The sequence below is a fragment of the Streptomyces sp. NPDC004629 genome (assembly GCF_042873595.1).
GTDB lineage: Bacteria > Actinomycetota > Actinomycetes > Streptomycetales > Streptomycetaceae > Streptomyces.
In genome coordinates this window covers 5,357-61,647 of sequence record NZ_JBIALO010000004.1, presented here as the reverse complement: position 1 = coordinate 61,647, position 56,291 = coordinate 5,357, and the positions used below count along the sequence as shown (strand labels likewise).

Sequence of the window (56,291 nt, the reverse complement as noted above, 5' to 3'; positions counted from 1 at the left end):
GAGTGGGCGGCGGGCACGCCGTGGCAGTTCTTCACCGACCACACCGACCCCGCACTGGCGGATGCCGTACGGCAGGGCAGGCGAAGAGAGTTCGCGGCGCACGGCTGGGCCGAGGACGAGGTGCCCGACCCGCAGGACCCGGCGACCCGCGAGCGTTCCTGCCTGGACTGGTCGGAACCGGAACGCGAGCCCCACGCGCGCGTGCTGGCCTGGTACCGCCGGCTCATCGCGCTGCGCCGCGAGCAGCCGGACCTCACCGGTCCCGACCTCGCCGACACCAAGGTGGCGTACGACGAGGAGGCACGCTGGCTCGCCTTCCGCCGCGGGGACGTCCGGGTCGCCGTGAACTTCGGTCCCGGACCCGCGGCGATCCCGCTGGGCACCCACGGGGCCCGGGTACTCGCCGCCTGGACCCCGACCCAGCCCCCCGGCCCGGACGGCACCCTGCACCTCCCCGGCGAGTCATGCGCCGTACTGACCCAGGGCTGACAGACCACGAAGCGGGGCGCCGCGCCCACCGCGTGTGAGCGAGGGCGCCCCACTCGCCGCGAGCACGGCGTGTACGACGGGTTCCATAGCCGGTCCGGCCGAACCCGCGCCGGCGTTCCAGCAGGCTGGGGAAGAAGCTGCCGGTGCGGACCTTGGGGATCGCCAGGTCCGGATACCCGGCCTGCCTGGTCAGTACCTTCGCCCGGTGCCCGTTACGCACCGTCGTGCTGGTCTCGGTGTGCTCGCCGGGCTCGGCGCCGATGTGGGAGGTGGCCTCGGCCTCGACGAGTTCCCGCAGGATCCGCTGGGCCAAGACTCTCATCAACTCGATTCCGGTGGGCGAAGCCGTGCTCGACCGGCGCCCGTCCGACAGCGAGGACGCGGTTGGCTTCCTTCTGGCCGGGGGTGAGCTTGTGGGTGCGGCCGGCGGGAAAGCCGGTGACGATCACGGGGTCGCGTACGTCGTTGTCCAGGCCGCGCAAGCCGAGGTCCGCGAGGGCCCCGCGGCCGGCGGTGCGCAGGTGGGCCAGGATGTTGTCGTGGCGGGCGGCGGTGTTGTCGTGGGTGCGGCCGGGCCGGGCGGCGGATATCCGGATCAGGCGGCCCCTCTCGTCGGTGAGGGCGAGGAAGCGCAGGCCGTGGTGGCGATGTTTGCCGGAGTAGTTCTTGCGGTCGGCCTTCCCGGTGCGGCGCTGGGTGGGGATGAGGGTGCCGTCGATCAGGACCGCCTCCCCACCCTGCCGGGCGATCTTCTTGCACGCGCGGTCCAGGCGCGGGGCCTGTGCGGCGAGCAGTCCGATCGCCTCGTCGCGCCAGCGTCGGACGGTGGACTCGGAGATGTTGTTGCCGCCGGCCATGTCGGCCAGGCGCTGGTCGTGGCGCAGTACGGCCAGGACGATCACCGCGATCTTCCCGGGCGGCAGGATCTCTCTTCACACAGTGCCCAACGGCCGCCGGGGGCACCGTGGTTACGTACATGCTGCACCATTCCGGGCTGCTCTTGCCGGGCTCGCCCCGAGCGCCGATGCCAGTCAGCAGGTCCGTGGGGTGTCGCCGTCCTGATCGGCCGAGTGAAGAAGTTCGATGACGCGTTCCTCGTACCGGACGCGGGCTGGGGAGAAGTCGTACGGCATCTTGCCGATGGCCTCCATCGGGCTCATCCTCGCCTCGCCTTCCTCCTCGCCAGCGTGCTCGTCCTCCTGGTCCAGGAGGACGTCGAGGGCCTCGTCCAGGCCGGATCTGTCGATGGTGGCTGCCAAGGCGGCCTCATGAGCACACCGCTGGGCAGCCAGGTCTTCGATGCGGGGGTCGTCGGGGGGCATGGTGTCGTCCAAGGCCGCCTCGGCCTCGGCCAGGCGGTCTTCCTCGGCCCGCAGCTCGGGGTGGGTGGCCAGGACGATGAACCGGTTGGCCTGGACGGCGGCGCCCAGGGAGCCGAAGATACGCTCCGTGACCAGAAGGGTATCGAGATCGGCCTGGCGCAGGGCCCCGGGCGTCAGATCATTCAGGCGGCCACTGACCAGCGGTGAGAGCAGGCCCAGGGGGCTGCCCACCTCGCGGAGGCGGTGCACGGCGGCCCGCTGGGCTTCGATGGCGGCCGCCTTGGAGATGAGGGACTCCTCCAGCCGGGCCAGGGACTGCTCGATGCCGGTGGCGCCCTCAAAGCCGGCCCGGATGTCGTCCAGGGAGATACCCGCATCAGCCATCTTGCGGATCCACAGCAGGCGGATCATGTCGTCGTATACGTAGCGGCGGCGGTCGTCGCTGCCGCGTTCCGGTTCGGCGAGGAGCCCGATGGCGTGGTAGTGGCGGATGGCGCGGGGTGTGGTCCCGGCGAACGCGGCGGCATCGCCGATCTTGACCCGGCGGGGAATCGAAGGAAGGGGCATGCGCGGGAACCTCTCAATGTCGTGCTCGCCGCCTACTGGACCACATGCCGCTACGGCACATGCAAACCCCGCTGCCGCAGGCGCGCCCCGCGCTCCCGCACCATCAAGGGTCGTACGAATCGCCAGCCGCGGTCGGCCGGCCTGACCAGCTTCCCGCGCAACGGCTCCGGTCTGGCCCGCACGCTGACATCCACCCCCAGCACCTCGCCGACCTGCCGAGCCAGGCTCACTGGTCCGCCTCCGGTTCATCGGCGACGTCCGGGTCCCAGGTCTCGGGTGTGTTCCGGTAGGCAGCTCGGGTCACACGGGACCGTGTCCCGAGGTGGAGTCGATGGCCGCCTGTACGGCTTCCAGCAGCGCGGCGAGGCCATGGGCCTGCTCCCATTCCGCGGCCGTGTACCTCCAGATGTGGCTCCCGCCCGGGAATTCCGGCCGGCCATGCGTGATCTCCACGATCCGCTTCCCCTTCCGGTCGGGGCCGGTGACGCGTAGGTGCAGGTGCCGTATGTGGAAGCGGATAGGGTCACCGCCGAAGATCTCCAGTATCCGGCCGTCGAACGAGTAGAACTCTCTGCCGACCGTGGCCGTGATCTCGTCGTTCATGGGGGAACCATGTACGGTGATCAGTCGGTGCCAGGCCCCTGTCGCGCACCCCTTCCATCACCGCCCCCGCCACCGCGCCCATGCGGCGTCTGCGAAGGTCCGTGTCGAAGCGTCTCGGCAGCGGGAACTCCCGGCCGTCCTGCGCGATGACCTTGGCCGTGGTGAGGCCGGCGAGGAGGCGCTTGGTGTGCTGCAGGACCGCCAGGTAGTCCATCGGCACCGTCAGCCGCCGGGCGGCGTCGAACGGGGGCGTGCCGTCCGCCGGCCGGATGCGGAGCACCGTGTCGAGCACCGAACCGTGGTCCTGGAAGATGGTTCTGCCCCTCATCTCCAGGAACCGAGCACGCACCGGGCGACCGTCACGAGGCGACCAGCGTCGGCCGGCAGCACCGAACCCTGCTTGCTTGCACGGGAGTTGGTCCACGTTGGGGTCCCGGAACGCGACCGTCACCGGTATCCCCGGCTTCCTGGAGCCGCCGCGAGCCGACTGGCCCGCTCCGGCCCAGAGGTTCCACACGTCGGCACCCGCCTCAAGGACGCGCCTTGCGGGCGCGCCGCGACCGCAGGCCATCCCGAGCGCGCGAACGCCAGCCCGACCGGATCGGCGTAACTCTCTGGGCGGCCACCATGCGGCGAACCGCGACGAACCGGGGGCCGATCGGGCTATTGCGGGCATGTCCCAGAGGCTGCCCGATCCGTCAGGCAGCGTAAGGCACCCTGTTCACTCGCCCCATGGCAGCGCCCGCCCAGACAGTGTCTCCCCCGATCAGGGCCGGCATCGGGACGGCGCCGACTATCGGGCTGCGGGCATTGTGCCGTCGCGCCAGTCGTTCACCCGCTTCCGGATGCCTGCCACCATGGGGAGCGCGTCAACCGCCTCGGGCTCGAACCAGCGGACATCGGTGGATTCCTCGGACACGGCCAACTGCCCGGCCACGGGTCGAGCCAGGAAGCAGACGGAGAACTCCTGCCGGACCTCGCCATCATCGTAGGCAAAGACGTGACGGGGGTTGGTGTAGGTCCCGACGATGCCGGTGATCTCGACGTCAAGCCCGGTTTCCTCGCGGGTCTCCCGAATCGCGCAGTCCGGCAACGACTCGCCGATGTCCATGGCACCACCGGGAAGTGCCCACATGCCGTTGTCGCGCCGACGCTGGAGCAGAATGCGCCCGGAGCCGTCGACAACGACCACGGAAGCAGCCGGCACCAAGCTGTTCGCGGCCGAGGCGTTCGGGTCGTCCTCGTAGTCGCGCCTACTCATGCCCCTCCTCCCATACCGGGGTGCCCCGCTTCCACAGTTCCTCGGCGTGCGCAACGAAACGATCAAACATACCGTCGTCCTGATGACGGCGCAGATGCAGCGTAGGAGCATCGTGGCCGACGCTGTGCGTCAGCAACGGCGTGACGATCATGTCGTCATCGAAGCGGAACACTGACCCACCTTCGTCTCGCTCGCGGGACCGCGTGAGATCACTGTCAGGGCCACCGAGCAGGAAACGAACCCGACACCCTTGAGCGGCCTTGCGTCGCAACACAGCGCCGAACCGGGCCTGTTCGAGCCACAGGAAGTAGTTGGTGTAACCGGCGAAGGTCAGCTCTCGTCCGGCTTTGGCGATCAACGACCGCCATAGGGAAGCTGGGCAGCTTGACCGGTACGGATAGACGGCAACGACCTCACGGTCGGGACCGACCTTGATCGCCTTCTTTGTGGCGGCTGGCCACAGCATCACCTCGTCCTCCCCGAGTGCCTCGCAGACGGCCCACCGGTGGCGGGCACGGGGAACCCGTCCGCTCTCTGTGATCCATCGGCCGACCGTCTTGATGACGATCTGTCATGCGCGTCCGAAGCATGGCACGACGCAGCGCTTCATTCACAAGTACCCCTGGGACGTTAGGCACGCTTCTCACGGTAGGCGTACTCCGTACCTAACGTTCACGGAACGAAGTAGGAACGCGCCGCCAGAGGCGGAAGTGTGGTGAGTCACCGACAGGCCCCCGCGACCGAGGCGACGGTACGGGGGCGTGGCCACCGATCGGACCGGCTCCGGTCGCTCGCGCCCCAGGGAGTGACCGGAGCCCCCAGACTCCCGCCGGCTTCCCGCTCCCGACTCTCCCCGCGGGGCCAGCGGGCCCGCCACCCTCGTCGCGACATAGGAAGGTTTCTGGATCGTGTTGCCTCCTGCACCGCCAGGTGTTGTGGTCCCGTACATCGCCGGATGGAGCGAGGAAAGGCTCCTGTCCTGTCCGATCACCCGCCGCCGCATGGTCCCGGGGATCGCGTACGCGGATGAAACCCCGTACGACCGCGACAGCTTCGGCGTGCTCTGGGCCCGCTACGCCCTGCGGCCCAAGCAACGCAGGGGCAGCCCACAGCTGAGAAACGTCCACCCCTACCGGCAGCGCCGGGCGATGCTGAACATGATGTGCCAGGTCTGCTCCCGCATGCCGCCCGACCCACACGGCCCCCACCTCTTTCTCCTGCGGGACAGCGTCGGCCCGATCCGCGAAGGCGAGCGCACGACGAGTCCGCCGGTGTGCGTACCGTGCGCCGGGATCTCCGTCCAGCTCTGTCATGCCCTGCGGGGTGGGCGGTTCGTGGCGGCGTGGGCGAGGCGTGTGCCCGCGTGGGGAGTCGTCGGTCCCCTCCATCATCCACAGACGCTTCAGCCGATCCCGGGGTGCTCGATGGAGCACGTCAAGTACGGCTCGCAGTGGGCGCCGTGGGTCCGGGCCGCCCGCACCATGGTGGAACTCCGCGGAGTCACACCGGCGGACCTCGACCGCGAGTTCACGGCCCTCGGCCGTGACCGCCTGGAGGAGGAGTTCACCCGGGTCGCGCAGCTCACGACCGTATGAAGACTCCGCCACCTGGGCCAGAACCGTGCGGGGACCAGTGGATCTGATCGGGCACTCCATGGGCGGGGTCGTGGCCTACCTGCTCGCGGAGGACCATCCGCAGCGGGTGCGGCGGCTCGTCCTGGAGGATGTGTCGGTCCCCCGTCCCCGGGAGCCGAGCACGCCGGCCCGGCCGGACGGCGCTCTGACCTTCGACTGGGAGGTGGTGCTGGCCGTCAGACGACAGATCGACCAGTCCGATACCAGGTGGCTGGAGCGACTCGGCCAGATCACCGCCGAGACCCTCGTGCTCGCCGGCGGCCCACACAGTCATGTTCCCCAGGACGGTGTCGCCGAGCTCGCCCGCCGCATCCCTGTGGGGCGAGTGGTCACCATCCCGGTTGGACACCTGATTCACCACGCAGCGCCGGAGGCATTCACCGAGGCGGTTTCGGCGTTCCTGGGGGAGAACTTCCGTCCTGCCCGCCAAGCATGAGCGCGGTCAGAGGCCGTGACGTGGGGACGGCCGCACGAGTTCTTCGAGTGTGACCGGGAAGTGGGTGCGTGCGGCTTTGTCCCATCCTGCCTTCACAGGCGTCTCGCGTGCACATCTCGGGGCCGGCCGCAAGCATGAGCTGGTGTTCACCGAGTGCTGGTCGCGCTGGTCCGCCTGCGCACTCAGCTCCCGCAGAATTGTTCGGGGTCGGCCGCTCCACCGTCATCGAGGCCATCAGCGAGATCCACCCGCTGCTCGCCGCCCGCGGCTTCGCTGTCCCCGGCCCGTCTGGACTGCGCCGTTCGCAGCGTGCCGGGCGCGGGCCCGTTCCCGGGCGAGCGCCCGTCGGCGTACGACGAGTTGGCCGTCGCGTCCTTGAGCGGCCGGACCACGTCGGCGTGCACCGGCAACTCCGCGCGGACAGCTCTGTACTGTGAAAGTCCCAATGTTCGGGTGGGGTTCACGCGATGGTGTGATCATGTGCCGGGCGGTGGATGGGGGGTGGAGGGCGCGGGTAGGGCCCGGCCATGACGCAGCCCTTCGAACTCCCGCACTTTTACATGCCGTACCCCGCGCGGCTGAACCCGCATGTCGACGAGGCCCGTGCCCACTCGACCGCGTGGGCGCGCGAGATGGGCATGCTGGAGGGCTCCGGGGTCTGGGACCAGGCCGACCTGGAGGCGCACGACTACGGTCTGCTGTGCGCCTACACGCACCCCGACTGCGACGCCCCGGCCCTCTCGCTGATCACCGACTGGTACGTGTGGGTGTTCTTCTTCGACGACTACTTCCTGGAGAAGTACAAGCGCAGCCAGGACCGCGCCGCGGGCAAGGCCCACCTCGACCGGTTGCCGCTGTTCATGCCGCTGGACGTGACGGCCTCCGTGCCCGAGCCGGAGAACCCCGTCGAGGCGGGCCTCGCCGACCTGTGGGAGCGCACGGTGCCGTCGATGTCGGCGGACTGGCGTGTACGGTTCGCCGTCGCCACCGAGCACCTGCTCAACGAGTCCCTGTGGGAGCTGTCCAACATCAACGAGGGGCGGATCGCCAACCCCGTCGAGTACATCGAGATGCGCCGCAAGGTGGGCGGCGCCCCCTGGTCGGCGGGGCTCGTCGAGTACGCGACCGCGGAGGTACCCGCCGTCGTGGCGGGCTCACGGCCGCTGCGGGTGCTCATGGAGACCTTCGCGGACGCCGTGCACCTGCGCAACGACCTGTTCTCCTACCAGCGCGAGGTGGAGGACGAGGGCGAGAACAGCAACGGCGTGCTCGTCCTGGAGACGTTCTTCGGCTGCACCACACAGCAGGCCGCCGACACCGTCAACGACATCCTCACCTCGCGCCTGCACCAGTTCGAGCACACCGCGCTCACCGAAGTGCCCGCGCTCGCCCTGGAGAAGGGCCTCACCCCGGACCAGGTGGCGGCGGTCGCGGCCTACACGAAGGGCCTGCAGGACTGGCAGTCCGGCGGCCACGAATGGCACCTGCGCTCCAGCCGCTACATGAACGAGGGCGCCGCCACCCGCTCCCCGTGGCAGGGGCCGACCGGCCCCGGCACCTGCGCGGCGGACATCGGCGCGCTGCTCGCCTCCGCCGCGGCCGAACGGCTGCGCGCATACTCCCACATGCCGTTCCAGAAGGTCGGCCCGTCCCTGCTGCCCGACTTCCACATGCCTTTCCAGGTGGAGCTGAGCCCTCACCTCGACGCCGCCCGCGGCCGGCTCACCGACTGGATGCACCGCATGGGCATGCTGGCCGAGGGCGTCTGGGACGAGGACCGGCTCGCCGCGTACGACCTCGCGCTGTGCGCCGCGGGACTCGACCCGGACGCCACGCCCGAGGCCCTCGACCTCGGCTCCGCCTGGCTCGCCTGGGGGACCTACGGCGACGACTACTACCCGCTGCTGTTCGGCCACCGCCGGGACCTGGCCGCCGCCCGGGTCGCCACGGCACGGCTGTCGGCGTGCATGCCCCTGGACGGCGAGCCGGCCCCCGCCCCGGTGAACGGACTGGAGCGCGGCCTGATCGACCTGTGGGCGCGCACGACGGCCGACATGACCGCCGACCAGCGGCGCGCCGTGAAGGCCTCCGTCGACGTGATGACCGAGAGTTGGCTGTGGGAACTCGCCAACCAGGTGCAGAACCGCATCCCCGACCCGGTCGACTACCTGGAGATGCGGCGGGCCACCTTCGGAGCCGACCTCACCCTCAGCCTGTGCCGGATGGGCCAGGGCCCGGCGATCCCGCCGGAGGTCTACCGCAGCGGCCCGGTGCGCTCGTTGGAGAACGCCGCCGTCGACTACGCGTGCCTCCTCAACGACGTCTTCTCGTACCAGAAGGAGATCGAGTACGAAGGCGAGATCCACAACGCCGTCCTCGTCGTGCAGAACTTCTTCGGCGTCGACTACCCGGCCGCGCTGGGCGTCGTGCACGATCTGATGACCCAGCGCATGGCGCAGTTCCAGCATGTCGTGGCGAACGAACTCCCCGTCGTACGGGAGGACTTCGGCCTCTCGGACGAGGCCGTCCGGGCGCTCGACGGATACGTGGCCGACCTGCGGAACTGGCTGGCCGGCATCCTGAACTGGCACCGCACGGTCGACCGTTACAAGTCCGGCTATCTGGCCTGCCGCGCTCACCGCTTCCTGCCCGACCGGCCGCCGGCCCCCGCGCTACCGGTCAGCTGAGGTCCGGCACCGCCCCGCACGCACGGTGCTGCGCAGCTCAGTGGGTGACCTTCTCCCATGGCTTCCCGCCCTCGCCCCCAGGGCAGTCTCACTCGTTCGTGGCTCGTCGCGTCCGGGCCCGCCGGGTAGAGCATCTGCCGGAGGCGATCCATGGAACAGACTGCGTTGCGTCCCAAGCCCGTGCCCGGTCAGCAGCGGCCGGCCAGACCCAGGCCGCGTTCCGGCCCGCGCCCGCACGCCGTGCGACGCCGCGGCCGGCGGATCAGGGCCATACTGTTCGGACTGTTCGCCGGCACGGTGCTGGTGCTGTCCGGCGTCGGGCTCGGCGCGGTCGGCGCCACCGCGATCGGCACCGGCAAGCTGGCCCAGCTCCAGCGGCAGGCGCCGCACCCGCACCCGTCGTCGCCGGTCGCCCCCGCCGCCGCTCCGGGGCCCGGGGCACCGGCCGGCGCGACCCTCGGGGTCGAGGCCGTGGACGCCGAGAAGGCGGGCGCGCAGATCATCGCCGTCCATGACCCCGGTCCCGGCCACGCGGCGGGCCTGGCACGCGGCGATGTGATCCTCCAGTTCGGGCCGAGCCGCATCGAAACGGCCGCCGACCTCGTCCGGGCCGTCTCCCGCGCCCGCCCGGGGGAGCAGGTCACCCTCGGCGTGCGCCACCACAGCGGCGGCTACCAGCAGATGACCGTCGTCCCCGGCGTCGTCACCTGACACCCGCGAGCGGCCCGCAGGCGGCACCGGGGAGGACCGGCCGCCGGTACACCGCCGTCACCGCGACGCGAGCCGGTAACGGCTCGCGTCGCCCTCCGGGTCCGGGCAGGATGCTTCCCGTGGTTGTCCGCCCTGCCCGTGCACGCGTCCCCGGAGGCCCCGATGTCCGGTAGCCCGCCCGCCCCCTTCACCGCCGACGACTACCGGGCCCGCATGGAACGCGCGGCGCGCTCCGCGGCCGACGCGGGACTCGCCGGACTGCTGGTGGCGCCGGGCCCCGACCTGGTGTGGCTCACCGGCTACGCGCCCACCGCCGTCACCGAGCGCCTCACCCTGCTGGTGCTGGCCCAGGGCCGGGACCCGGTGCTCGTCGTGCCCGCCCTGGAGGCCCCGGACGCCCGGCAGGCGGCCGGCGCGCCCGCGCTGGCCCTGCGCGACTGGAGGGACGGCGCGGACCCCTACGCCGTGGCCGGCGACCTGCTCGCCCCGGGCGGCCGGTTCGGCGTCAGCGACAACGCCTGGGCGATGCACCTGCTCGGCCTGCAAAAGACGCTGCCCGACACCTCCTACGCCTCCCTCACCGACGCCCTGCCGATGCTCCGCGCCGTCAAGGACGCCGCGGAACTGGAGCTGCTGGCGGCCGCGGGAGCGGCGGCCGACGCGGCGTTCGAGGAGATCCGCAAGGCCCCGTTCGCCGGCCGCCGCGAGTCCGACGTGGGGCGCGACCTCGCCGACCTGCTGCGGCGGTTCGGGCACTCCCAGGTCGACTTCACCATCGTCGGCTCCGGACCGAACGGCGCCGACCCGCACCACGAGGTCGGTGACCGCGTCATCCGGCCCGGCGACATGGTCGTCCTCGACTTCGGCGGCCTGAAGGACGGCTACGGCTCCGACACCACGCGCACGGTCCACGTGGGTGAGCCCACCGACGAGGAACGCGCGGTCCACGACATCGTGCGCGCCGCCCAGGAGGCGGGCTTCCGCGCGGTACGGCCCGGCGTCGCCTGCCAGGAGGTCGACCGCGCGGCCCGTGCGGTGATCGAGGACGCCGGGTACGGCGCGTACTTCATCCACCGCACCGGGCACGGCATCGGCGTCACCACGCACGAGCCGCCGTACATGATCGAGGGCGAGGAGCAGCTCCTTGTGCCCGGCATGTGCTTCTCCGTGGAACCCGGCATCTACCTGCCCGGCCGGTTCGGCGTGCGCATCGAGGACATCGTCACCGTGACCGGGGACGGCGGCCGCCGGCTCAATGACACCACCCGCGAGATGGTCATAGTGGAGTGAGGGCACCGCCCCCGCGAGCAGGAAAGATCCCCTCGACGACACCCGGACGACTACGGCGCGATCATGACCCAGGCACCGACTCCCAGCACGGACACCGTCCGCCGGCTGATCCGCGCGCTCGTCCAGGAAGGCGCGGCCGGCGCCGCCGGACCCGATGTGCGGCCCGTCGCCGAGGGCGGCGAGCACGCCACGTGGTGGGTCGGCAGCAGCTATGTGCTGCGGCTCGCCCCCGACCCGGACGCCGCCGCCCGGCAGCGGCGCGAGCTGCGCGTGCGCGACCTCGTGCGGCCGCACCTGTCGGTCGGCGTCCCGGTCAGCGTGGCGCACGGCGAGTGGGCGCCGGGACTGACGTACACCCTCGACACCAGACTGCCGGGCGGCTTCGCGGAGGAGCGCGACGTGTCCGCCGTCGGCGAGGCCGACCTCGCCGGGTTGCTCACGGGCCTGCGCGAGGTGCCCGTACGGCAGGCCCAGAGCCTCGGCGTGCCGCGCGCCGCGCCGCGCTCGCTGGAGGCGCTGCGCCGGATGGCCGTGCCCGCCGCCGAACGTCTGGGCGCCGCCGACGAGTTCGATCCCGTGCTGCTGCGGCAGCTCACCCGGGCCGGCGCGGCGCAGCTCACCGCCCAGTCCGGCACCGCCGTCCTCGTCCACCACGACCTCAAGGGCGAGCACCTGGTGGTGAGCGACGACGGGCGGGTGCGCGGTGTCCTCGACTGGACCGACACGGCCGTCGGCGACCCCGCGGAGGACATCGCCGGGCTCGCGATCGCCGTCGGCTCCGGCGCGGCCGTGCGCGCCGCCACCCTCGCCGCCTACGGCGCCCGGCCCTGCCTGCGCGGACTGTGGCTCGCCCGCTGCGACACGGTGCTGCGGCTCGCGGACCGCCTCGACGGCCGTGACGTGGGCCCCCTGCCGCTGCTGCGGGCCCAGCTGCGGCGGGCCTGGGAGGCGATCCTGCTGGAACGGGTCACCGAGTTCAAACCCGACAAGCCGAACGAACCCGGCTAGTGCTGTGTCCGCAGGGGTTCGCCGGGTTGGTGGTCGTGGCGGTTGGATGGGGGGTGGCGTCCGAGACCTGGAGCGTTGGTGTCAGGAACGAAGGGTGCGCAGGCCGGTGCGGATTTCGTCGACCAGGATCTCGGGCTGTTCCAAGGCCGCGAAGTGCCCGCCCTTGTCGGCCTCGCCGTAGTGGATCAGGTTGCTGTAGGTGTCTTCGATCCAGCTTCGCGGCAGGCGTGGGATGTCCCTCGGGAAGACGGTCACCGCGACCGGAAGCGTCACCTTCGGGCCGGCGAAGGTCAGCGATTTGTTCTCCCAGTAGATGCGGGCGGACGACGCTGCGCTGTTGGTGAACCAGTAGAGGGATATCGCGTCGAGCATGTCGTCGGTGCTGAGGGCGTCCTCGGCGAGGCCGTGGTTGTCGGTCTTGGACTGGAACTTCTCGTAGATCCAGGCTGCCTGGCCGGCGGGAGAGTCCGCCAGAGCGAATCCGACGGTCTCCGGCTTCGTGCCCTGAAGGTGGTTCGACCCGCCGAGATCACCGGTGTAGAGGGCGAGGGTCTCCACGGCGTAGCGCTGTTCGGGCGACAAGGTGTCGGGTATCCGTGCGGGAAAGGCGTACTGGGTGTTCAGATGAATTCCGAGAAGCCCCTCGGGTTGCATGGCCCCGAGGGCGGTGGTGACGACGGCACCCCAGTCGCCGCCTTGCGCGGCCCATCTCGTGTAGCCGAGACGCTTCATCAACTCCGCCCATGCGCTGGCGATGCGCGTTACGGTCCACCCGGTCTCCGTGGGCTTCTGGGAGAACCCGAACCCGGGGAGCGACGGGACGACGACGTCGAATGAATCGGCGGCGTCTCCTCCGAACGAAACCGGATCGGTCAGTGGGCCGATCAGCTTCAGGAACTCGACGATCGAGCCCGGCCATCCATGCGTGAGTATCAGCGGCATCGCGTTGGGATTCTTTGACCTGACGTGGATGAAGTGGATGTCCAGCCCATCGATCTCGGTCAGGAATTGGGGGAAGCGATTGAGGTCGGACTCGAAGCGCCGCCAGTCGTAGCCGCGCTCCCAGTAGTCGACCAGAGATCTGGCGTTCTCTACGCGAACCCCTTGCGACCAGTCGCCCGCCGTTTCCGGATTCGGCCATCGAGTTCTGGCCAGTCGCTGCTTGACGTCGTCGATCTCCGATTCCGGGATCGAAACGGCGAACGGGCGGACGAGGGTCGAGGTGGGCGGCGTCGGTGCGGTCATTGCCTTCTTCTCTTCTCCTGGGCTTCGAAGCGCAGCGCAACTCTTCGCTGCACACGGGTGTACAGCCAATCTCACTGTACACCCGTGTGCAATACTGGTGCCGTGTCCACCGAGTCCGCCCGTGTGCGCTCGATGATCGAGACGCGCGATCGCATCCTCGACGTCGCCCTCGATGTGTTGGGAGAGAACCCCGACGCCGGAATGGGCGACATCGCCTCCGCTGCCGGCGTCGTCCGTCGCACGGTCTACGACCATTTCCCCTCGCGCCTCGACCTGGTCCGGACACTCACGGAACGGGCCGTCGCCGAGGTGACAGCCGTGCTCACCGAAGTCAACGCCTCAGGCGCGGAAGCGGACGCGACGTGGGTCGAATTCATCGGCCGTGTGTGGCCGGTGACGCACCGGTACCGAGTGCTGTTGGCGCTGCGCCGTGGCGAGTACGGCGAGGCGATCCACGGACTGCTCGGGCCAGTCGATGAGCTCCTCGCCGACCTCGTGAAGCGGGGCCAGGACGGCGACGTGTTCGCACAGCACCTGCCGGCGGGCATTCTGAGCCAGGTTGCCTACGGCGTCGTGTTCGCCATCGCGGACAGCGATCGGTCGAACCGGACCCTCGGCGCCCGAGCGGCGACGATCACGAGCCTGCTGATGCTGGGAGTTCCCGAGACGCGCGCGATCGCTCTCGTGGGCGACCAGCCCTGACCCGCGGCACTCAGGCAGAGCCGCGTATCGCCCTGCTCCGAACACGACATCGTCACCGCACCCCGGTCGGGGAGAAGCACAACTCGACGCGGCTCTAACGGGCCCGGTGCCGGATCTTCTCGCCCTTGTGGGCGGAGCTGAGCGGGAGGGACGGCCTGCCGCCCACCGAGGGGTCTAGGCAGGCCGGGCCGATCTCGTTGAACCGGTGGATCACGTCCCGGACGGTGTCCTCATCGTCCTGGGCCAGCTGGGCGATCACCCACATGCGGTTCCCGCCCGCCGAGGCCAGCAGCATCATCGCGGGCCGGTAGCGCACCGAGCCGGCCGGATCGGACGTAACCCCCCATCCAACCGTCACGACCACCAACCCGGTGACCTTCCCGGTGAGAGCACTAACCGCATCGCCCTGGCCGACGCCGATCCGGAGGCTGGCACGCCCGCCCCAGTGCAGGCCGGCCCCGCCGCACATCTTCGAGCCGCCCGCACCGGCCAGGACGCGAAGTTCTCATACGGCCGTGAGCTGTGCGACTCGGGTGAACTCTTCCTCCAGGCGGTCGCGTCCGAGGGCCGCGAACTCCCGGTCCAGGTCCGCCGGTGTGACCTCGCGCAGCTCCACCATCGTGCGGGCGGCCCGGACCCACGGGGCCCACTGTGAGCCGTATTTCACCTGCTCCATGTGGCACCCCGGGATGGGCTGGAGCGTCACGGGATGGTGAAGGGGACCGACCACACCCCACGCGGGCACACGCCTCGCCCACGCCGCCACGAACCGCCCACCCCGCAGGGCATGACAGAGCTGGATGGAGATCCCGGCGCACGGCACGCACACCGGCGGGCTCGTCGTCCGCTCCCCCTCCCGGACCGCACCACAGGAGTCCCGCAGAAGAAACAGGTGGGGGCCGTGCGGGTCCGCCGGCATGCGGGAGCAGACCTGGCACATCATGTTCAGCATCGCCCGACGCTGCCGGTAAGGGTGGACGTTTCGCAGCTGTGGGCTGCCCCGGCGCTGCTTGGGCTGCAGGGCGTAGCGGGCCCAGAGCACACCGAAGCTGTCCCGGTCGTACGGTGTCTCATCCACGTACCCGATCCCCGGGACCATGCGGCGGCGGGTGATCGGGCACGACAGGAGCCGTTCCTCACTCCATCCGGCGATGTAGGGGACGACGCCTGGCGGGGCCGGAGGCAACACGATCGAGAACCTTCCTGTGTGGAGACGTGGGTGAAGGCCCGGCACACCGCCCGGCAGAACGGGGTTTGGTGAGCCTGGCCGGGGGCTCCAGCCGCCCTCCGAGGGGTTACGAACGACCGGAGCCGGTCAAACGAGGTCAGCGGCCGATACCGGCCAGGAGGGCGCCCGTGAGGACGGCAAGGACCAGGGCGTAAAGGAACTGGCCCCACGGACTGTCCGGCCTCATACGCATCGGCGCCGCTCCCCCGAGCCGCCTCGGCTGAAGCGAGAACCCCGACCGCGAGAGGCATGTCAGCTACCCGCACAAGATCCCCCCAGGCCCGCACCGGCATGGCGTGGCTCGTGTCGGTGCCACCACTCGTACGACCCTGTCGGCGATGCGCCGGGAGGGCCGTACGCGCCGCAGAAGCGCGCGGGTAACCGGACGGTGTCGGAGACCAATTCGGCGACGACCAGCTCAGCCAAGGCCCCGAGTCCCGGCGGCTGCCGGTCGGTGTAAGCGGACCTGGCGAGATGGCGGACGACCGGCTCGACCGGTGAGCCGCCGCTCTTCGCCGGTCGAGTCTGGTCGTGGTCACCGATCGGCCTCCGCATGGAGTGTTGGCGCTGTCTCAGCTGACACCGTCGTGTGGTGAGTGTGCAGAACGGAGCCCATGTGTCGCGGCCTCCCAATAGGCTCGATTCAGGGACACCAACGACCTTAGAAAGAGGGCTGGTGACCCTGAAGTGACTGCGAGTACGGGTGGTTTCTTGCAAACCGCCGGGATTGGAACTCCCATGCGGCCAAGCGCTCGGCAAACCCTGACCGTCAGTACGGCAAAGGGCCAGCGTCCACGAACCGGCCTCCTCAGCGGCTACGTCGTGCGGGTGATGCGCGAGCAACACGGATACACGCAGGACGAGGCCGCCGAACATCTCAAGGTCTCCCCGGACACGATCGCCGGGTGGGAGACCGGACGGCGAGCCTTGACGGCCGTACCCGTCGCGCAGATGCTCGGCTTACGCCAAAGGCTGATGCAGATGGGCACTTCCCCCGCCCTGCTCCATGCGCTGCAACGCGCCCTGGAGGCGGACGTCCTTCTCGCGTCCGCCCTGGACGGAGACGCGCCCGTCGAAGACGCCGCGCTCGGCTCGATGGTGATGCAGCGCGAACTCGCCGAAGTTCTGGCATGGCCGCTCAACGGCGTACCGCCGCGCACAGTACGCGATCTTCCTGCGCGGCCTCGGCCGCGCCGCGGACCGGCACCGGCCGGGCCGGAGCTGACCGCCGCCGAGCGCCGAACCTTCTTTGAGCAGATGCGCCGCACAGCCGAACAAGCCCGTGGGTCGAAACAGTTCCTGCTGCGGCGACAGTCCCTCTACCTGTCCGGCTACGACCAGGCAACCGACACCGCCGACTGGCTCACCCACCAACAGCGAACCGAACGGCCAGGCGACTGGCTCACCGCCTGGCTCAACAACCGAAGCGTCGCCGCCGTCGCAGCCCGCCAAGGCGACCGCGACCGCATGGCCTACTTCGTCGACAGCGCGCTCCAAGACGACGACGCCGGCGAGTCAGCAAACCTCGCCTACTGGGCGTACTGGGTCGGCGAGACGAACGTGCCGCAGCTATCGGACGACTTCATCGCGGACGGCTCCCTCGGACCGTGGCCCGGAGACCGGCTCCTCGCTCACCTCGTCGAGGGCATCGCACCCGAGCATGGCTACGTGGACCTCAACGTCCACAGTGTGTGGTCGCTGCTCCAGGTCCGCCCCAACTTGCTGCGATCGGGAGCAGCGGCCCGCGCCCTACGCGATCGTCTCCCGATCATGTTGGATAGCGGTGAACTCTCACCGCGCGGACGGCGGGAGTTGGAGAGCATCCGGTACGCAATCCGCCTCGCCGAGGCGTGAGAGGAGCCCGACGGTGTCCGACGAACTGACCGCGGTGGCGCACTTCCTGTACGAGGCGGGGACGCTCAAGAACACCAAGCGCAGCGGCTGGTGGATGGCTGGAGTCAAGGACCCGGAGTCGGTCGCGGATCACTCCTGGCGCACAGCCCTGATCGCAACCGTCATCGCGAAGCTCGAAGGCGCCGACCCCGCACGGGCCGCGTTCCTCGCCGTCTGGCACGACAGCGGCGAGACCCGAACCGGCGACGTCAACCACCTCGGCAAGAAGTACACCCCGGGCGAAGCCGACCCCGAGGCGATCACCGCCGACCAAGTCGCCGGCATGCCCGCGGTCCTCGCCGACGCGGTCAAGGAACTGGTTGCCGAGTACGAGGCCAAGCAGTCCGCGGAGGCGCGGTGCGCGCGGGACGCGGACAAACTGGAGTGCATGATCCAGGGCATCGAGTACCGCGACCAGGGCTATGCCAACGCCCAAAGGTGGATCGACAACAGCCGCGGCCGGATCATCACCAAGAGCGGCCAGGCGCTCGCCGACGCCGTGCTGGCAACCGGCTCCCTGGACTGGCTCCGGGCTGCCCTCGGCGAGAACAAGAGCTGAGATCAGGCGTCGTAGCCCGCGTCCCGCGCCTCCGGCGCCGGAGGTCGCGCGCACCCAACCGCCGTGCCCGAGCCGGGACTCGCTCCCGGCCCCGGGGCGTATCTCGTTGCTCCATGGCCGGTGACATAGAAGGGACGGCAGAAGCGATCCGTCCGGTGCTGAACCTGCCGCCCTCGCACCACAACAACGGATCGTCGTCTCCGCGCTGCGGTCCGGCATCCGCTGATGGCCAGTCCAGTCCGCACATGAACGCACCATCGCGTGAACGCCACCCGAAAACTGGAACGCAGCGACATCACGCGCCCCAAAGGGGCGCGAGGAACGGCGCGAGCAACCACACACCACCCGCACCCGGCACTCAACACACCTCGGCACCCCAGTAGTCGCGCCGCACAACCAGACCACGGCAGGCTCAAGTCGCTTCGAGGGCTACCGGTGGGATGACCCCACGCTGACCTGGATCAGCGCATGCGTGCCCGCGGTGCGCCAGCGCTGTCCCTCGGCGCGGACGAGTTCGGCCTCGGTGTCCTCGGCCAGGCCGGTGACCACGTCGGACTTCAGCGTGCGCAGGGCGGCGACGGGGCCGGGCCAGTAGGCGGTGACCTCGTGGAAGGGCGTGGTCGGCGGCCACATCCGATCGCCCACCAGGCGCCGGTAGTTGAGGTCGCCCTTGACGATCGTCAGGTCGGCCGAGGCGAAGTCGGCGCGCAGGTCGTCCGGCATGTCCGCGTACGGCAGCGGGGCGCAGGAGAACGGGTGCGCGCGCACGTCGAGGCGCCCGTCGGCCATGGCCGCCCACAGCAGCCCCCCGTACCGGGCCGCCGCGCCGGGCGCCGAGGTGAGCCGGCGCAGCGCGTCCACCACGTCGGCGGTGGTCGCGTCGGAGACGTAGTACGGGTACGGCTTGGCGTGCAGCACCGCGTGCCCGACCCGGCCCTCGGCGAGCAGGTGGGCGATCAGCAGCAGGTCGGGGACGAGTTCGCGGCCCGCGTTGTCGGCGACCAGGCACAGCGTGCCCGGCCCGGCGGGCGGGAGCCGGGCCCACAGGGCGTCGCTGTCGTCGTGGACCAGCGCGGGGACCGCCGCCCGGTCCGCGCTGCCCTCAGCCGAGAGACGGAAGCCGAGGTCGGCGCGGTTGCCCCAGAGCGAGCCGTGCAGCAGGGCCTGGGCCCGCTCGTCGTGCGGCCGGTCCTCCAGCGCGTCCAGGGCGGCCAGTTCCTCGTCCGTCTCGGTGGCGTCGAGTTCGGCGAGTTTCACGGGGCGGAAGGGGTCGATGCCCTGCCAGGCGCCGGGGCCGAAGTAGCCGACGGCGTCGAGGAGCCGGCGGTAGAAGTGGCTCTCGGACCACAGCCACGGCACGTCGAACCAGGGCCGGCCGGTCTGCGCGTCCATGCCCCAGTCCCGCCATCGGTCACGGTCGGCCGCGTCGGCGGGGAGCGGTTCGATCACGCCGTCGGCGCAGCTCTTCAGCAGCGCGTCGAGCGCGCGGTGCCGCTCGGGGCCGTACGGGAAGGCGTCCCGTACCTGGCGGACGATCGCCGGGTGCCGTTCGGCGAGCACGCTGTGCGGGAACGAGCCGGGTGCGTTGCCGAGGATCACGGGCGCGGCGGGGGTGTCGGGCATGTCCGTCACCGTATCGCGCGGTTCAGACGGTTCTGATCTCCCGCTCCAGCTGTGTGGCGAGCGCCAGATAGCGGGCTCTGCGGGGCACCGGCACCAGGCCCCGGATCAGCAGGTGCCACATCTCGGCCATCCGGCGGGGCAGCCGTCCGGCGGGTTCCAGCAGGCGGCCGGCGACGCGGGTGCCGACGAAGAAACAGACCAGGGAGTGGGCGGCGGCCTCCACGTCGACGTCCGGATGGAGGTCGGACTCCTTGACGGCGCCCAGGAGTTTGCGGGTGGCCAGCTCCAGCCACTCGGTGAAGGGGTGTCTGAGCGGCGGCCGTACGACGATGTCCGCGGTGGCGAGGCGCAGTCCGGCCCGGGGGACGGGGCCCTCGACGGCGAGCCGGGCGATGCCGAACATGGTGCGGATCAGGGACTCCAGCGAGGAGCAGCCGCGGCGGTCCACCTCGGCCAGCACCTGCCGGGCGGCCCTGGACTGGAGTTCCATGATGGCGTGCGCCAGGTCCTCCTTGGCGGCGAAGTGGAAGTACAGCGCCCCCTTGGTGACCCGGGCGTGCTCGACGATGTCGCTCAGGCTGGTGGACTCGTAGCCGTGACGGTCGAACAGGTCGGCCGCCGCCGTGATGATCGTTGCGCGGGTCTGCTCGGCGCGTAACTGCCTCGCCATCTGCTGGACACTCCTTGACGGCCGGGAAAAGAACGGGACGTGCCGTTTGTTTTTTACCCCCCGCACACGATAGCTCACCGTGCGCCAGCGGTCGTTCGGGGTGCGGACCGGGCGCCCTGCGCGCACGACGGCGCCGCGGGCGGACCCGACGGCCCTGACTCTTCCGCAAACGGACGGCGTCGAAGCACGGAACTCCCTCGGTTCTCTCCCGGTTTGCGGAGGCTCCGGCGGACAGGTGTACGCCACACCGGTGATCGCCACGATACGAGGCGGACGGTCTGTTCTCAATGGCACGTCGAGGGGCCGGAAAACGGACGGGCCGGTCGGTGCACGTGCGCCTCGGCCGGCTCAGCAGCCCCTGGGACCACGCCGCTCGCGGTCATCACGCCGGCAACGGCCCGGCACACACCGGGCGGCGGGCGGCGGCACACCGCTGCCGCCGGTGCGATACGGCCGGAAAACACTCCCCTGGTCCCGGCCGGTCGACCGGTATGCGACGAACTCACCGCGCCGCGCACCTACTCGACCGCCCGGACGGTCAGGTGACCGTGCTGCCGGAACTTAACGGCGGTGCCGAGAGTTTCTACGGTGCTGTAGAGGCATTCGACTGTGTATTCAAGGAGTTCGCATGGCCCTGTGGGACCGCATCAAGGAGTCCGCATCGACGATGCAGACCCAGCTCGTGGCGAAGAAGAACGACCTGAAGAGCGGTGCCTTCCGTGACGCGAGCATGGCGATGTGCGCGCTCGTCGCCGCCGCCGACGGGACCATCGACCCGGCCGAGCGCCAGCGCGTGGCCCAGTTGATCGCCACCAACGAGGTGCTGCAGAACTTCCCCGCGGACGACCTGCGGCGCCGTTTCGAGGAGAACCTGGACAAGCTGACCGCCGACTTCGCCTTCGGCAAGGTCAGCGTGCTCCAGGAGATCGCCAAGGCGAAGAAGAAGCCCGCCGAGGCCCGTGCGGTGGTCCAGATCGGCATCGTCATCGGCGGCGCCGACGGCGACTTCGACAAGACCGAGCAGGCGGTGGTACGAGAGGCCTGCTTCACCCTGGACCTCCCGCCGCACGAGTTCGACCTCTGACAAGCGGCACCCGGCGGACCGCCCGACCCGCCATCGCCCCGTCCCGGCAACGCAACCGGGCGGACACGTGCCGCGTTTCGGCTCCGCGCGAGGTCGGTGGGGCGGCCGGGCACGGGGGGCGTGCGGCTGGGGCCTGTCCAGTCATTCGCCTCGGACCGGCCCGCGGCGTCCGGTGCCGCGCGGAGCACGGCGGAGGGTCGCCCTCGTACCGGGACAACGCGGCGAGGTCCGGTGCCTCGGGGCACCTCCCGGCGGTAGCCGGGGGCGCGTCGCGGGCCCGGCGGACATCGTCAGACGGCCTCGCGGGGTCCGGACGGCGGCCGGGGCACGGGCGGGGCCGTCACAGGTCCGCCAGGAAGGGCAGCAGTTCTGTTGCCGTGGTGATGTCGCCGGTCAGGGGGCGGTCCTCGGTGTCCGGTGGGAGCACGGCCGCGGCCAGGGCGAGGGCGGGCACGGGCGGGGCCGCCGGGTGCAGGCGCAGCGCCCGTACGGCGGTGACCAGTTCGCAGGCGAGGACGGTGGTGTACGCGTCGGCCGCCCGCTGGGTCTGCCGGGCGGCCTGGCCGGCGAAGCTGGCGGCCTCCTCCAGGCCGTGGGAGAGGACGGCGTGCCCGGCGGAGGCGGGGGCGGCACACGAACGCAGCTCCGCGAGGGCCGAGTTGGCGGTGTACTCAAGGATCATCACACCGGAGCTGCCGACCGGGCCGGTGGCGAGGAAGTCGGGCAGCCCGGTCAGGTCGCCGCGGACGAGCGCGGACAGCCGGGCGGCGGACAGCTGGGCCGTCTGCAACAGGGCCAGGTTGAGGCCGTCCAGGGCCAGACCCAGCGGGGCGGCGAAGAAGCCACCGTGATGGTAGGGACGGCCGTCCGCGGCCAGCACGGGATTCTCGGTGGGGGTGTTGACCTCCACCTCGACGATCCGGCGCAGCGCGTCGCAGGCGTCGAGGGCGGCGCCGTGCACCTGAGGGAAGGCGCGGAAGCCGTACGGGTCCTGGATGCGCCGCCCGGCGGTGACCGGCCGGTCGGGCAGCTCCAGCAGCCGGCGTACCTCGGCGGCGGCGCGGGCCGGGCCCGGGTAGGGGCGCAGCGCGTGCAGTGGGGCGGCGTACGCCTCCGGGGACCCGGCGACGGCGGCGAGGGAGAGCGCGGCGACGGCGTGCGTGGCCCGCAGCAGGACGTCCACGGCGTGTCCGGCGAGCGCGGCCTGTCCGAGCGCGAGGGCGTTGCTGCTGAGCAGCGCGAGCGCATCGCCGGGGCGCAGCGTGACGGGCGCGGGCAGCCCGGTGGGCGCGGCGTCCGCCGCGGTCGCCGGCGGCCGGGTGGTGTCGCCGTCCGCGGCCGGTGTCCGGGCCGTGTCCGCGGTGGCGGTCAGCCAGGGGCGTTCGCCGATGAGGGTGAGGCCCGTCTGGGCCAGGGCCGCCAGGTCGCCGGTGCCCACGCCGCCGTACGCGTTGACCGCCGGGTGGACACCGAGACGCAGGGCTTCGGTGAGGGCGGTGATGACGCGGGGGTGGATGCCGGAGCCGCCGGCCAGCAGTTGGTTGGCGCGGACCGCGAGCATCGCACGGACCTGCCGGGCGGGCAGCAGCGGTCCGGCGCCGCCCGCGTGGCTGCGCAGCAGCCGCAGGCCGTGCTCGGCCTCGTCGCCCGCCTGGATGGGGACGGAGCGGTTCGCGCCCACGCCGGTGCCGCGGCCGTAGAGGCGGCCCTTCGCGGCCAGGCGGCGCACGGTGTGCCAGGCGCGGTGCGCCCGGTCGAGTGCCCCCTGGGGGACGAGGGGGACGGCGACGGCGTCGGCGAGCCGGACGAGTCCGGGCAGGTCCAGGCCGTGGCCGTCCAGGACGACGCGGGTGTCCCCGGTGTCCGGGGACACCCGCGTCGCGCCGTTCGTGCTCGCGTCCACGGTGCGGACGTCAGCCGAGGCCGGCGGACTTCAGCCAGGCCTTGGCGACGTCCAGCGGGTCCTTGTTCTCCAACTGCACCTGGGTGTCGAGGTCCAGCAGGGTGGCCGTGTCCAGCTTGGCCGACACCGCGTTGAGCGCGTCGGTGCCCTCCTGGGAGAGCGAGCCCTTGTAGACCAGCGGCTGGACGTTGGCGAACCCGAACAGGTTCTCCGTGTCCTGCAGGACGACGAACTTCTCCTTGGAGATGGTCGGGTCCGTGGTGAAGATGTCGGCGGCCTGGACGGTGTCCTTCTTCAGTGCGGCCTGGGTGAGCGGGCCGCCCGCGTCGAGCGCCTTGAACGACTTGAACTCCACGCCGTACACGGACTTCAGTCCCTCAAGGCCCTGGTGCCGGGTCTGGAACTCCGGGGAGCCGCCGATGACCAGGTCCTTCGCGATGTCCTTGAGGTCGGCGATGGAGGACTTGTCGGTCAGGTCGTACTTCTTCGCGGTGGCCGCGTTGAGGGTGACGGAGTCCTTGTCCTGGGCCTCGGCCGGCTCCAGCAGGGTCAGCTTGGAGTCGAGCTTGGCCTCGATGGCGGCCGTGGTCTCCTCGATGGTCTTGGGGGTGGCCTTCGAGTCGAGGTAGGCGAGCAAGGCGCCGTTGTACTCGGGCAGAACGGAGATCGAACCGTTCTTGAGCAGGCCGTACGTCGTTTCGCGGCTGCCGATGTTGGGCTTGTAGGTGACCTTGATCCCCTTGGCCTTCAGGGCCTCGCCGTAGATGTCGGCCAGCAGGATGCTCTCGGCGAAGTTGTTGGAGCCGACGACGACGGTGTCACCGCTCGCCTTCTCGCCCTTGAGCGGGTCGTCGGACGTGTCGTCGGAGGAGGAACAGCCCGCCAGCAGGGCCGTTGCGGCGGCGAGCGCGACGGCTGCCGCGCTTCGGTTTTTCCGGATGAACCTGCTGGTGTGGGTGTTGGAAGTCACGGTTCCCGTTCCGGGTTCAGTGGTTGGTGGGGTCGGTGAACAACTCTGGAACAGCTCGCCACTGATCCAATCCAGCCTGTTCTCGCCCAGTCAAGTGCCACCGGGTCACCGATTGGCTTCGATCCGTGGCCAGTTGTGTATGGAGAGCGTTCGCTTTGTAACGGATTCTTGATGAAAGGCGAGCTGATCAGTCCTTCGAGGAAGCTGTAGTCTCACCGCAGTTGATAGCGGGCACAGCGGTGCACGGATTCCGCTTCGGCGTCGTTGCGCAACAGTTCCGGGGGCGAGGACGCCCCACCACCGGGGCGACGAGGCCCCCGCACAGCGAGGCGGTCACGCCCCGCGGAGACACCCCCCACGAAGGAGGACCGGTGTCCACGAACGAGGTGGACGCGCCCGCCCGGCACGCCCCGCCGACGCGGAGCGGCATCAGGGGCTTCGCCGACCGCTGGCCTTTCAGGCGCAAACTCAACCTGCTCGTCGGCGTTCCCTTGGCCGTGGTCGCCGCACTCCTGTCGTACCTGATCACGGATCTGGTCCAGCAGTCGAACACGGCGGGTTCGGCGGCGCAGCTCGTACGGGACAGCGCGCAGGTCGCCCGGCTGGTGGACCGGGTGGAGGCCGAGCACCAGCAGGCGATCCTGCTGTCGGTGCGCTACGAGTCCGGGTTCAGCAAGCCCTCCCCCGCCGCCTACCGGGCCGCCCAGAAGGCCGTGGACAGCCAGGTGCAGAAGGTGCTCGACACCTTCGGCGACCGGCTGCCGCAGAGCGAGGCGCAGGCCCTGCGGGAGGTCGAGGGCCTGTCCAGCCTGCGCGACTCGGTCGAGGCGGCCTATCTGCCGGCCGACAACATCGACCCCGCCTATGCCAACGTGGCCCAGGGCCTCATCGACGGGCTCGGCCTGGACCGCAACTCCTCGCTCGCCTCCACCTTCACCGGCAACCTGCTGGACTCGCTGCTGCGCGCGGACGCCGCCCACGGTGCCTTCGAGACCAGCGTGTTCTCGGCCACGACCGGGGACACCAACGCGCTGATCGAGTTCACCAACGCGGTCGGCTCCTACGACCTGTACAACCACCAGTCCGACCGCTTCGGCCGGTTCGCCACCGAGGCGCAGGCGGAGCAGCTGACCAGGATGGAGCACACCCCCGCGCAGCGCGCCATCGCGCAGTCCTTCGCCGAGTTGCAGATCGACACCAGCAGGCTGGAGGCGGGCAGCCAGGAGGAGATCCGGCAGGCCGTCAAGGACGCGCTGAACTCCTACGCCGACTACCCGGAGCAGGCCGCCGCCCGGCTGAAGATCACCACCTCGCTGATCGGCCAGATCGCCGAGCGGGCCGACGACGCCTCCCGTTCGGCCCAGTGGCGCGCCGGACTGCTGCTCAGCGGAGCGCTGGCCGGCTTCGCCCTCTGGCTCGCCCTCGCCGTGCTGGTCCGCCGCTCGGTGATCCGCCCGGTGCAGGCGCTGACCGGAGTGGCACAGGAGGTCGCCGAGGTGGCCGGCCGGGAACTGGCCCGGGTGGCCGACGACGACACCGAGGACGACCGGCCGCCCCGGCTGCGGGACATGCCGGTCACCGCGCGCGACGAGATCGGCGACCTGGCCGAGGCCTTCAACCATGTGCAGACGACCGCCGCCGCGCTGCTGGAGCGGCAGGTGCTCAGCCGGCGCAACACCGCCGAGATGTTCGGCAACGTCGGCCGCCGAGTAAGCAATCTGACCACCCGCCAGCTGGCGTTGATCGACGCGGTTGAGCGCGGCGAGACCGACCCGGCCGTGCTCGAACGCCTCTACTCCATCGACCACATCGCGGTGCGTCTGCGCCGCAACGCCGACAGCCTGATGCTGCTGGCCGGCATCCGCGAGACGGTGCTGGACTCCGGGCCCACGCCCCTCACCAACGTGGTGCGGGCCGCGCTCGGCCAGATCGAGGGCTATCAGCGGGTACGGCTGTACACCGCGTCGGACGCCATGGTCGAGCCCGACATCATCGGCGACCTCACCCTCATGGTGGCCGAACTCCTGGAGAACGCGGTGTCGTTCTCGCCGGAGGGCAGCCCCGTCGAGGTGACCGTCCGCTGCGGCGCCGAGGGCGCGCACGTCGTCATCACCGACCACGGCCTCGGCATGAGCGCGGAGCGCCTGGCCGAGGAGAACGCCCGGCTGATCCGCCGCGAACGCCTCGACCTCGTGCCGACGAAGGTGCTCGGCCTGTTCGTGGTGGGCACGCTCGCCCGCCGCTGGGAGATCGAGGTCGGGCTGACCCGGACCCCGGGCGGCGGTGTCACGGCCGAGGTGTCGCTGCCGGCCTCGCTGCTGCTCGCCATGAGCCCGGTGTCGGCCGGCGATGCCGCCCGGACCGAGCACCCGGCCGGCGCCGCGGCGGACGCGCCCGTGAGCACGGGCCCGCACCCGGCCACGGTCCTGCCCGCGCAGTCGCCGCGCCCGTCCGCCGCCGGCGCGCCCCCGGGTCCGTCGTCCGCGCACCCGGACCGGGCCGCCGCGCACGACCTCAGCAATGCCGCCGAGCCGCACGGTCCGCTCCCCCGCCGCCTGCCCCGGCGCGAGATGCCGCAGGGCGCCGACGGCACTCCCCCGGCGACCGTGGAGAATGCCGCCGTGACCCATGGCACCACCGCGGCCCACGACGAGGCCGCGGTCCCCGGCGACCGGCCCCCGCTGATCCCGCGCGCCCGCACCGAGATGCCGCCGTCCGCCGCCCGCGCGGACGACGCCGCCACGGGCGCCCGCCCGCTGCGCCGGCGGGTCCGCGGGGCCACGCTCCGCACGACCGCGGGCGCCCAGCAGGGCGTACCGCAGGCGGTGCGCCCCCGCGACGCACAGGCCGAGCGCGACGCCCTTGAGGAGTTCGAGGCCGCGGTCGCGCGGGCCCGGCTCGACAGCGACACCGGCTCTCTCGCGCGCCCCGGAACCGGGGACCAGCGCGCGGACCAGCCGCATGACCAGAACCACCATCCGGAAGGAGCCGAGCAGTGAGCACGTCGACAGGTGACACCCCGACGGGCGGCACCACGCCGACCGACCTGCAGGCCGCCGCGGCCGACTTCACCTGGCTGCTGAACCGCTTCGCGACCGAGACCGCAGGCGTGGTCGACGCGATCGCCGTGTCGTCGGACGGCCTGCTCATCGCCGTCTCGGAGCTGCGCGAGCGCGCCCACTCCGAGCGGCTGGCCGCGATCGTCTCCGGCATCACCAGCCTGGCCGCGGGCGCCTCCGGCAACTACGGTCTGGGCGGCCTCAACAAGGTCATCATCGATCTGGAGGGCGGTCATGTCATCGTCTCCGCGATCGGCAGCGGCGCCGTCCTCGGCGTGGTCGCCGACAAGGAGGCCAAGCTGGGCAACATCGCCTACGAGATGACGCTGTTCGCCAACCGCGCCGGGGCCGCGCTCAGCCCCCAGCTGGTGCTCGAACTGAAGAACAGCGTCGGCGTCGCGTCGGCCCGCTGACCGGCGGCCCGCCCGCCGAGACCGAGAGAGAAAGCGTAGGAACCCATGGCGGACGGCTCCCCGCCCCCGGGCCCCGACCCGGTCGGCCCGGCCCCCGCCGTGCGGCCGTTCCTGGTCACCGCCGGCCGGGTCGCGGACAGCGATTCCGGCCGGACGATGCCCGTCGAGACCCAGGTGGTGGCCACCGTCGCGGGTCTGGACGCGCTCGACGGGCTCTCCTTCGAGCGGCACTACATCGTCGCCGCCTGCCGGCTGCCGCAGTCGCTGGCCGAACTCGCGGCCCGGCTGCGGCTGCACCTCAACGTGGTCCGCGTGCTGGCCGACGACCTGCGCGCGGCCGGGCAGTTGACGGTGTACGTGCCCGACTTCGACACCACCCACGACGCATCCGTCCTGCGCAGGGTTATCGATGGCCTGCGAGCCATCCCCGACTCCCGAGGGGTACTCCGTGACACCGACTGAACCACTGGTCCACGGCTCTGCCGCGCACACCGCCGTACGACCGCCCCTGCCGGTGAAGATGGTCATCGCGGGCGGTTTCGGCGTGGGCAAGACCACGACCGTCGGCGCGATCTCCGAGATCGAGCCGCTGACCACCGAGGCCGCCATCACCGAGGTCGCGGCGGGCGTCGACGACCTCACACACACCCCGCGCAAGACCACGACCACGGTGGCGATGGACTTCGGCTGCATCACCATCGACCCGACGCTCAAGCTGTACCTGTTCGGCACGCCCGGGCAGGACCGGTTCGGGTTCATGTGGGACGACATCGTGGAGGGCGCGGTCGGCGGGCTCGTCATCGTCGACACCCGGCGCCTCGACGACTGCTACGCGGCCGTCGACTACTTCGAGCACAAGGGCATCCCGTTCGCCGTGGCGGTCAACGCCTTCGACGGCACGGTGGAGCACACCATGGACGAGGTCCGCTGGGCGCTGGACGTCGCCGACGGCGTCCCGCTGGTGGTCTTCGACGCCCGGGAGCGGGGCTCGGTGCGGGACGCGCTGCTCGTCGTACTGGAGCTGGCGCTGGCCCGCACCGAGCGCTGACCGTCAGCCGCTCCTGCGCACGCCGGGCGACACCGCGATCCGGGCCACCGCCCAGAACACCGCGAGTGTCGCCAGGGCCATCACGGCCACCAGGGTGGCGCCGCCCACGACCTTCTCGTAGTTGTGCTGGTAGAGGCCGTCGACGATGTAGCGGCCGACCCCGCCGAGACTGACGTACGCGGCGATGGTGGCCGTGGAGACGATCTGGATGGCCGCCGAGCGCAGTCCGCTGAGGATCAGCGGGAGCGCGACGGGCAGTTCGACCCGCAGCAGGATCCGCGACTCCGCCATGCCCATGCCGCGGGCGGCGTCCACCGGGGACGGGTCGACGGAGCGCACCGCCTCGTACGTCGTCACCAGGATCGGCGGGATGGCGAGCACCACCAGCGGGATCATCACCGGGAGCAGGCCGAAGCCGAGCAGCACGAACATCAGCACCAGCAGGCCGAAGCTGGGCAGCGCGCGGGCTGCCGTGGCGATGAACGCGAGGACGTTGCCGCCGCGTCCGGTGTGCCCGGTCAGCAGGCCGAGCGGCAGGCCGATGGCGGCCGCGACGGCGAGCGCCAGCAGCGAGTACTGGATGTGCTCGCGCAGCCGGGTGGGGATGCCGTCGTAGCCGTGCCAGTGGGCGCCGTCGCTGAAGAAGGCGTTGACGAAGTGGAGTACGTTCACCGGACTGCGTCCTCCAGGGCGACCGCGGTCGGTTCGGGCCGGGTGGGCTGTGTGCCGGCCCCGGCGGTGCGGACCGTGCGGGTCTCGCGCGGCATCCATGGCGTCAGGAGCAGACGGACGGCGACCAGCACGACGTCCGCGAGGACGGCGAGCACGGCCGTACCGACGACGGACAGCCAGACCAGGCGGGGCTGGTTGTAGATCATGCCGTCGTGCAGCAGATTGCCGAGCCCGCCCTGGTTGCCGATCAGCATGCCGACGCTCACCAGGGAGATGCTGGACACGGTGGCCACCCGCAAACCGGCGATGATCGCGGGCACCGCGATCGGCAACTGCACCTGGAGGTAGCGGCGTACCGGCCCGAGCCCCATGGCGGTGGCGGCGTCGAGGGTCTCCTGCGGCACCGAGCGGACCCCGTCCACGATCGCCGGGACGAACACCACGAGGCTGTAGACGGCCAGCGGGATCATCACGGTGGTCTCGCTCTGGCCGGTGTAGTCGATGAGGACCACGAAGAAGGCGAGCGACGGGATCGCGTACAGCACGGTCGTCACGCCCAGCACGGGCGCGTAGAGGCGGCGGAAGCGCACGCAGAGCTGGGCGATCGGCAGCGCGACGAGCAGTCCGGCGAGCACCGGCAGCAGCGCCTCGCGCAGATGCAGCCCGACCAGGCCGAAGTAGCTGTGCTGGAGGTCGCTCGGGATGTCGAAGAAGCCGTTCATCGGCCGGCCTTCACCGTGCTGCGCCCGGTGGCGTGCGCGGAGCGGATCGCCTCGCCGATGACCTGCTGCGAGACGACGCCGACGACCCGGCCGGTGGCGTCCACGCCGACGGCCCAGCCGGTCGGTGACAGCACGGCGCCGTCGAGTGCGGCGCGCAGCGAGTCGGTGCCGGGCACGAACGGCCGCCCGTACGACAGCAGGTGCTCCCGGTCGATCTTCCCTGCGGTGAGGTCGCCCGGCGCGCTCCAGCCGAGCGGCTTCCCGTCGAGGTCCGTGACGAGGAGGTACGGCGCGTCGTCGGCGGCGCGCGCGGCGATCTGCCCGGCGTCGGCGTCGATCGCGACAACCGGGGTGGTGCGCAGTACCAGCTCGTGCGACGGGAAGAACGACAGCCGGCGGATGCCCCGGTCGGCGCCGAGGAAGTCCTCGACGAAGGCGTCCGCGGGAGCGGTCAACAGCTCGGCGGGCGGGGCGAACTGGGCCAGTTCGCCGCCGGTGCGCATCACGGCGACCATCGTGCCCAGCTTGATGGCCTCGTCGATGTCGTGGGTGACGAAGACGATGGTCTTGCCCAGTTCCTCCTGGATGCGCAGGAGTTCGTCCTGCAGGCCCTTGCGCACCACGGGGTCGACGGCCGAGAAGGGCTCGTCCATCAGCAGCACCGGCGGATCGGCGGCGAGCGCCCTGGCCACGCCGACGCGCTGCTGCTGTCCGCCGGACAGCTGGTAGGGGTAGCGCTTGGCGAGCGAGGCGTCGAGCCCCACCCGTGCCATCAGTTCCGCGGCCCGCGCGCGGGCCCGCTGTTTGCTCCAGCCGAGCAGCCGGGGCACCGTGGCGATGTTGTCGACGATGGTGCGGTGCTGGAAGAGACCGGCGTTCTGGATGACGTAACCCATCGACCGGCGCAGCGTGTTGACGGGCTGCGTCTGGATGTCGACGCCGTCGAGGAGGATGCGCCCCTCGGAGGGGTCCACCATTCGGTTGATCATCCGCAGCGTCGTCGTCTTGCCGCAGCCGGAGGGCCCGACGAACACGGTGATCGAGCGGTCCGGTATCTCCAGTGACAGCCGGTCGACCGCCACGGTGCCGTCCGGGTACCGCTTGGTGACTGAATCTATCCGTATCAAAACGCCGAATACCCTTCGGGTTTGGCAGATATTGCCCACTTCCGGCCACGGTCTTCGGTGCGCAGGCCGTTGCGTGAAGAGTTTAGACCGGGACTGTTTCAGTACTTTGGCAGGCGACGGCTCGCCGCCGGGTCGTGACCGGACCGTGGCCGGATCGCTCTACGCGCGTTCGGTGAGCAACTCGGCCAAGTGCTCGACGAAGTGGACGAGCGAATCGAGTCGCGGTCCGGTGCGGGCTCTGCGGAAGCCGTGCCGGCGGCCCCAGAACGCGGCCTGGACGGCGTGGAACTGGCACCAGCGCCGGACGCGTTCACGGTCGAGTTCCGCGGCTTCGGCGTAGACGTCCAGGATGCGGTGGACGGCCCTGCTCAGATCGTCCACCGCGAGGAGCGCCGGCGCGCGGGAGTTCAGCAGGGTGCCGGCGTCGTAGGCGGGGTCTCCCGCGTACCCCTTGGGGTCGACGGCCAGCCATGGCTCGCGGTCCGCGCGCAGGATGTTCCGGGCGTGCAGGTCGCCGTGGACGAGGGTGTCCGGCTGGATGCGGCCCATCTCCCGTACGGTCGCCGCGGCGGCATCCCGCGCCCGGCGCGACAGCCCGTGCGCCAGCTCCGCGGCGTCCCGGAACAGCCGCTCCTCCCAGGCGTCGGCCTGCTCGCTGAGCCGCGGCAGACCGGGCGGCGCGGCCACGGCCAGCCGGCGCCCGAGCCGCCCGGCGACCACCACCAGCTCGTCGCCGTCCTCGGCCTCCGCGAGGGTCGCCGGCCGGGCCCGCTCCAGCAGCATGGCGAACCGTTCGTCGTCGCGTTCGTGCAGCAGGACGGCACCGCGCCCGGCCCACGCCACAAACGCGTCCGGCTCATGGACGTTGCCGGGGTGCGGAAACGACACCTTCAGCACGGCGGCTCCGGCGGCCCGTCGCACCGGGACGATGACGCCGACGCCCCCGTGCATGACCTCACCGTCCGGCACACACCCCCAGGCGCCCGCCAGCTCCTCCACGATCCCGGGCAGCCGGTCGAGCCATGCCGCCCCGGCCTCCCCCTCCCGCCCGACGGTGCCCCGCACGAACCCCTCCGGCACCCTGATCACCCCGCCACCCTACGCACCCCCGCGAGCCGCACCACAGCCGGCCCGGCTCCGCGGACGTCAGCTCCCGGCGGGGGCGAGCCGCAGGGAGATCGAGTTGATGCAGTACCGCTGGTCCGTCGGGGTCGGGTAGCCCTCGCCCTCGAAGACATGGCCCAGGTGGGACCCGCAGCGGGCGCAGCGGACCTCGGTGCGGACCATGCCATGGGAGCGGTCTTCCACCAGCTCCACCGCGTCGGAGTCCTTCGGGTCGTAGAAGGACGGCCAGCCGCAGTGGGACTCGAACTTGGTGTTCGAGGTGAAGAGTTCGGCGCCGCAGGCGCGGCAGGAGTAGACCCCGGTGGTCTTGGTGTCCGTGTACTCACCGGTGAACGCCGGCTCGGTGGCGGCCTGGCGCAGCACCGCGTACTCGGCCGGGTTCAGCTCCGCGCGCCACTGCTCGTCCGGCTTCTCGACGTCGTACGACATGGGTCTCAGCCCCTTCACTGCTGCGACAGGCGGTCCAGGATCAGCGGGCCCAGGTCGGTCACGTCGCCCGCGCCCATGGTGAGAACGAGATCACCGGGCCTCGTCATTCCCGCGATCACGGACACGGACTCCGCCTTGTCGTGCACGGCGCTGACGTCCGCGCCCGCCGCGCGCGCCGCCTCGACGATCAGCTCGCTGGTCACGCCGGGGATCGGGTCCTCGCGGGCCGGGTAGATGTCGAGGACGACCGAGGCGTCCGCGAGGGCCAGGGACCGGCCCATCTCCGTGCCCAGTTCCTGCGTGCGGGAGAACAGGTGCGGCTGGAAGAGCACGAGGATGCGGGCGTCTCCCGCGGCGGCCCGCATCGCCTCCAGGTCGGCGGTCATCTCGGTCGGGTGATGCGCGTAGGAGTCGACGACCCGCACGCCGGCCGCCTCGCCCGTCAGCTGAAGCCGGCGCTTCACCCCGGTGTAGGCGGCCAGCGCCGCCGCCAGCTCGGGCGCCGGGACGCCGAGGGCCACCCCCGCCGTGAGCGCGGCCACCGCGTTGTGCGCGTAGTGCCGGCCGGGCACGGAGACCGTGAAGGTCAGCGGCGCACCGTCCAGCTCCACGGTGACCTCGCTGGTGAGCCCGTGCGGGACGACGGACAGGATCCGCACGTCGGCGTCCGCGCGCTCGCCGTATGTCACCGTCCGCACCGAACCGGCCAGCCGCCGGGTCAGCTCCCGGGCGCCCTCGTGGTCCGCGGCGATCACCAGGGTGCCGCCGGGCACGATCCGGCCGGCGAAGGTCTCGAAGGACTCGTGGATCTCGTCCATCGAGGCGTAGTTGGCGTGGTGGTCGAGTTCGACGTTGAGGACGATCGCGACCTCGGGCGCGTACTTGTGGAAGCTGCGGTCCGATTCATCCGCCTCGGCCACGAAGATCTCGCCGGTGCCGTGCAGGGCGTTGGATCCGGGGGCGTCCAGGTCGCCGCCGATGGCGTACGACGGGTTCAGGCCCAGCTCGGTCAGCGCCACCGCCAGCATCGACGTGGTCGTCGTCTTGCCGTGGGTGCCGGCGACGGCGATCGGCCGCCGGCCGTCCATCAGGGCGGCGAGGGCGTCGGAGCGGTGCACCACCGGGATGCCCAGTTCGGCGGCGCGGGCCAGCTCCGGGTTGTCCGCGCGGATCGCCGACGACACGACCACGCAGTCGGCGTCGTCGGCGACGTGCTCGGCCGCGTGCCCGATGTGTACGGTCACGCCGAGCGCCCGCAGGGCCTCGGCGGTCGCCGACTCCTTGGCGTCGCTCCCCGCGACCTTGGCCCCACGCTGCGCGAGGATCTTCGCGATCCCCGACATTCCGGCGCCGCCGATGCCGATGAAGTGCGGTCGGTCCATGGCGGCAGGAAGGCCGGGTGCCATGCGAATCTCCCCAGGATCACGGTGCGGGCTGAGCACGCCTAGCCTATGCGCTCGGGCGCCGGGCTCCGCGCAGCGAGGCTCCGCGAGCACGGTGGTCACCGACGCGCGCCGGACGGCGATGGCGCGCTCCGTGCGCCGCCCCGGACCGGCAGCCGCCGCGGCGGCTCGCGCCGGTGGGGCGAGGGGCCTCCGGCCCGCCCTGCGTGGACGGCACCCCGGGCCCGTCCCACACGCCACCGAGGGACCGCCGACCGTACGCGAGGGACGCGGCCGTACACGAGCGGCGCGGCCGTGCCCGAGCGACGCGGCGGTACACGAACAGCGCCGTCGCGCCCGAGCAGCGCCGTCGTGCGCAAGCAGCGCCGTCGTGCGCAAGCAGCGCCGTCGTGCGCAAGCAGCGCGGCCGTGCCCGAGCGGCGCCGTCGGGCGCGAGCGACGCCGGTCCCTGCGCCCGGGGCGCGGGGGGCCGGGTGAGGGGTCGCCGCGGAGCGGCTACGCCTTGCTGTGCGAGAACAGCTTCAGCACCGGCACCCCCACCTTGTGCCGGGCCCGCGAGGCCCAGTCCCGGTGGAAGAACTCCTCCACGTAGTGCGGGTCGGTGAGGACGATCACCTCGTCGGCCCCGACCTCGTCGACGAGCACCTTCAGGGCGTCCAGCGGATGGTCCTCGACCAGCCGCCCCTGCGCCTGTCTGCCGGCCGCCCGCAGTGCGGTGAGGGACACCGACAGGGCCTGTTCGGCGGGCTCCTTCGCGGCGGCGCCCTCGGGTGTCTCCCCCTCGCGGGCGGCGTCGTCGAGTTCGCCGAGGGCGATGTCGTCGATGGCCCGCAGCAGCCGGTCGGCCTGGTCGCCCCGCGGCTGGAGCAGCACATGGAAGAAGACCGCCTCGTCTCCGTGCAAGGTGGTGACGAACTCCACGTCGGCGGACGTCAGGGCCTTCTCGATCATCAAAACGCTTGTGAACACCAGCGCCCCATTCTCCTTCGAGGGCCCCTTGGCCCCTCTCTCCTGCGTGGACCGTACCTGGCCCTGCGGAAACCATCCTGCCCCGTGGTCGCACGGGTCCTGCCGGATCCAGTGTGCCCGGCGGGGGCAAAACGGAACGACACATTCCGATGTTTTCAGGACCGCCGGTAGCGGGCGAACAGATATCCGGCCTCCGCCAGCAGCGACACGAGTTCGAAGCGCCGGGGCACGGCGACCGGCGGACCGTCCGCGATGCGCTGGGCGTTGCCCGCGGTGAGCATCGGCGAGAGCGTCAGGCACAGCTCGTCGAGCACCCCGGCGGCGACGAACCGGCCGAGCAGCCGGGGGCCGCCCTCGGTGAGCAGCCGGGTGTGGCCGAGCCCGGCGAGGGCCCGCACCGCGCGCACCGGATCCACCTCGGTGCCGTCGCCCGCGATCACCACCCGGGCGCCCGCCCGCTCGGCGGCGGCGATCCGGTCCCGGTCCGCCGCGGCGCCGGTCAGGACCAGCGTGGGCACCAGCGGAGCGGTGAACAGCGGGAGCGAGAAGTCCAGGTCCAGGCTCGCGCTGACGACCGCGATGGCCGGGGCCGGGCCCTGTCCCGCGGCCTCGCGGGCCGCCGCGAACTCGGCACGCGCGCGTGCGGGGCGGTACCCCTCCTTGCGTACCGTCTGGGCGCCGACGACCACGACGTCCGCGAGGGCCCGCAGCGTCCCGAAGATCCGCATGTCGGCCGCGCCGGAGATGGGCTGCGAACGGCCCTCGTACTGGGCGGCGCCATCGAGTGTGGACACCATGTTGGCCCGCAGCCATGCCTCCGCGCCGTGCCGGGCCGGCTCGGGATAGGCGTAGGCGGCGGCCAGCTCGTCGAGACTCCACTCCCGCTCCACGCGGTCGCTCGCGCCCGGGGAAGCGGAGGCCGCGGCTGCCCCCGCGGCGGCTCCCGCCCCCGCCCGCGCGGCGTCCGCGGCCAAGTCCTGGGCTGCTGTTTCTTCGGTCACAGGGAACAGGCGTCGCATGAGGTGCAGTGTGACACGGCGCTTACCATGGGGAACCGTGTCGTCCTCCACCGCCGCCTCCCGGCCCGGCTCCGCCGCCGACGCGGCCCCGCTGTCCCTGTGCTCCCGCGAGCCGCACGTCCCCGCGGACCGGCTGGTCGCCGAGATGGTGCCGCCGCCGCGCTTCGACTCGGTGCGCTTCGCCACCTACCTGCCGGACCCGAACCAACCCAGCCAGACCGAGGCCGTGCGGGCCCTTGAGGGCTTCGCGGCCTCTCTGGACGGGTCGTTCGCGACGGGCGGCGCGAAGCGCGGGTTCCTCGGCTTCGGACGGTCCAGGGCGAAGGTCCCGGCCGGCCCGCGCGGCGTCTACCTGGACGGCGGGTACGGCGTCGGCAAGACCCATCTGCTGGCCTCCCTGTGGCACGCCACCCCGGCCGAGCCCGCGCTCAAGGCGTTCGGCACCTTCGTCGAGCTGACCAACCTGGTCGGCGCCCTCGGCTTCCAGGAGACCGTGCGCACCCTCAGCGGCCACCGGCTGCTGTGCATCGACGAGTTCGAACTGGACGACCCCGGCGACACGGTCCTGGTGTCGACGCTGCTGGGCCGGCTGGTCGACGCGGGCGTGGCGCTCGCCGCCACCTCCAACACCCTGCCGGGCAAGCTGGGCGAGGGCCGGTTCGCGGCCGCCGACTTCCTGCGCGAGATCCAGGGCCTGTCCGCGCACTTCCGCGCCCTGCGCATCGACGGCGAGGACTACCGCCACCGCGGCCTGCCCGAGGCGCCGGCGCCGTTCTCCGACGAGCAGGTGACCCGGACGGCGTACGCCACCGACGGTGCCTCGCTCGACGAGTTCCCGCGTCTGCTGGACCACCTCGCGAAGGTGCACCCGAGCCGCTACGGCGCGCTGACGGACGGCGTGCGGGCCGTGTGCCTCACCGATGTGCGGGCGGTGCCCGATCAGTCCACGGCGCTGCGCCTGGTGGTCCTCGCGGACCGGCTCTACGACCGTGAAGTGCCCGTCCTGGCCTCCGGCGTGCCCTTCGACGCGTTGTTCAGCGAGGAGATGCTGAACGGCGGCTACCGCAAGAAGTACTTCCGCGCGATATCCCGGCTCACCGCGCTCGCCCGGGACGCGAAGCCCCTCGTGGCGGCCTGACAGTCGATCAAAGTCAGCGGGTCAACGACTGGTTCACGCCATAGGACCCGCAATTTTCAGGCTCTCCCACGCCCGAAACGTGGATTTAACCCTGCAAAGAACTTTGCAGGGTTAACGTGTTTCTTGACCATCCATTGACCAATGCTTGGTCCGTACTAGAGGTGTGAACGGTCGAGAGGGGGGCGCATGTTCCGAGGTGAAACGCGCCGGAGCACAATGACGCTCCTCGTCGCCGCCCTGCTCGCCCTGCAGTTCTTCGCACCCACGGATTCCTTCACATCCGCGCATACATTCCGTCATGTCGAGGCCAAAGGTCAATCCGGAAGCGAGTTTTCCGGACAGCCGTCGCGTGACGGCACGGGAACGCACCGCGACACGGGGTACGGCGAGGAGCCGCCCGGCGCGACGCCCGCCCGTGACCGTCGGCGCTCCGCCGCCTCTGGGCGGGTGCCCGGGCGCCCGCTGCCCGACCGGGCCTTGAGGAGCGCACGCGGGGCGAGTGCGCCCGGCGCCGCCTACCACCGCATCTCCAGACCCTCAAGAGCCCACACCCCGGCGGCGCTTCAGGTCTTCCGCTGCTGAGAGACGGGCAGCCCCCGCAACCGTCGTGCACGTCCGACGCGCCGTTCTGGCGCGCCAGGAGGAACAAGACACCATGCAGCCCCTCATCGACAACGCCCGTACCTTCGGACAGCGCCCTGAGGAGTTCGCCAAGCTCGCCGAGGGCCAGTCGCCGCAGGTCCTGTTCATCACCTGCTCCGACTCCCGGGTCGTCCCGGCCCTGATCACCGGCGCCCGCCCCGGTGAGCTGTTCGAACTGCGCACCGCCGGCAACATCGTCCCGCCCCTCGCCTCCGCGCACCCCACGGCCGAGGCGGCCACCATCGAGTACGCCGTCGAGGTGCTCGGCGTCCGTGACGTCGTCGTCTGCGGCCACTCCCACTGCGGTGCCGTCGGCGCGCTGGTGCGCGGCGACGACCTGACCGCCGTACCCGCCGTGCGCGACTGGCTGGCGCACGCGACCCCGCGCCCGGCCGGAGCGGCCGAGGACCCCGCCGTCACCGAGGGCGTGCAGAGCCACGTCCTGACCCAGTTGCTGCGGCTGCGCTCGTACCCGTGCGTGGCCCGGAAGCTGGCCCAGGGGCAACTCGCCCTGCACGCCTGGTACTACGAGGTGCACACCGGCGCCGTCCGGGCGCACGTCGCGCAGACCGACACCTTCGAAGCACTGTGAGCGGCGCCGTGACGAACACATTCCCTCATCTCAGGCAGGACTTCACCGCTTCCCTCGTCGTCTTCCTGGTCGCGCTCCCGCTGTGCGTGGGCGTGGCCGTCGCCTCCGGCGTACCGGCCGAACTCGGCCTGGTCACCGGCATCGTCGGGGGCATCGTCACCGGGCTGATGCGCGGCAGCAGCCTCCAGGTCTCCGGTCCGGCCGCCGGCCTCACCGTGCTGGTCTTCGAGTCGGTGCAGCAGTTCGGGCTGCCCGCGCTCGGGGTGATCGTGCTCGTCAGCGGGGTGCTCCAGATGACGATGGGCGCCCTGCGGCTGGGCCGCTGGTTCCGGGCCATCTCGGTCTCGGTGGTCGAGGGCATGCTGGCCGGGATCGGTCTGGTCCTGATCGCAGGACAGCTGTACCCGGCGCTGGCCGCCGAGGCCCCCGATTCGGGCCCCGGAAAGATAGCCGGACTCCCCGGGGCGCTCGCGGACGCCCTCGGTGACGCGGACGCGCTGGCCTCCCTCGCCCTCGGCGCGGGCACGATCGCGGTCCTCGTGCTGTGGAAGCTCGCCCCCGCCGCGATGCGCGTGGTGCCGGGCCCGCTGGCCGCGGTCGGCCTCGCCACGCTGGCCGCGATGGCCCTCGGCCTGCCGGTGGCCACCGTCGAGGTGCAGGGGCTGCTCGGCTCGATCCAGCCGCCGCCGCTGAGCGCCTTCGGTGAACTCGCCGGCCTCGGGGTGCTCGGCACGATCGTCGCGTTCACGCTGATCGCGTCCGCCGAGTCGCTGTTCAGCGCGGCGGCCGTGGACCGGCTGCACGACGGACCACGCACCGCGTACGACAAGGAGCTGTTCGCCCAGGGCGCCGGCAACACGATCTGCGGGCTGCTCGGCGCGCTGCCGATGACCGCGGTGATCGTGCGCAGCGCGGCGAACGTGCAGGCGGGCGCCCGCACCAAGGCCTCCCGGGTGCTGCACGGCGTCTGGCTGCTGCTGTTCGCGGCCCTGCTGCCGGACGTGCTGGGCTACATCCCGATCCCCGCCCTCGCGGGCATCCTGGTGTACTCGGGCGCCAAGCTCATCCCGGTGCGGGCGCTGGCCGTGCTGTGGCGCGAGTCCCGGGGCGAGGCGCTGATCCTGGTGGTCACGGCCGTGTCGATCGTCGCGGTCAGCATGTTCGAGGGCGTGCTCATCGGCCTGGCACTGGCGATCGGCAAGACCGCGTGGGAGGCCTCGCACGTCAGGCTGGAGTTCGTCGACAAGGGCGCCGGCCCCGTCGAGGCGTATCTGTCCGGCAACGCCACCTTTCTGCGGCTGCCGAAGATCCTCGACAGCCTGGAGGCGCTGCCCACGGACCGGCCGGTCCGGCTCGACCTGTCCGGCCTGCACCACCTGGATCACGCCTGCCGGACCGCGCTGGAGTCCTGGGCCGAGCGGCACAGCTCGGCCGGGACCGAGCCGGTGCGGCTCACGACGGCGCGGTGACGCGCTGGTCTGGTCCGGGGCAGGGGCGTGGCCCCGGACCAGACACCGGGCATATCGTTACAGGAACGGATGGAACGGACCTCTGAGCGGAGGAGGCCGTCATGCTCCCGGACCTGTTGGGCGCCCTCGTGGGCCTCGGCGCCGTCGGCCTGGTCTACCTGACCGCGGCGGCCCGTGTCGTCAAGCAGTACGAACGCGGCGTGGTCTTCCGGCTCGGGCGGGTCATGGACCCCGCGCGGGCGCCGGGCTTCACCATGGTGATCCCCGGGGTCGACCGGCTGCACAAGGTCAACATGCAGATCGTGACGATGCCGATCCCCGCCCAGGAGGGCATCACCCGCGACAATGTGACCGTCCGGGTCGACGCGGTCGTGTACTTCAAGGTCATGGACGCGAGGGCCGCGATCGTCAACGTCGAGGACTATCGGTTCGCCGTCTCCCAGATGGCGCAGACCTCGCTCCGTTCGATCATCGGCAAGAGCGACCTCGACGATCTGCTGTCCAACCGCGAAAAGCTCAACCAAGGCCTTGAGCTGATGATCGACAGCCCGGCCGTGGGCTGGGGCGTGCAGATCGACCGGGTCGAGATCAAGGACGTCTCCCTGCCGGACACGATGAAGCGGTCCATGGCCCGTCAGGCCGAGGCGGACCGTGAGCGCCGGGCCCGGATCATCAACGCCGACGCGGAGTTCCAGGCGTCGAAGAAGCTGGCGGAGGCGGCGCAGCAGATGGCCGACACCCCCGCCGCGCTGCAGCTGCGGCTGCTGCAGACGGTGGTGGCGGTGGCCGCCGAGAAGAACTCCACGCTGGTGCTGCCCTTCCCGGTGGAACTGCTCCGCTTCCTGGAAAAGGCGCAGCAGCCGACGGGCGCCGACGCGGCACCCCCCGCCGCACCCCACACGGAGGCCACCACCCCGAACGGCCAGGACCACTCCACCACCCGACCCCCGCGCCCGATCCCCCCGACCCCGGAGGACACCCCACCCCCCGCTCCCCACCCGGACCTGCCCTGAGCCCCGTCGCCCCGCGTCGGCCCTCGGGTGTCGGCCACTGCGGGCTACGGAGCTGCGGGCCACGCCCGGGGTGGGTGCGGCAGGGCTCGGATGCAGCCGCCCCCTCGACTGCACGAGTGGGCCCTGGGGCGATCCCGGTGATCCCTGCGGAGACTCATGCACCCATGCGGGCGTAGCCAGTCACGGTGTGTGAAGAGCGGGGTGGTCCCCGACGACCGTGGTGGAGCCTGGTCGGATCTCGGTGAAGCCGGCGTCCCGCACCAGGGGCAGTCCGCTGGTGGTGAGCCGGGGCCAGTCGGCGGGGTCGGCGGTGCGCACGGCCAGGGGGAAGCCGGCGTCCCGCCAGTCGTCCCGCTCCGCGGCGGACAGCTCCCACCAGGCGAGCTGGGCGCCATGCCCGGCCTGGGCCATCGCCTTGCCGGCCGACATGTCCAGCTCGGGGTTCAGCCACAGCACGGGCTGTGCCGGGTCGGGGTCGGCCGGCGGCTCGGGGTCGTCGAGTTCGGTGCCGGACACCTGGAGCCGGGCCAGGTCCTTGGGCCAGCCGTCCAGCGGAACCGGCGGGAAGACCCGTACCTCCGCGGACTTCCCGGTGACGGTGATGCCGGGCAGCGCCTCGGCCCGCCGCCACTCGGCGCCCCGGGCCCGCCGCACCACCTTGCGGATCCGGGCGTCCTGCCAGTCCCGCACGGCCCGCGCCCATTCCCCGTCGCCCAGCGCCCGCTCGTCCGCGAGCAGCATGAGCACGGCCCGGGCGGCGGTCTCCAGTGCGTCGGTGCGCGCGGGCGGCGCCGCCCGCTCGATCCGTACGACGAGCGGCAGCACGAACTGCGGGGCCGCGTCGCGCGGGGAGCGCTCGGCACGGAAGGGGCTGTCACCCAGGGAGTCAGGAACGTCGCTCACGACAGCCCACCTTACGGCTCCGGGCGACGGTGCCGCCGTGGGCCGGTGCGCACCGCCACGGGTCACCCCGAGCAGGCGGTGCGCTGCGCCTCCTGCCACTCGCAGACGGGGCACAACGTGATGCCCCGGTGCGAGGGCGGGTACTCGGTCGGCTCGCGGCACAACACGCACTCCGCGTACGGCGGGCCGCCGGCCGCGGCGGGCCCTTCGGGGCCGGCGGCCGGGCGGGGGTCCTTGTCGGTCATGCCCTCAGCGTAGGCGGGTCAGCGGTGGCTGCCGGTCTGCGAGATCAATGTGGAGACCTTCACGAACCGAAAGCCCCGCTTGCGCAGTTCCGGCACGATCGTACGCACGACCCGTTCGGTGGTCGGGGCGGCGCTGCGGGTGCAGTGCATGACGACCACCGACCCGGGCTGCACCCCGTCCAGCACCTGCTTGACGACCGCGTCGGCGTCCGTCGCGAACGCGTCCCCGCTGACCACGTCCCACTGCACCGCGGTGACGCCGAGCCCGCTCAGCGCGCGCAGCGACTGCTGGTCGTAGCAGCCGCCGGGGAAGCGGAAGTACGGCATCGGGTGCGGCACGCCCGCCTTGCGGAGGGAGGCGTACGCCTGCTCCACGTCCGCCCGCATCCGGTCGGCGGAGACGGTCGGCAGGCCGTAGCAGTCGGCGGTGAAGGCGTAGTGGCTGTAGGAGTGGTTGGCGACCTCGAACAGCGGGTCGCTGCCGATCGAGCGGGCCTGCGCCGGGTACTGCTCGGCCCATCGGCCGGTCATGAACACGGTCGCCGGGACTTTCAGGTCGCGCAGGGTGGCGATCAGGTCGGGGTTGTCGAAGTGCTCGCCCGCCGCGGCGCGCTTTCCTTGATCGGCGGTCATGTCGGCGTCGAAGGTGAGGGCGACCGTCTTGCCCCGGGTGCGCGGGCCGTTCATGAAGACCGGGGTGAGACCGCCGGGGCCCGGGGTGAGGGTGGGCGGTTGCGACGATGAGGGGGCCGAGGCGGCGGACCCCGCCGGGCCCCGGCCCGTGGTGTGCGGGGCCCCGGCGGTGCCGCACGCGGCGAGGGCCGCGCCCAGGGCGCAGAGAGTGGTGACGTGGCGTACAAGAGTGAACACAGTATGAAGATATGACTGGAAAGGTGGCAATCCGGATGACATGGCGAGCGGCCGGCACCTGCGTCACCCGCCCGGCCCCGCAGACCCCGCACCCCCACTGCCGCCGCACCGCTACCGCCCGCGCGCCGATGCCCTGCTAGGCGCTGCTGTGACCGCTCACCGGGACATCGCCGTCCTCTCCTGTGCGCCGCGCGTCGGCCAGGCATTCGTCGTAGCGGGCCTCGGCCTGCGGAATCGCTTCACGCTCGGGATCGAACAGGAACAGGATTCGCACCTCCGCGCAGGCCGCAGTGAGAGCGAGTTGATCAGTACCGCTGGTCCGTCCGGGGCGGCTCAGCGGGCGTAGTGGCCGGACAGGGTGCCGGAGGCGAGGGTGTGGCTGGCGAGGGCGCGCCGCAGGCCGTCGGCGGTGGCGGTCGCCGGCGTCAGGTCCGGTCTCCGGTCGGCGGCGTACACCGTGAAGACGTAGTGGTGGGGCCGGTCACCGCGCGGCGGGCACGGGCCGCCGTAGCCGGGCCTGCGGAAGTCGTTGCGGCCCTGCTCCGCACCCTCGGGCGCGCGGCCCTCGGCCAGCGCGGTGGTACGCGGGGCGATGTCCCACACCAGCCAGTGTGTGAACGGGCCCTGCGGGGCGTCGGAGTCCTGGACCAGCAGGGCCAGCGAGGTCGCCCCCGCTGGTACGCCGGAGAAGGCGAGCGGCGGCGAGATGTCCGCGCCGTCGCAGGTGTAGCGGCGCGGGATCGCCCCGCCGTCGGCGAAGGCGGCACTCGTCACCGCGATGCGGTGTCCGGACGACGCGGCGGGGGAGGAGGCCGGGGGCGCGGAGGCCCCGCCGCCGCAGGCCACGGCACTGCCGAGCACGACGGCCAGCATTCCCACGATCACCGGACGGTTGCGCATACCCGCAGGCTAGGCCCTGCCGACCGAGCACGGGCCACCCCGCGCCGCCCTGTCCCTGGGCCGGGACCCACTGGCTCCAACGCTGCACGGCGGCGCTCCGCTTGGTGGCTCACCGTCCTGGTGCGGAGACAGGAACGCTGGGGCATCGGTACGAAGCAAAGGCGAGGACCAGCACCGAGCGGGATCGCCGGCGGCTTCCGCGCCGTGGGCGCCGGGAACCTCAAATGTTGCTCTGAAGACACGGGCGGTGGGATTTGGTGCCGGGCGGGCGGGCCATACCTCCGTCACGCCACGACGGCGACGAGGAGGCACGGGAGGGGACGCGCGATGCGACGACTGGGGACGGGGATCGGCTGGCGGCCGGAGATCGCGGACGCCGTGGAGCGCATGCCGGGCATCGACTGGGTCGAGGCCGTCGCGGAGAACGTGTGCCCCGGGCATCTGCCCGCGTCGCTGCTGCGGCTGCGCGAACGTGGGGTCACCGTGGTCCCGCACGGGGTCTCGCTCGGTCTCGGCGACGCGGACCGGCCCGACGAGGGCCGGCTGACCGCCCTCGCCGAACGCGCGACGGCACTGGGCTCGCCCCTGGTCACCGAGCACATCGCGTTCGTCCGGGCCGGTGGCCCGCTGACCGCGTCCCCGCGCCTGGAGGCGGGCCATCTGCTGCCCGTGCCGCGCACCCGCGACGCGCTGGACGTGCTGTGCGCGAACGTACGCATCGCGCAGCAGGCCCTGCCGGTGCCGCTCGCCGTGGAGAACATCGCCGCCCTGATCTCCTGGCCCGGCGAGGAACTGACCGAGGGGCAGTTCCTGTACGAACTGGCCGACCGGACGGGTGTGCGGCTGCTCATCGACGTGGCGAACCTGCACACCAACCACGTCAACCGCGGCGACGACCCGGCGCGGGCGCTCACCGAACTGCCGCTTGAGGCCATCGCGTACGTGCATGTCGCGGGCGGATTCCAGCGCGACGGCGTCTGGCACGACAGCCACGCCCACCCCGTCCCACGGCCCGTCCTCGACATCCTGACCGACCTGGCCGCCCGGGTCACGCCGCCCGGGGTGCTGCTGGAGCGCGACGAGAACTTCCCCGAACCCGTGGAATTGGAGCGGGAGTTGGCGGCCATCCGGACGGCCGTGGACGAGGGCTCCGCGAATCGCCGCGCCAGCGTCTCGCAGCCGGCCCCGCGGGCGACGACGCTCACGGCCCCGCGGGCGGCCGGCGAGCCCGACCGGGAGCGGGTCGCGCTCGCCCAGGCGGCGGTGCTGTCCGCGCTGGTCGCCGGGACTCCGCTGCCCGAGGGCTTCGACCGGGTACGGATGGGCGTGCAGGCGCGAGCGCTCGCCGCGAAGCGGGCGGACGTGGTGGCCAAGGTCGCGCCCGAACTGCCCCGGATCCTGGGTGCCCGCTACCGCGCCACGTTCCTCGACTATGCGCAGGGGCAGCCGATGACCGGCGGATACCGCCGGGACGCGCTGGACTTCGTGGCGCACCTGCTGAGCGCGCGGCGCCCCGAAGACACCAGGGTACGGCGGGAGTTGCGCATGTGGTGGCTGGAGCGCTCGGGCCCGGCGCCACGCTCCCGGCACCCGATCGCCCGCGCCGGCCAAGCCGCCCGCCGGGCGCTGGCACGACGGGGGTGACACAGCGGGACCGGGTGACGGCGCCGGGAGCGAGGGGACGCCGCAAGTCACGGGGTGGCGGGCGGACGGGGGGTTGCGGTCCAGGCAGGGGGCGGCGGTCCGGGCAGGGGATGCGGGGCGGTCCGGGGGCGGTACGGGCCAGGCAGGGGCACGGTACGGGCCAGGCAGGGGCACGGTACGGGCCGGGCGCGGGGCGGTCTAAGTGCGGGGCGGTCCGGGTGCGGGGCAGTACGGTCCATGTAGGGGCGCGGTCCGGGCCGGGGGCGGTACAGGCCGGGGGCGGGGCGGTCCGGGCCGGGGTGCGGTCCGGGCCAGGGGCAGTACGGGCCGGCCGGGGGCGGTGTAGGCGGGAGGGGCGGTGCGGTCGGGGCGGGGGGGTGCAGTCCAGGCGGGGGGCGGTCCGGGCGGGATGCGGTGCGGGCGGGGCGGGGCTGGTTCAACCGCCGTTGCGCTGTTGCCCACTTCGGTTTCGGTTCGGCGTGCTTCGCCCGGTTCTGCCATGGCACGGCCGGAACGGTCTGCGCAGTAATATGCCAACCCGCACCCACCCGACGCACACCGGCATGCGGTGCCGCAAGCAGGAGGCACCATGCGACCGCACCCCCCGATCAAGGGCAGAGGCATCTTCAGCGGCACCGGGCTCATCATCGCGGGCCTGGCCGCGACGCTCGCGGCGCTGGTCTTCCCCGTCTGGTCCTACGCCGACCGATCGGGAACGACCGGCGCGGATGTGCTGAGCGCGCGGACGAAGACCACACCGTACGGCCCGCTGTCCGCGCTCGACCAGGACTTCGTCACCAGGGTCCGGCTGGCCGGGCTGTGGGAACTGCCGGCCGGTGAACTGGCGGAACGCAAGGGCACCACCGCGGCGGTGCGGACGGCCGGACAGCATCTGGTCGACGGGCACACGACGCTGGACGCGCATGTCCGCCTCGTCGCCTCGCGGCTCGGTCTGGCCCTGCCCAACGCGCCCACCGCGCAGCAGCAGGACTGGCTGGCGGAACTGGACGCCGCGCAGGGCGCGGACTTCGACCGCGCGTTCGCCAACATCCTCAGGCTGGCGCACGGCAAGGTGTTCTCGGTCGTCGCCCAGGTCCGGGCGGGCACCCAGAACGCGCTGGTGCGTGATCTCGCCGACGACGCCAACGCCACCGTCCTGGACCACATCAAGGTCCTGGAGGCGACGGGCTATGTCGACTTCGCCGCGCTGTCCCGGGACTTGGCGGCGAGCGGCCCGCCGTCCGCGTCCGACACCACACCGCCGCCGGTCGCCCCCGCCTCAGCCCTCCCGGTCACCCCGGCCCCCTCCCCCAACACCCCCTGACAGCGCCCCGAAGGGGCGCGGGGAACTGCGCGACCAGCCACGACGGCGCCGCAGACGATCAGCGGCACATCGCGGCACACCCAGAGAGCGACAAGCCACGACGAAGCCGCAGACAACCGACGGCACATCGCGGCACTCCCTGGGCGCGACCAACCACGACGAAGCCGCAGCCGACCGACGGCACATCACGGCCCACCCAGCGGAGCGTTACGCGAGCCCCGCGACCAGTTCGCCGATCTCCTTGCGGCGGCCGGTGAAGAAGGGGACCTCCTCGCGGACGTGCCGGCGGGCCTCAGAGCCGCGCAGATGGCGCATGAGGTCGACGATGCGGTGCAGTTCGTCGGCCTCGAACGCGAGGATCCACTCGTAGTCGCCGAGGGAGAACGAGGCGACCGTGTTGGCGCGCACGTCGGGGAAGCCGCGGGCCATCTTGCCGTGGTCCGCGAGCATCTTGCGGCGGTCCTCGTCGGGCAGCAGGTACCAGTCGTAGGAGCGCACGAAGGGGTAGACGCTGACGTAGGCGCGGGGCGTCTCGTCGGCGAGGAACGCCGGGACGTGCGCGCGGTTGAACTCGGCGGGGCGGTGCAACGCCATGTTCGACCACACCGGCTCCAGTGCGCGGCCCAGCCTTGTGCGGCGGAAGAGGTTGTACGCCTCCTGGAGCTGGTCGCTGGTCTCTGCGTGCCACCAGATCATGAGGTCGGCGTCGGCGCGCAGCCCGGAGACGTCGTAGGTGCCGCGGATCGTCACGTCCTTGGCGGCGAGCTGGTCGAACAGCTCCTGGACCTCGTCGGCGTAACCGGCGCGGTCCTCGGGCAGCGCGTCCTTCAGCCGGAAGACGGACCACAGCGTGTAACGGATGACCTCGTTGAGGTCCTTGGCCAGCTTGCCCTTGTTGGGGATCCTGCCGGACTCGGTGGTGGGGGCGTCGTCACTCATGTGCCTATTCTCCCGCTCCGCCCTGCGGGCCGTGCACCGGGTGGCCGGTCGGCTCCGCCCCGGCGGCGCCGACCGCGCGCAGGTCGCCCGCGAGCCGGTCCACGGCGGCCTCGGCGCTCGCGATGCACGCGGGGATGCCGACGCCGTCGTACTGGGCGCCGCACACGGCGAGAGCCGGGAGCTTGGCGACGTGCTCGCGGATGCGGGCCACGCGCGCGTGGTGGCCGACGGGGTACTGGGGCAGGGCCTCGGTCCAGCGGGTGACCCGGGTCTGCAAAGGCTCTGCGGTCAGGCCGGTGGCCTCGCGCAGATCGTGCCGGGAGACGTCGACGAGGCCGGCGTCCTCGCGGCCGAGGATCTCCGTCTCGCCGTACCGCCCGACGGAGGTGCGCAGCACGATCACCCCCGGGTCCTCCTCGGCGATCCAGCCCCACTTCCGGGAGGCGAAGGTGGACGCCTTGACGGTGTGCCCGTCGACGGGAGGCACGAGGAAGCCGCTGCCCTCGGGGAGGGTGACGGCGTCCCGCCGGTAGGCGAGGGTGACCAGGGCCATGGAGGCGTATTCGACGGCCCGCAGTTCGGCGGCGGCGCCGGGGGACTCGGCGGCCAGCAGGCCGGCGGCGACGGGCGCGGGCACCGCGAGGACGACGGCGTCCGCGTGCCGCACCCGGTCGGCGGCGACCACCCGCCAGCCGCCCGCCGCCTCCCGGCGCAGCTCCGTCACCACTGTGGAGGTGAGGACGGCGCCGCCGCGCGCCCGCACGGCCTCGGCGACCGCGAGCGGCAGCCGGCCCACCCCGCCCTCGATGCCCTGGAAGACCGGGCCGGGCCGCGGGTCCGCGGCGGGCCGCGCCTGGAGGCCGCGGACCGCCTCGGTGAGGGAGTCATGGGTCTGCAGGGCCTGGAACAGTTGGGGGACGGCCGCGCGCATCGAGATGCGGTACGCGTCGCCCGCGTACACGCCGCCGAGCAGGGGCTCGACCAGGCGGTCGACAACCTCGCGGCCGAGCCGCGCCGCCACGTACTCCCCGACCGCCACGTCGTCGCCGGTCTCGGTGCGCGGCAGGCCGGCCTCGCGGTCGATACGGGCGAGGCTTTCCTCGGAGACCACGCCGGCCAGCGCGGACGCCGTGCCGGGCACGCCCATCACATGCCCCTTGGGCATGGGGCGCAGCGCGCCGCGGGTCCAGATCGAGGCGGTCGTGGTGGCCGGTGTGCGCAGCCGGTCCGCGAGGCCCACCTCGCGCGCGAGGGTCACTGCCTCCGGCCGGCGGGCGAGCATCGACTCGGCGCCCAGGTCCACCCGCACACCCGCGATCTCGCCGGGCAGCAGTTTGCCGCCGACCCGGTCCGCCGCCTCCAGCACGGTCACCCGCGCCCCGCGGTCCAGCAGCCGGTGCGCCGCCGCCAGTCCCGCGATCCCGGCTCCGATGACGACGACATGGCCCGTGTCCGTACCCGATCCGTTCATGACTCCACCCTCTCAGACGCCGCCGACGGCCCAACCGGCGCCTCGTGTCCGGCTCGCATCGTGACCGTGACCTCATCGGGACCACGCTCCGCCAACGTCCCGCCGGGGTGCGGCGTCGAAGGAGCGTCAGTCGTCACACACCCTTGGGGGAACCGCCACATGCGCACACCACGCTCCGTACGCCCCGTGCCCGCCCTCGCCGGCATCCTGCTGGCCGCCACCGTCGCGCTGACCGGCTGCGGTGCCTCCGACATCGCGAGCGGCGGTGACGACAAGGCCGCCGCGAACAGCGCGGCCCAGCGGGGTACGGCCGCCGACGCCGGCTCCGGGGCGGTCGGCGAGGCCGGCGGGCCGGGCCGGACGGATACCGCCAAGACGGCCCCGAAGGGGCCCCGGATCACCGTTGATCACATCATCCGCACCGCCTCCTTGACCGTGCGGGTCGCGGACGTGCCCAAGGCACTGGACGAGGCCCGCACCGCCGCGGAGGGCGTAGGCGGCTTCGTCGGCCGGGAGAGCACCAGCCGGGACGCGGAGGGCCATGAGCGCACCCGAGTGGTCCTGCGCGTGCCCACCGGCGCGTACGACGATGTCCTCGTCGACCTCCAGGGCACGGGCAGGCTGATCTCGCGCACCGCGCGGGCCGAGGACGTCACCGACCAGATCGTGGACGTGGACAGCCGCATCGCCTCCCAGCGGGCCAGCGTCGCCCGGATCCGCGAGCTGATGGACCGGGCGGGCCGGCTCAGCGATGTGGTCACCCTGGAACGGGAGTTGAGCGGCCGCGAGGCCGACCTGGAGGCGCTGCTGGCCCAGCAGGCGTCCCTGAAGGACCGCACGAGCCTCGCGACCATCACCCTGACGCTGACCGAGGCGCCGGAGAAGGAGACGGCGAAGGACGACACCCCTGGATTCCTGGACGCGGTGTCCGGCGGCTGGCACGTTTTCGTCACGATGCTGCGCTGGATCGCCCTGGCCCTGGGCGCGGTGCTGCCCTTCGCGGCGCTTGCGGCGCTGCTCGTCCTGGGGTGGGTGCGGGTCCTGCGGCCCCGGCTGCCGCGCCGCACGGCGACCGCGCCGGCCGGCACCGTGGGGCCGCTGCCCCAGGCCCCCTCCACTGGCGCCGAGGGGTCCGACGCGGAGCGCGGCGGTGTGTCAGCGGGCGCCTAATGGGGTGCCCCGGGATGTGGGCGGGCGGGTGCGGCGTTCGTCGTGGCTGGGCGCGCCGTTCCCCGCGCCCCTGAAACGCTGGCGGCGCCCAGGAGGCCGGCGTAGGCCCGTGGCGCCTAACGGGGGTGCCTCGCTTTGCGGGTCGGCGGGTGCGGCGTTCCTCGTGGCTGAGCGCGCCGTTCCCCGCGCCCCTGAGACACCGGCGGCGTCCAGGATGTCGGCGTGGGGTCCGGTGGGGTTGAGATGTTGCGTGGTCGTAGCGTGTTCGCATGAGTGTGAACGGTGCGCGGGGTGGGGCCGAACGGCTCGTCGTGATCGGCGGCGACGCCGCGGGGATGTCCGCGGCGTCGCAGGCGCGGCGGCTGCGTGGGCCCGGCGAGCTGGAGATCGTGGCGTTCGAACGCGGCCACTTCACGTCCTACTCGGCGTGCGGCATCCCGTACTGGGTGGGCGGCGACGTCCCCGAACGCGATCAGCTGATCGCCCGCTCGCCCCGGGAGCACCGCGCGCGGGACATCGACCTGCGCATGCGCACCGAGGTCACGGAGATCGACGTGGCCCGGCAACGGGTACGCGCGCGTGACGTCGATTCCGGTGCCGAGTCCTGGACGTCGTACGACAAGCTGGTGATCGCGACCGGGGCCCGGCCCGTGCGTCCCGAACTGCCGGGGATCGACGCTCCCGGCGTGCACGGCGTGCAGACCCTGGACGACGGTCAGGCCCTGCTGGACACGCTGGCGCACACCGACGGCCGCCGCGCGGTCGTCGTCGGCGCGGGCTACATCGGTGTGGAGATGGCCGAAGCGCTCATCAACCGCGGCTACGACGTGACGGTCGTCAACCGCGGCGCGGAGCCCATGGCCACGCTCGACCCGGACATGGGCCGGCTGGTGCACCGGGCCATGGACGGCCTAGGCATCACCATGGTCAACGACGCGCCCGTCACCAAGCTGCTCACGGGGAACGACGGCCGGGTGCGGGCGGTGGCGACGGAGGACGCCGAGTTCCCGGCCGACGTGGTCGTCCTCGGGATCGGCGTGCGCCCCCAGACGGCGCTGGCCCGGGCGGCGGGGCTGCCGCTCGGCCGCCACGGCGGGCTGCTCACCGACCTGGCGATGCGCGTCCGGGGCCAGGAGAACATCTGGTCCGGCGGTGACTGCGTCGAGGTGCTCGATCTGGTCTCCGGCCAGGAGCGGCACATCGCCCTCGGCACCCACGCCAACAAGCACGGCCAGGTCATCGGCACCAACGTCGGCGGCGGTTACGCCACCTTCCCGGGCGTGGTCGGCACGGCGGTGAGCAAGGTCTGCGACCTGGAGATCGCCCGTACCGGGCTGCGCGAGAAGGACGCGCGCCGGGTGGGCCTGCGGTTCGAGACGGTCACCATCGAGTCGACCAGCCGGGCCGGCTACTACCCCGGCGCCTCCCCCATGACGGTGAAGATGCTCGCCGAGCGTGGCACGGGCCGCCTCCTCGGTGTGCAGATCGTGGGCAGGGAGAGCGCGGCCAAGCGCGTGGACGTCGCCGCGGTGGCGCTGACCGCGCGGATGACCGTCGAGGAGATGACGGCCCTGGACCTGGGCTACGCACCGCCGTTCTCACCGGTGTGGGACCCGGTCCTGGTGGCGGCACGCAAGGCGGCGACCAAGATACGCGCCACCACCCCCACCGCAGCCCTCCCGGCCCCACCGCCCAACGCCCCCTGACAGCGCCCCCAAAGGGGCGCGAGGCTGTATTGATATGCGGCTCCGCCGCGCGGGCGCGACCAGCCACGACGGAGCCGCAGACGAACGACGACATAGCGCGGTAGGACCAGCGGAGCTACGCCGTTCCGCTGATCCGTGGCAGCGATGCCACGGATGCGCTGGATGTCATGGCCTGTGGCTGCTCCGCGGCGGGCTTCGCGTGGGAGGCGGTCGCGCGGACGGACCGCAGGCGGTGACTGACCGCCTCGTCGAGGGTCACCGGCCGCTGCATCTGCGCGGCGAGCCGCCCGGCCTCCTGGCCGAGCCGGGCGACGTCCTCCCATGGGAGCCGCACCACGAGGGAGATCTCCGCCTCGCCGTCCGGCAGGGCCTGCATCGCGGGGAATGTCTGGGGGGTGACTCGGTCGTTCATCGCCTGGTCCTCACGTCGGTTGCCCAGGGATACGCGGCCGCGTCCGGCGGCGTTCACCGATTCGCCCGCCGCGTCGAGGGCAGTACTCCTGTGTGGTCATCCCCGTCCATGACGTGAACCCGGTGCGCGGCACCCCCTGGGTGACGTACGCGCTGATCGCCGCGAACTTCGTCGTCTTCCTGGTCACGCCCGGCATAGCGGGTTCCGTGGCCGGCGGCGGCGACCTGGCGCAGCTGTGTCATCTCCAGGCGTTCATGGACCACTACGCGGCGGTGCCCAGAGAGCTGATCCACGATCAGTTGCCGCGGCTGGTCCCGACCGGCGCGGTGGGTGTCGGCCCGCAGGGGCCGGGCTGCGTGGTGGCCCCGCCGGCCTACGACAAGTCACCGCCGCTGTCGGTCTTCACGGCGATGTTCGTGCACGGCGGCTGGCTGCATCTGCTGGGCAACATGCTGTTCCTGCTGATCTTCGGCAACAACGTCGAGGGCCGGATGGGCCATGTCCGGTACTTCGTCTTCTACGTCGTCTGCGGCTACGCGGCCGGGTACGGCTTCGCGCTGCTCAACGCCTCCTCGGCCGAACCGCTGATCGGCGCGTCCGGGGCGATCGCCGGCGTCCTCGGCGCCTACCTGGTGCTGTATCCGAAGGCGAGGGTCTGGGTCCTCGTGCCGTTCCTGATCTTTCTGCCGCTCAGGCTGCCGGCCTGGCTGGTGCTGGGCTTCTGGTTCGTGCTCCAGGCGGTGTACTCGTCCGGGCTCGGCGTCTCCGGCGCCGGAACGGTGGCGTACGCGGCGCACATCGTCGGCTTCGTCGTCGGCGTGCTGTTCGCGCTGCCGCTGCGGCCGGGCACCCCGCCCCCGCCGGAGCCGCCCCGGCTGCTGTTCGGCAGGCAGGCTCGGCCCTGGCAGACGTGGTGAGTCAGCGGGCGGTACGTGTGTGCACGTACTCCGCGAGCCGGGTGAGCGCGTCCGGGTCGGTGTCGGGCGGCACGCCGTGGCCGAGGTTGAAGACGTGGCCCTCCAGCCCGGCCGCCGCGTCCAGCACCTCGCGGGTCTTCGCCTCGACGACCTCCTCGCCGGCGAAGAGGACCGTCGGGTCGAGGTTGCCCTGGAGCGCCTTGCCCGGACCGACGCGGCGGGCCGCCTCGTCGAGCGGGACGCGCCAGTCGACGCCGACGACGTCCGCGCCGGCCTCGCCCATGAGTTTCAGCAGCTCGCCGGTGCCGACACCGAAGTGGATGCGCGGGACGCCGTATCCGGCGACGGCGCGGAACACCTTGGCGGAGGCGGGCAGCACGGAGCGCCGGTAGTCGGCGGGGGCGAGCGCGCCGACCCAGGAGTCGAACAGCTGGACCGCGGAGGCGCCCGCCTCGATCTGCACCTTGAGGAAGGCGGCCGTGATGTCGGCGAGGCGGTCGAGCAGGTCGGCCCACAGCCCGGGGTCGCCGTACATCATCGCCTTCGCGTTCTGGTACGTCCGCGACGGGCCGCCCTCGACGAGATAGCTGGCCAGGGTGAACGGGGCGCCGGCGAAGCCGATGAGCGGGGTCGGACCGAGTTCGCTGGTGAGCAGGCCGATGGCCTCGGTGACGTAGGTAATGTCCTCGGGGGTGAGGTCGCGCAGCCGGTCGAGGTCGGCCCGGGTGCGCACGGGGCGCTCGACGACCGGGCCGACGCCGGGCTTGATGTCGAGGTCGACGCCGATGGCCTTGAGCGGGACGACGATGTCGCTGTAGTAGATCGCCGCGTCCACGTGGTGCCGGCGCACCGGCTGGAGCGTGATCTCGGTGACCAGTTCGGGGCGGGTGCAGGACTCCAGCATCGGGATGCCCTCGCGCACCTTGCGGTACTCGGGCAGGGAGCGGCCGGCCTGGCGCATGAACCACACGGGGGTGTGCGGCACGGGTTCGCGGCGGCACGCCTTGAGGAAGGCGCTGTCGTACGTGGCTGTCGGCTGCTGGCCCGTGGGGCTTGCGTTGGCACTCACGACGGAAAGTCTCCCACGGCCCCGAACCCGGCCGGACCAGGCCCTGCACCGGGGGCGACGGCGCTCGCGGGCGCGTCCTTAGGTGGTGTCTCTCCCTGCGCGAAGCGCCCGTTCCCCTTACTCTTCCCCGCATGGCTGCGGCTCAGGGACGACTGTCGGACGGCGCTGGTGGGATGGACGAGGGGAAGGGGGCCAGGGAGACGGACCGGCATACGGACAGTTCGGCTCCGCCGGCTTTCCGGGCCGCGGTCGAGGCGCTGCGGACCGCGCGGCTGCGACCGCAGATCGAGGTGGATCCGACGCCCGCGCCCCAGCGGCTCGCCCCCTTCGCATACGCCCTGGAGGCGGCGGTCGTCGACGGCGACCAGGATCTGGCCGACGGGCGGCTGATCATGCTGCACGAACCGGCCGGGCACGATGCCTGGCGCGGTGCCTTCCGGCTGGTGACGCTGGTGCGCGCGGAGCTGGAGCCGGAGATGGCGGCCGATCCGCTGCTGCCGGAGGTGTGCTGGTCGTGGCTGACCGGTGCGCTCCAGGCGCGCGGGCTGTCGTGCGGCGAGGCGAGCGGCACCGTGACCCGCGCGGGCTCGCACTACTTCGGCGGGCTTTCCCCGCGTCCGCCCGCCTCGCAGATCGAGATCCGGGCCTCCTGGACGCCCCGGGAGGGGCTGGGCGGGGTGCCGGACACGGCGGCCCATCTGGCCTCTTGGTGCGATCTGCTGGCGCAGGTCGCGGGGCTGCCGCCGGCCGCCCCGGGCGACGCGTCGGTGGTGACCCTGCCGCAGCGCAGGGACCCGCAGTCCCGCTGACGGCCCCGGTCACCGGAGACGATCACCCTTCCATTGACCATCTCTTTGTCGATACGGCCACTTTCGATCCTTGAAGCGAACCCGCTCGAACCGACTCGATCTTCGGCTGATCGATCGCGCGTCCGAATTGCACGGAATGTTCTCACCAGATCGTGATCATTCTCTAAAGCCGAACGGGTTTGGTGCCGAAGACGACTGTGACCTTGAAAGCACGGTTCGTCCCGGCTTCACCCCCCACGAGCCGGCCCCGTCCCGCACCCCAGGAGGCCTGGTGTCCGTTCTCCTTGAGCAACCCGCAAGCCTGGTCGCCTACCGCCCGAACAAGCCGACCGCCATGGTGGTCGTGGCCGACCCGCGCGTCCGCTCCACCGTCACCCGCCATCTGTGGGCGCTCGGTGTGCGCGATGTCATCGAGGCCTCGTCCGTCGCGGAGGCTCGTCCCCGCATCGGCAACCCCCGCGACATCTGCGTCGCCGACGTCCATCTGCCGGACGGTTCCGGCCTGACCCTGCTGTCCGAGACCCGAGCCGCGGGCTGGCCCAACGGCCTTGCGCTGTCCGCCGCCGACGACATCGGCGCCGTGCGCAACGCACTGGCCGGCGGGGTCAAGGGCTACGTCGTCACCGGCACCCGGACCAACATCGGGCTCCCCACCCGACCGGGCGCCGCCCCCATCGGCGCGGCCGCCGCCCGTATGCACCGCCGCCCCCCGGGCGCCCCGAGCCACCCGGGCGGCTACCGTGAACTGTCCGGCCGCGAGGTCGAGGTGCTGCGGCTGGTCGCCGAGGGCCAGTCGAACAAGGCGATCGGCGTCTCGATGGGCCTGTCCGCACTGACCGTCAAGAGCCATCTCGCCCGCATCGCCCGCAAGTTGGGCACCGGTGACCGGGCCGGCATGGTCGCCGTGGCCCTGCGTACCGGCATCATCCACTGAACCCGCAGGCCACGGCCTGATCCGTATCCCGGCCCGGCACCCGTGTGCGCGGGACCGGCAGCCGTTCCCCGGCGGTGTCCCCCGCCGATCGTGTCCTTGTCTTCCTAGTCTTCCTACCGACCTGACTTGTTTACGACCCCCCGGCGCCCGGGGGGGGGGGGGGGGGGGGGGGCGGCGGCGGCCGCAAAAGGGAAAAAAATCAACATGAGCCCCCCCCCCCCCACCCCCCCCCCCACAACCACCCCCCCCCCCC

Annotated in this window: 54 protein-coding genes and 3 pseudogenes (1 of these 57 cut by a window edge); 26 read left to right on the top strand and 31 right to left on the bottom strand. The window is 72.1% G+C overall.

The window, feature by feature from the left end; all coding sequences use genetic code 11:
- On the top strand, positions 1–489 hold the 3' portion of the coding sequence (gene treZ, locus ACFYTE_RS07335; RefSeq protein WP_388706089.1) for a malto-oligosyltrehalose trehalohydrolase. Its footprint begins 1,257 nt before the window's first position; only the last 489 of its 1,746 coding nucleotides appear in the window; its start codon lies off the left edge, out of view; its stop codon occupies positions 487–489.
- A 166-nt stretch (positions 490–655) separates the two neighbouring features.
- Here treZ and ACFYTE_RS07330 read toward each other — a convergent pair.
- From ACFYTE_RS07330 to ACFYTE_RS07305, 6 genes and pseudogenes are all read right to left on the bottom strand, one after another.
- Positions 656–811, bottom strand: a pseudogene (locus tag ACFYTE_RS07330) (transposase); the annotation flags it as partial.
- Positions 812–887: 76 nt separating this feature from the next.
- Positions 888–1,346 (bottom strand): annotated as a pseudogene (locus ACFYTE_RS07325) (transposase family protein); the annotation flags it as partial.
- Between the two features lie 174 nt (positions 1,347–1,520).
- Complete coding sequence (locus ACFYTE_RS07320; protein ID WP_388706088.1) at positions 1,521–2,378, bottom strand: MerR family transcriptional regulator; 858 nt, start codon at positions 2,376–2,378, stop codon at positions 1,521–1,523.
- Positions 2,379–2,678: 300 nt separating this feature from the next.
- Positions 2,679–2,981 carry a hypothetical protein gene (locus tag ACFYTE_RS07315; protein ID WP_388706085.1) on the bottom strand — a complete coding sequence of 101 codons (303 nt, stop codon included), beginning with the start codon at positions 2,979–2,981 and terminating at the stop codon, positions 2,679–2,681.
- A 793-nt stretch (positions 2,982–3,774) separates the two neighbouring features.
- Positions 3,775–4,242 carry an NUDIX domain-containing protein gene (locus ACFYTE_RS07310; RefSeq protein ID WP_388706083.1) on the bottom strand — a complete coding sequence of 156 codons (468 nt, stop codon included), beginning with the start codon at positions 4,240–4,242 and terminating at the stop codon, positions 3,775–3,777.
- Positions 4,235–4,708, bottom strand: a complete 474-nt coding sequence (locus ACFYTE_RS07305) for an XRE family transcriptional regulator (RefSeq protein ID WP_388706080.1) — start codon at positions 4,706–4,708, stop codon at positions 4,235–4,237. The genes ACFYTE_RS07310 and ACFYTE_RS07305 overlap by 8 nt, the downstream gene beginning before the upstream one ends.
- Positions 4,709–5,243: 535 nt before the next feature.
- On the opposite strand from ACFYTE_RS07305, the gene ACFYTE_RS07300 reads away from it, so the two are divergent.
- Together ACFYTE_RS07300 and ACFYTE_RS07295 are read left to right on the top strand one after the other, a co-directional pair.
- Positions 5,244–5,837, top strand: coding sequence for a hypothetical protein (locus tag ACFYTE_RS07300; protein WP_388706077.1), 594 nt, complete (start codon positions 5,244–5,246; stop codon positions 5,835–5,837).
- 70 nt (positions 5,838–5,907) lie between these two features.
- A complete protein-coding gene (locus ACFYTE_RS07295; RefSeq protein WP_388706074.1) occupies positions 5,908–6,312 on the top strand; it encodes an alpha/beta fold hydrolase in 405 nt (134 codons plus the stop codon).
- Positions 6,313–6,494: 182 nt separating this feature from the next.
- Here ACFYTE_RS07295 and ACFYTE_RS07290 read toward each other — a convergent pair whose 3' ends face one another.
- A complete protein-coding gene (locus tag ACFYTE_RS07290; protein ID WP_388706072.1) occupies positions 6,495–6,716 on the bottom strand; it encodes a hypothetical protein in 222 nt (73 codons plus the stop codon).
- Positions 6,717–6,839: 123 nt separating this feature from the next.
- On the opposite strand from ACFYTE_RS07290, the gene cyc2 reads away from it, so the two are divergent.
- The 4 genes from cyc2 to ACFYTE_RS07270 all read left to right on the top strand — a co-directional run bounded on the left by cyc2 (position 6,840) and on the right by ACFYTE_RS07270 (position 12,008).
- Complete coding sequence (gene cyc2, locus ACFYTE_RS07285) at positions 6,840–8,999, top strand: germacradienol/geosmin synthase Cyc2 (protein WP_388706070.1); 2,160 nt, start codon at positions 6,840–6,842, stop codon at positions 8,997–8,999.
- Positions 9,000–9,149: 150 nt separating this feature from the next.
- Positions 9,150–9,710, top strand: a complete 561-nt coding sequence (locus ACFYTE_RS07280; RefSeq protein WP_388706068.1) for a PDZ domain-containing protein — start codon at positions 9,150–9,152, stop codon at positions 9,708–9,710.
- A gap of 162 nt (positions 9,711–9,872) precedes the next feature.
- Positions 9,873–11,000, top strand: coding sequence for an aminopeptidase P family protein (locus ACFYTE_RS07275; protein WP_388706065.1), 1,128 nt, complete (start codon positions 9,873–9,875; stop codon positions 10,998–11,000).
- Positions 11,001–11,063: 63 nt separating this feature from the next.
- Positions 11,064–12,008: a phosphotransferase family protein gene (locus tag ACFYTE_RS07270; RefSeq protein ID WP_388706063.1), complete on the top strand. Its 945-nt coding sequence runs from the start codon at positions 11,064–11,066 to the stop codon at positions 12,006–12,008.
- Between the two features lie 81 nt (positions 12,009–12,089).
- On the opposite strand, the gene ACFYTE_RS07265 is transcribed toward ACFYTE_RS07270, so the two are convergent.
- Positions 12,090–13,253 (bottom strand): epoxide hydrolase family protein, encoded by a 1,164-nt coding sequence (locus ACFYTE_RS07265; RefSeq protein ID WP_388706060.1) that lies wholly within the window; start codon positions 13,251–13,253, stop codon positions 12,090–12,092.
- 102 nt (positions 13,254–13,355) lie between these two features.
- On the opposite strand from ACFYTE_RS07265, the gene ACFYTE_RS07260 reads away from it, so the two are divergent.
- Positions 13,356–13,955: a TetR/AcrR family transcriptional regulator gene (locus tag ACFYTE_RS07260; protein ID WP_388706058.1), complete on the top strand. Its 600-nt coding sequence runs from the start codon at positions 13,356–13,358 to the stop codon at positions 13,953–13,955.
- A gap of 132 nt (positions 13,956–14,087) precedes the next feature.
- On the opposite strand, the pseudogene ACFYTE_RS07255 reads toward ACFYTE_RS07260, so the two are convergent.
- Positions 14,088–14,274 (bottom strand): annotated as a pseudogene (locus tag ACFYTE_RS07255) (helix-turn-helix domain-containing protein); the annotation flags it as partial.
- Positions 14,275–14,460: 186 nt separating this feature from the next.
- A complete protein-coding gene (locus ACFYTE_RS07250; protein WP_388706056.1) occupies positions 14,461–15,033 on the bottom strand; it encodes a hypothetical protein in 573 nt (190 codons plus the stop codon).
- Between the two features lie 888 nt (positions 15,034–15,921).
- On the opposite strand from ACFYTE_RS07250, the gene ACFYTE_RS07245 reads away from it, so the two are divergent.
- Positions 15,922–17,037 carry a helix-turn-helix transcriptional regulator gene (locus tag ACFYTE_RS07245; protein ID WP_388706779.1) on the top strand — a complete coding sequence of 372 codons (1,116 nt, stop codon included), beginning with the start codon at positions 15,922–15,924 and terminating at the stop codon, positions 17,035–17,037.
- Between the two features lie 13 nt (positions 17,038–17,050).
- A complete protein-coding gene (locus ACFYTE_RS07240; RefSeq protein WP_388706054.1) occupies positions 17,051–17,635 on the top strand; it encodes an HD family hydrolase in 585 nt (194 codons plus the stop codon).
- Positions 17,636–18,064: 429 nt separating this feature from the next.
- On the opposite strand, the gene ACFYTE_RS07235 is transcribed toward ACFYTE_RS07240, so the two are convergent.
- Positions 18,065–19,258, bottom strand: a complete 1,194-nt coding sequence (locus ACFYTE_RS07235) for a damage-control phosphatase ARMT1 family protein (RefSeq protein ID WP_388706051.1) — start codon at positions 19,256–19,258, stop codon at positions 18,065–18,067.
- A gap of 22 nt (positions 19,259–19,280) precedes the next feature.
- Positions 19,281–19,928 (bottom strand): ScbR family autoregulator-binding transcription factor, encoded by a 648-nt coding sequence (locus ACFYTE_RS07230; protein ID WP_388706049.1) that lies wholly within the window; start codon positions 19,926–19,928, stop codon positions 19,281–19,283.
- 628 nt (positions 19,929–20,556) lie between these two features.
- On the opposite strand from ACFYTE_RS07230, the gene ACFYTE_RS07225 reads away from it, so the two are divergent.
- A complete protein-coding gene (locus ACFYTE_RS07225; RefSeq protein WP_388706047.1) occupies positions 20,557–21,012 on the top strand; it encodes a tellurite resistance TerB family protein in 456 nt (151 codons plus the stop codon).
- 340 nt (positions 21,013–21,352) lie between these two features.
- Here the strand turns inward: ACFYTE_RS07225 and ACFYTE_RS07220 are convergent, their stop codons facing one another.
- Together ACFYTE_RS07220 and ACFYTE_RS07215 are read right to left on the bottom strand one after the other, a co-directional pair.
- Complete coding sequence (locus tag ACFYTE_RS07220; protein ID WP_388706045.1) at positions 21,353–22,915, bottom strand: aromatic amino acid ammonia-lyase; 1,563 nt, start codon at positions 22,913–22,915, stop codon at positions 21,353–21,355.
- 10 nt (positions 22,916–22,925) lie between these two features.
- Positions 22,926–23,885, bottom strand: coding sequence for an ABC transporter substrate-binding protein (locus ACFYTE_RS07215; protein WP_388706042.1), 960 nt, complete (start codon positions 23,883–23,885; stop codon positions 22,926–22,928).
- A 371-nt stretch (positions 23,886–24,256) separates the two neighbouring features.
- Between ACFYTE_RS07215 and ACFYTE_RS07210 the strand changes: the two genes are divergently transcribed.
- The 4 genes from ACFYTE_RS07210 to ACFYTE_RS07195 are packed head-to-tail and all read left to right on the top strand — an operon-like array spanning position 24,257 to position 28,405.
- Positions 24,257–26,884: an ATP-binding protein gene (locus ACFYTE_RS07210; RefSeq protein WP_388706039.1), complete on the top strand. Its 2,628-nt coding sequence runs from the start codon at positions 24,257–24,259 to the stop codon at positions 26,882–26,884.
- Entirely contained in the window at positions 26,881–27,357 is a 477-nt protein-coding gene (locus tag ACFYTE_RS07205) for a roadblock/LC7 domain-containing protein (protein WP_351727909.1), read from the top strand. Before ACFYTE_RS07210 ends, ACFYTE_RS07205 begins: the two co-directional genes overlap by 4 nt.
- Before the next feature lie 45 nt (positions 27,358–27,402).
- The gene (locus tag ACFYTE_RS07200; protein WP_388706037.1) at positions 27,403–27,819 is read left to right on the top strand and encodes a DUF742 domain-containing protein; all 417 of its coding nucleotides are present in this window, start codon (positions 27,403–27,405) and stop codon (positions 27,817–27,819) included.
- Positions 27,806–28,405, top strand: a complete 600-nt coding sequence (locus ACFYTE_RS07195; RefSeq protein ID WP_388706034.1) for an ATP/GTP-binding protein — start codon at positions 27,806–27,808, stop codon at positions 28,403–28,405. Before ACFYTE_RS07200 ends, ACFYTE_RS07195 begins: the two co-directional genes overlap by 14 nt.
- A gap of 3 nt (positions 28,406–28,408) precedes the next feature.
- On the opposite strand, the gene ACFYTE_RS07190 is transcribed toward ACFYTE_RS07195, so the two are convergent.
- The 8 genes from ACFYTE_RS07190 to ACFYTE_RS07155 form a co-directional block, all read right to left on the bottom strand.
- Positions 28,409–29,077, bottom strand: a complete 669-nt coding sequence (locus ACFYTE_RS07190; RefSeq protein ID WP_388706032.1) for an ABC transporter permease — start codon at positions 29,075–29,077, stop codon at positions 28,409–28,411.
- Positions 29,074–29,799, bottom strand: a complete 726-nt coding sequence (locus ACFYTE_RS07185) for an ABC transporter permease (RefSeq protein WP_388706029.1) — start codon at positions 29,797–29,799, stop codon at positions 29,074–29,076. Before ACFYTE_RS07185 ends, ACFYTE_RS07190 begins: the two co-directional genes overlap by 4 nt.
- The gene (locus ACFYTE_RS07180) at positions 29,796–30,926 is read right to left on the bottom strand and encodes an ABC transporter ATP-binding protein (RefSeq protein ID WP_388706027.1); all 1,131 of its coding nucleotides are present in this window, start codon (positions 30,924–30,926) and stop codon (positions 29,796–29,798) included. Before ACFYTE_RS07180 ends, ACFYTE_RS07185 begins: the two co-directional genes overlap by 4 nt.
- Positions 30,927–31,085: 159 nt before the next feature.
- On the bottom strand, positions 31,086–32,015 hold the full coding sequence (locus ACFYTE_RS07175) for an aminoglycoside phosphotransferase family protein (protein ID WP_388706024.1): 930 nt from the start codon (positions 32,013–32,015) through the stop codon (positions 31,086–31,088).
- Between the two features lie 57 nt (positions 32,016–32,072).
- The gene (gene msrB / locus ACFYTE_RS07170) at positions 32,073–32,480 is read right to left on the bottom strand and encodes a peptide-methionine (R)-S-oxide reductase MsrB (protein WP_388706022.1); all 408 of its coding nucleotides are present in this window, start codon (positions 32,478–32,480) and stop codon (positions 32,073–32,075) included.
- A gap of 14 nt (positions 32,481–32,494) precedes the next feature.
- A complete protein-coding gene (gene murC / locus ACFYTE_RS07165; protein ID WP_388706020.1) occupies positions 32,495–33,886 on the bottom strand; it encodes a UDP-N-acetylmuramate--L-alanine ligase in 1,392 nt (463 codons plus the stop codon).
- Between the two features lie 492 nt (positions 33,887–34,378).
- Positions 34,379–34,852: an indole-3-glycerol phosphate synthase gene (locus tag ACFYTE_RS07160; RefSeq protein WP_388706018.1), complete on the bottom strand. Its 474-nt coding sequence runs from the start codon at positions 34,850–34,852 to the stop codon at positions 34,379–34,381.
- Between the two features lie 155 nt (positions 34,853–35,007).
- A complete protein-coding gene (locus ACFYTE_RS07155) occupies positions 35,008–35,871 on the bottom strand; it encodes a pyrimidine reductase family protein (RefSeq protein ID WP_388706016.1) in 864 nt (287 codons plus the stop codon).
- 37 nt (positions 35,872–35,908) lie between these two features.
- Between ACFYTE_RS07155 and zapE the strand changes: the two genes are divergently transcribed.
- From zapE to ACFYTE_RS07135, 4 genes are all read left to right on the top strand, one after another.
- A complete protein-coding gene (zapE, locus tag ACFYTE_RS07150; RefSeq protein ID WP_388706013.1) occupies positions 35,909–37,009 on the top strand; it encodes a cell division protein ZapE in 1,101 nt (366 codons plus the stop codon).
- 655 nt (positions 37,010–37,664) lie between these two features.
- Complete coding sequence (locus tag ACFYTE_RS07145) at positions 37,665–38,243, top strand: carbonic anhydrase (RefSeq protein ID WP_388706011.1); 579 nt, start codon at positions 37,665–37,667, stop codon at positions 38,241–38,243.
- Positions 38,244–38,251: 8 nt separating this feature from the next.
- The gene (locus ACFYTE_RS07140; protein WP_388706008.1) at positions 38,252–39,712 is read left to right on the top strand and encodes a SulP family inorganic anion transporter; all 1,461 of its coding nucleotides are present in this window, start codon (positions 38,252–38,254) and stop codon (positions 39,710–39,712) included.
- Positions 39,713–39,813: 101 nt separating this feature from the next.
- Positions 39,814–40,725, top strand: coding sequence for a slipin family protein (locus ACFYTE_RS07135; RefSeq protein WP_388706005.1), 912 nt, complete (start codon positions 39,814–39,816; stop codon positions 40,723–40,725).
- A 180-nt stretch (positions 40,726–40,905) separates the two neighbouring features.
- Here the strand turns inward: ACFYTE_RS07135 and ACFYTE_RS07130 are convergent, their stop codons facing one another.
- The 5 genes from ACFYTE_RS07130 to ACFYTE_RS07110 all read right to left on the bottom strand — a co-directional run bounded on the left by ACFYTE_RS07130 (position 40,906) and on the right by ACFYTE_RS07110 (position 43,643).
- On the bottom strand, positions 40,906–41,628 hold the full coding sequence (locus tag ACFYTE_RS07130) for a peptidyl-tRNA hydrolase (RefSeq protein ID WP_388706002.1): 723 nt from the start codon (positions 41,626–41,628) through the stop codon (positions 40,906–40,908).
- Positions 41,629–41,690: 62 nt separating this feature from the next.
- A complete protein-coding gene (locus ACFYTE_RS07125; protein WP_388705999.1) occupies positions 41,691–41,873 on the bottom strand; it encodes a hypothetical protein in 183 nt (60 codons plus the stop codon).
- An 18-nt stretch (positions 41,874–41,891) separates the two neighbouring features.
- On the bottom strand, positions 41,892–42,743 hold the full coding sequence (locus ACFYTE_RS07120) for a polysaccharide deacetylase family protein (RefSeq protein ID WP_388705997.1): 852 nt from the start codon (positions 42,741–42,743) through the stop codon (positions 41,892–41,894).
- A gap of 136 nt (positions 42,744–42,879) precedes the next feature.
- Positions 42,880–43,017: a hypothetical protein gene (locus ACFYTE_RS07115; protein ID WP_388705994.1), complete on the bottom strand. Its 138-nt coding sequence runs from the start codon at positions 43,015–43,017 to the stop codon at positions 42,880–42,882.
- Between the two features lie 59 nt (positions 43,018–43,076).
- Positions 43,077–43,643, bottom strand: a complete 567-nt coding sequence (locus ACFYTE_RS07110; protein WP_388705991.1) for a YbhB/YbcL family Raf kinase inhibitor-like protein — start codon at positions 43,641–43,643, stop codon at positions 43,077–43,079.
- 327 nt (positions 43,644–43,970) lie between these two features.
- Between ACFYTE_RS07110 and ACFYTE_RS07105 the strand changes: the two genes are divergently transcribed.
- Entirely contained in the window at positions 43,971–45,287 is a 1,317-nt protein-coding gene (locus tag ACFYTE_RS07105; RefSeq protein ID WP_388705988.1) for a DUF692 domain-containing protein, read from the top strand.
- A gap of 589 nt (positions 45,288–45,876) precedes the next feature.
- A complete protein-coding gene (locus ACFYTE_RS07100; protein WP_388705986.1) occupies positions 45,877–46,611 on the top strand; it encodes a DUF4142 domain-containing protein in 735 nt (244 codons plus the stop codon).
- 207 nt (positions 46,612–46,818) lie between these two features.
- Here ACFYTE_RS07100 and hemQ read toward each other — a convergent pair whose 3' ends face one another.
- Both hemQ and hemG read right to left on the bottom strand, forming a co-directional pair.
- Positions 46,819–47,550 (bottom strand): hydrogen peroxide-dependent heme synthase, encoded by a 732-nt coding sequence (gene hemQ, locus ACFYTE_RS07095; protein WP_388705984.1) that lies wholly within the window; start codon positions 47,548–47,550, stop codon positions 46,819–46,821.
- Between the two features lie 4 nt (positions 47,551–47,554).
- Positions 47,555–49,021, bottom strand: a complete 1,467-nt coding sequence (gene hemG, locus ACFYTE_RS07090) for a protoporphyrinogen oxidase (RefSeq protein ID WP_388705982.1) — start codon at positions 49,019–49,021, stop codon at positions 47,555–47,557.
- A 159-nt stretch (positions 49,022–49,180) separates the two neighbouring features.
- Between hemG and ACFYTE_RS07085 the strand changes: the two genes are divergently transcribed.
- Positions 49,181–50,191, top strand: coding sequence for a DUF4349 domain-containing protein (locus tag ACFYTE_RS07085; protein ID WP_388705980.1), 1,011 nt, complete (start codon positions 49,181–49,183; stop codon positions 50,189–50,191).
- 269 nt (positions 50,192–50,460) lie between these two features.
- On the top strand, positions 50,461–51,897 hold the full coding sequence (locus ACFYTE_RS07080) for an FAD-dependent oxidoreductase (protein WP_388705978.1): 1,437 nt from the start codon (positions 50,461–50,463) through the stop codon (positions 51,895–51,897).
- 115 nt (positions 51,898–52,012) lie between these two features.
- Here the strand turns inward: ACFYTE_RS07080 and ACFYTE_RS07075 are convergent, their stop codons facing one another.
- Complete coding sequence (locus tag ACFYTE_RS07075; RefSeq protein ID WP_388705975.1) at positions 52,013–52,309, bottom strand: hypothetical protein; 297 nt, start codon at positions 52,307–52,309, stop codon at positions 52,013–52,015.
- 92 nt (positions 52,310–52,401) lie between these two features.
- Here ACFYTE_RS07075 and ACFYTE_RS07070 point away from each other — a divergent pair, with 92 nt between their 5' ends.
- The gene (locus ACFYTE_RS07070) at positions 52,402–53,226 is read left to right on the top strand and encodes a rhomboid family intramembrane serine protease (protein WP_388705973.1); all 825 of its coding nucleotides are present in this window, start codon (positions 52,402–52,404) and stop codon (positions 53,224–53,226) included.
- Between the two features lies 1 nt (position 53,227).
- Here the strand turns inward: ACFYTE_RS07070 and hemE are convergent, their stop codons facing one another.
- Positions 53,228–54,295: a uroporphyrinogen decarboxylase gene (hemE, locus tag ACFYTE_RS07065; RefSeq protein ID WP_388705970.1), complete on the bottom strand. Its 1,068-nt coding sequence runs from the start codon at positions 54,293–54,295 to the stop codon at positions 53,228–53,230.
- A gap of 131 nt (positions 54,296–54,426) precedes the next feature.
- Here hemE and ACFYTE_RS07060 point away from each other — a divergent pair, with 131 nt between their 5' ends.
- Both ACFYTE_RS07060 and ACFYTE_RS07055 read left to right on the top strand, forming a co-directional pair.
- Positions 54,427–55,104 carry a DUF3000 domain-containing protein gene (locus ACFYTE_RS07060; RefSeq protein WP_388705968.1) on the top strand — a complete coding sequence of 226 codons (678 nt, stop codon included), beginning with the start codon at positions 54,427–54,429 and terminating at the stop codon, positions 55,102–55,104.
- A 271-nt stretch (positions 55,105–55,375) separates the two neighbouring features.
- Positions 55,376–56,038 carry a response regulator transcription factor gene (locus ACFYTE_RS07055; protein WP_030041211.1) on the top strand — a complete coding sequence of 221 codons (663 nt, stop codon included), beginning with the start codon at positions 55,376–55,378 and terminating at the stop codon, positions 56,036–56,038.
- The last annotated feature ends 253 nt before the right edge of the window (positions 56,039–56,291 follow it).

Bases quoted from the DNA above. Each gene is read 5' to 3' on its own strand.
- ACFYTE_RS07320 (WP_388706088.1), bottom strand. From the start codon at position 2,378: ATGCCCCTTCCTTCGATTCCCCGCCGGGTCAAGATCGGCGATGCCGCC.
- ACFYTE_RS07315 (WP_388706085.1), bottom strand. From the start codon at position 2,981: ATGAACGACGAGATCACGGCCACGGTCGGCAGAGAGTTCTACTCGTTC.
- ACFYTE_RS07310 (WP_388706083.1), bottom strand. From the start codon at position 4,242: ATGAGTAGGCGCGACTACGAGGACGACCCGAACGCCTCGGCCGCGAAC.
- ACFYTE_RS07305 (WP_388706080.1), bottom strand. From the start codon at position 4,708: ATGCTGTGGCCAGCCGCCACAAAGAAGGCGATCAAGGTCGGTCCCGAC.
- ACFYTE_RS07300 (WP_388706077.1), top strand. From the start codon at position 5,244: ATGGTCCCGGGGATCGCGTACGCGGATGAAACCCCGTACGACCGCGAC.
- cyc2 (WP_388706070.1), top strand. From the start codon at position 6,840: ATGACGCAGCCCTTCGAACTCCCGCACTTTTACATGCCGTACCCCGCG.
- ACFYTE_RS07280 (WP_388706068.1), top strand. From the start codon at position 9,150: ATGGAACAGACTGCGTTGCGTCCCAAGCCCGTGCCCGGTCAGCAGCGG.
- ACFYTE_RS07275 (WP_388706065.1), top strand. From the start codon at position 9,873: ATGTCCGGTAGCCCGCCCGCCCCCTTCACCGCCGACGACTACCGGGCC.
- ACFYTE_RS07270 (WP_388706063.1), top strand. From the start codon at position 11,064: ATGACCCAGGCACCGACTCCCAGCACGGACACCGTCCGCCGGCTGATC.
- ACFYTE_RS07265 (WP_388706060.1), bottom strand. From the start codon at position 13,253: ATGACCGCACCGACGCCGCCCACCTCGACCCTCGTCCGCCCGTTCGCC.
- ACFYTE_RS07245 (WP_388706779.1), top strand. From the start codon at position 15,922: ATGCGGCCAAGCGCTCGGCAAACCCTGACCGTCAGTACGGCAAAGGGC.
- ACFYTE_RS07235 (WP_388706051.1), bottom strand. From the start codon at position 19,258: ATGCCCGACACCCCCGCCGCGCCCGTGATCCTCGGCAACGCACCCGGC.
- ACFYTE_RS07230 (WP_388706049.1), bottom strand. From the start codon at position 19,928: ATGGCGAGGCAGTTACGCGCCGAGCAGACCCGCGCAACGATCATCACG.
- ACFYTE_RS07225 (WP_388706047.1), top strand. From the start codon at position 20,557: ATGGCCCTGTGGGACCGCATCAAGGAGTCCGCATCGACGATGCAGACC.
- ACFYTE_RS07200 (WP_388706037.1), top strand. From the start codon at position 27,403: ATGGCGGACGGCTCCCCGCCCCCGGGCCCCGACCCGGTCGGCCCGGCC.
- ACFYTE_RS07185 (WP_388706029.1), bottom strand. From the start codon at position 29,799: ATGAACGGCTTCTTCGACATCCCGAGCGACCTCCAGCACAGCTACTTC.
- msrB (WP_388706022.1), bottom strand. From the start codon at position 32,480: ATGTCGTACGACGTCGAGAAGCCGGACGAGCAGTGGCGCGCGGAGCTG.
- murC (WP_388706020.1), bottom strand. From the start codon at position 33,886: ATGGCACCCGGCCTTCCTGCCGCCATGGACCGACCGCACTTCATCGGC.
- ACFYTE_RS07155 (WP_388706016.1), bottom strand. From the start codon at position 35,871: ATGCGACGCCTGTTCCCTGTGACCGAAGAAACAGCAGCCCAGGACTTG.
- ACFYTE_RS07145 (WP_388706011.1), top strand. From the start codon at position 37,665: ATGCAGCCCCTCATCGACAACGCCCGTACCTTCGGACAGCGCCCTGAG.
- ACFYTE_RS07135 (WP_388706005.1), top strand. From the start codon at position 39,814: ATGCTCCCGGACCTGTTGGGCGCCCTCGTGGGCCTCGGCGCCGTCGGC.
- ACFYTE_RS07125 (WP_388705999.1), bottom strand. From the start codon at position 41,873: ATGACCGACAAGGACCCCCGCCCGGCCGCCGGCCCCGAAGGGCCCGCC.
- ACFYTE_RS07110 (WP_388705991.1), bottom strand. From the start codon at position 43,643: ATGCGCAACCGTCCGGTGATCGTGGGAATGCTGGCCGTCGTGCTCGGC.
- ACFYTE_RS07105 (WP_388705988.1), top strand. From the start codon at position 43,971: ATGCGACGACTGGGGACGGGGATCGGCTGGCGGCCGGAGATCGCGGAC.
- ACFYTE_RS07100 (WP_388705986.1), top strand. From the start codon at position 45,877: ATGCGACCGCACCCCCCGATCAAGGGCAGAGGCATCTTCAGCGGCACC.
- hemQ (WP_388705984.1), bottom strand. From the start codon at position 47,550: ATGAGTGACGACGCCCCCACCACCGAGTCCGGCAGGATCCCCAACAAG.
- hemG (WP_388705982.1), bottom strand. From the start codon at position 49,021: ATGAACGGATCGGGTACGGACACGGGCCATGTCGTCGTCATCGGAGCC.
- ACFYTE_RS07085 (WP_388705980.1), top strand. From the start codon at position 49,181: ATGCGCACACCACGCTCCGTACGCCCCGTGCCCGCCCTCGCCGGCATC.
- ACFYTE_RS07080 (WP_388705978.1), top strand. From the start codon at position 50,461: ATGAGTGTGAACGGTGCGCGGGGTGGGGCCGAACGGCTCGTCGTGATC.
- ACFYTE_RS07075 (WP_388705975.1), bottom strand. From the start codon at position 52,309: ATGAACGACCGAGTCACCCCCCAGACATTCCCCGCGATGCAGGCCCTG.
- ACFYTE_RS07060 (WP_388705968.1), top strand. From the start codon at position 54,427: ATGGCTGCGGCTCAGGGACGACTGTCGGACGGCGCTGGTGGGATGGAC.